Genomic DNA, 57,494 nt, shown 5'->3' on the forward strand with positions numbered 1-57,494 from the left:
CGCAAGCTGCGCGGGCAGCTCTTACGGGTCGTACTGCTGTGACGGCAAATGCCAGACGGCTGAATGTCCGCTGCCTAACACCTGCACGGACGACGCAAGCTGCGCGGGCAGCTCTTACGGGTCGTACTGCTGTGACGGCAAGTGCCAGACGGCTGAATGTCCGCTGCCCAACACCTGTACGGACGACGCAGGCTGCACAAACAGCACTTACGGCCAATACTGCTGCGGCGGTGCCTGCCAGCAAGCTGAATGCAACGCCGTCGCAATTACAGGTTTGAATGACACCGGCATCGCGACAAAAGTTGACAGCTCCTCCACTCAGGAAGATGCTAGTTTCGGCAGAGATTTTACCCACAACAACAACACTGACGGCCATGCCGGATTCAGTTTCACCAAATTGAGTGCTACAGGGGGAGAACTTGCCGCCAATGCGCCGTCTTGGTCTTGCGTGAAAGACAACGCTACAGGACTGATTTGGGAAACCAATGCAAATCCGACAAAATTGTCGTGGTACAACAGCGACAGCAAAACGAACGGAGGCAGCGTAGGTGACATTAATAACGGCAATAACACGCAGAATTATGCGGCGAATGCCAACATAGACAGCCTCTGCGGTTACAATTCAGGCTGGCGTGTGCCGACGATTAAGGAACTGGTCGGTCTTGTTAACAGCAGCAAGACAGCAATGGCTGCAAATCAGGATTATTTTCCAGGCATCAACGCCGATCATAGATTTTTTTGGAGCGCAACCCCTTCAGCGGAAAGTTCCTCTAATGCTTGGGGTGTTACCTTCGATCAGGGGTATGCAGACAGACTGTATGCCAAGACGAACAGGACTTCGCAAAGCATCATGCTGGTCCGTACAGCGGAATGAACTTCAGTTATGATGCGCTTGCTGAGCAATATTTCATTCTGAAGAATTCTCTTCTACTGCCACAGGAGATATGTCATGCAGAAACGTTTTTTGTTTTTCTCTATAGTGTTCTTTTTTGCCGCCATCCCTTCTTGGGCAGCGCAGACATGCAGAACTGCCAGCATTACCGCAACAACCAGCCATCTGGTTAGCAAGGCGAAGACTGATGGCACTGTTGCTGACAGCAAAACGAGGGTGATGTGGAAGCGGTGTCCAGAAGGGTTCAATTATATAAGCTCGAACAATACCTGTTCTAAAGCAGGAGCGATTGAATACAGCTGGACGAATGCGCTTGCTCTTCCTGTAAATGCCAACAGCAGTAAATTTTCTGGCTATGAAAACTGGCGACTCCCGAATGTCAAGGAACTGCAATCTATTGTTGAAGAGCAATGCTACGATCCTGCGGTCAACTTGACTGTTTTTCCTGATGTCACTGCAGCTGGCCTTAAAAATATATGGTCGAATTCTCCTTCAGCTGTCGGCACTGGTTCGTCGTGGTATATAGATTTTTACTATGGTGACATGCTGATTGCCTCCAGGTCAGCAGACATGCGTGGTGTCCGCCTTGTCCGCGACTGCACCGGCACGGAGTGCGACTGAGCTGCATTCCCCCCCATCCCGCTGTTGAGAAAATCAGAAAGATCAGGTATCCTTCGGGAGCCTGATTTTTTTGTTTCCACTCAGACCATCGAGCAACGCAGAACACAACCATGCCTATCTACGAATTTCTCTGCCAAGACTGCAACACCATCTTCAATTTCTTCTCCAGCCGGATCAACACTGAAAAACGCCCTGACTGCCCGAAATGCGGCAGAAAGGAGCTTGCCCGGCAGGTCTCGGCTTTCGCTGTCATCGGCAAGGCCAAGGAGAGCGGCGAGGACGATCCCTTGGCCGGAATGGACGAGAGCAAGATGGAGGCTGCCTTTGAGGGACTGATGCGCGAGGCCGAGGGCATGAACGAGGACGATCCCCGCCAGATGGCTCAGCTGATGCGCAAATTTTCTGACAAAACCGGCATCCGTCTTGGCGGGCCGATGGAGGAGGCCATCTCCCGCATGGAGGCTGGTGAAGACCCGGACGCGATAGAAAAGGAGATGGGCGACCTGCTTGATGCCGACGATGCCTTCAGCTTTGAGGGGATGAAGAAAAAACTCCGCTCCTCGAAACAGCCTGCCCACGACGAAACGCTGTATCAGCTGTAGAGCCTCTTCTGCCCGGAGCCTGCGATGAACACCGAAAACTTGATTTTTCTCGAAAATCTGGAGTGGTTCGACGAGAGCGGCCAAGAGCTGCTGCGCCGTCTGCCGGAACGCGGCTCTGCGGAAATCAAGTTCGGCGCGCAGCTCACTGTGCGCGAAAGCCAGGCGGCGGTGCTCTATTACAAAGGCCGGGCAGGCGATGCCTTCGGGCCGGGCCGCCACACCCTGCGCACCGGCAACATCCCGATCGTCACCAAGCTGCTTTCCGCGCCGTGGGCCTTCAGCAGCCCGCTGCGGGCCGAGGTCTATTTCGTCAACCTCAAGGTCTTCCCCGACCTGAAATGGGGCACCCGCGATCCGGTCGCCTTCCGCGATTCAGAGCTGGGCTTTGTCCGCCTGCGGGCGCACGGCATGTTCAACATCCGCGTCATCCAGCCGGTGCTGTTCATCAACACCTTGGCCGGGACGATGGGCAAATACAACACTGGCCAGATTGAGGAATATCTGGGCCGAGTGATTGTCTCGCGGCTCAACGACTACCTCGGCGAAACGCTGGACACGCTCTTCAGCCTGCCCGCGCAGTTTGATGAAATGGCCGAGGCCATGAAGCAGCGTTTGGTTAAAGATTTCGTCCGCTTCGGCTTGGCCTTGGACGATCTGCACATCAACTCCATCACTCCGCCGGAGGAGGTGCAGGCCGCGATTGACGACCGCAGCCGTCTCGGTGCCATCAAGGACATGGACGGCTTTGTCCGCATGAAGGCGGCGATGGCCATGGAAAAGGCCGCTGTCGCCAACAACGAGGCCGGAGCCGCGCTCGGCATGGGCATGGGACTGATGATGCCCGGACTTTTCGCGGCGGTGGCAGGCCCGGCCTCGACAAGCTCGGCTTCGACAGGCTCAGCCGCCAGCACGACACAGTGTTCGGACTGCGGCAACCGCATTCCCGCTGATGCCCGGTTCTGTCCGCTCTGCGGTCATCAGCAGGTCGTTCTCATGCAGTGCGCCAACTGCGGCAAAAATCTCACGCCGGGAGCCAAGTTCTGCCCGCGCTGCGGCCACCCGGCAGATGAAAAACCGAAGGGCGCGGTCTGCACGGCCTGCAATCAGGAGAATCTGCCCGGCGCGAAATTCTGCGGCGGCTGCGGCCTGCGGCTCCGCTGAAATGGAGATCCGGGTCGAGCAGCCCTGTCCCCAGTGCGGCGGCGCAGTCACTTTGTCGGCGGCGGACCGTCTGCTGGCCTGCCCGTATTGCCGGGTGAAAAATTTCCTCCTCACCGGCGGCGGGCCGTTCCGCTACGTCCTCCCCAACCGGGCCAAAGATCAGGCCCGGCTGATCTACGCTCCCTATCTCCGCTTCAAGGGCAATATTTTTTCTGTCGCTGAAACAGGGGTTTCGCACCGGATTATCGACACCACCCAAGAGGGCTGCGGCCTGCCCAGTCTGCCAGCCTCGCTTGGCCTGCGCCCGCAGGCGATGAGCCTGTCCCGTGTCAGCAGCGAAACCAAAGGCCGCTTTCTGCCCTTGGCGATTGAGCCACGGAAGATTTTTGAAAAAGCGACCAAGCTGCACAATTTGATTGAGGGTAGCAACGGCGGCGAAGTTTATCATCACGCCTTCATCGGCGAGACGGTCAGCTTCATCTATCTCCCGTTGCTGGCGCGTGAGGACGGCCTTTTTGACGCGGTGCTCGGCCAGCCGCTGATGACCTCCAGCGGTGCGATGGGCGGCCAGCCCTTTCAGCCGCACTGGCAGATGAAATTCCTTGCCGCGCTCTGCCCGCGCTGCGGCGGCAATCTCGACGGCGAGGGCGACTGCGTGGTGGCCACCTGCGCCAATTGCGATTCCGCTTGGCAGATCGGCGGCGAGGGTCTGGAGCGCATCGCCTGCAAAATCCTCCCGGTCAGCAAGGATCAAACCGAACCGGCCATGCATCTGCCTTTCTGGAAAATTCAGGTCAAGCTGCCCAGCTTGCAGATCAGCACCTTCGCCGACTTTGTCGAGCGCACCAACCAGCCGCTGGCTGTCCGTCCGGAATGGCGCAGGATGGCGATGCAGTTCTGGATTCCTGCCTTCAAGTTGCGCCCGGAGATTTTCCTCCGCACCAGCAAGCAGATCACAGTCAGCCAGCGGCAGTTCGGGCCGGAGCGCGACATACGCATGAAAACCGTTGCCCGTCCGCATCCTGTGACGCTGCCTTTGAGCGAGGCTAGGCAGTCGATCAAGGTCATGCTGGCTTTCGCCGCTGCCAACGGGCGGGCGGTGTATTCCAAGCTGCCCGGCGCGGAGCCGGAGGTGCAGGCTGCTTCCTTGATTTTTCTGCCTTTCATCGACCGCCAGCACGACTGGGTGCAGTCGCATTCCGGCGTGTCGGTCAACAAGAGCATACTCCAGTTCGGCAGAAATTTATGACGGCGGCGCAAGATCAGCAGCTGATGCGGGCGGCTTTGGCGGAAGCAGAACTGGCTTTGGCGGCAGGAGAATTCCCGGTCGGCTGCGTGCTGGCGCAGCAGGATGGCCGCATTCTCGCGCAAGGTCGCCGCACAAACAGCGGCAGCGCGTCGCGCAACGAGCTGGATCATGCCGAGATCGTCACTCTGCGCGGCCTGCTGGCGGCGCAGCCGGGTTTGGATTGCAGCTGCGTCACCTGCTATTCCACGCTGGAACCCTGCCTGATGTGCTACAGCACCATGCTGCTGTCCGGCATCCGCCGTTTTGTCTGGGCCTACGAAGACGCGATGGGCGGCGGGACTTCCGTGCCGCTGGCGCAGCTTGCCCCGCTGTACCGGGAAATGCAGATTGAATTGCTGCCCGGCTTGCTGCGGCGTGAGAGCATCGCCCTTTTCGCCCAGTTTTTCCAAGAACATTCCTACTGGCAGGACAGCCTGCTTTCCACATTCACCCTTGCAGAACACCAGCGACTTCAAAGCGAGAACGGTTGATTTCAAGCCCGGCGAGCGCAACGTCTTCCTGCACCTGCTCACCCAGTGCAACCTTGCCTGCCGCCATTGCTACATCAATCCGGCCCAGCACGGCACGAACATCCTGCCGAAAGAGACCGCGCTCGCTTGGCTGCGGCTCTTTGCCCGGCCTGAGCGCGAGAGCAACCTGATCCTGCTTGGCGGCGAGCCTACCCTGCATCCTGATTTGGCGGAAATCATCCGAGCGGCCAAGGCCCTGCGCTACGCCGTGACCGTGGATTCCAACGGCTTTCTCTTTCATAATTTCTTAGAACGGCTGCGGCCTGACGAGCTGGATTTCCTCAGCTTTAGCTTGGACGGCCCGGACGCGGCGGTGAACGATCCCATCCGAGGCGAAGGTGTGTTTCAGGTCTGCACGGAAAACCTACGCAAGGCCGTTGCGCTCGGTTTCCGCACCAGTCTGATCTGCACCGTCTCCGCCTTGAATATTGACCACCTGCACCGGATGCCCGCTCTGCTGGCGGACTTAGGCGTGCGCCGCTTCTTTATCCAAGTCATTGGCCTGCGCGGCAAATCAGCGGCGGCGGATTCCTTGCAAGTCGAACCGGGCCGCTGGCTGGCAACCGTGCCGGAAACCGCCCGCCAAGCCGCCCGCCTTGGCATTCACGTCACCTATCCCAAGGTATTTTTAGAGCCGGAGGAAGCCTTCTCCTGCGCCGGGCTGACGGCGGACAATTATTTCATCTTTCCCAATGGCCGGGTCTACCGCTGCCCGCTTTGCGAGGATCATCCAATCCACAGTCTTTGCATTGAAAACGGCCAGCTCCTGCACCGGAACGGTCTGAACGAAGACCGCTTTTTCAAGCTGCGCATCCCGGAAGGCTGCGTGATGAGCAGGCTGCTGCACTCGGAAAATATTGATGATTCCACAGACGGCGGCCAGCCTCGCCGCATTTCCTGCTGCATGTTGAAGCAGGAAATGCTTCCTCTGGCTGCGCGATGAGCTTTTTCAAGCCAGAAAAAACAGTCTTTTTAGGTGGGATCAATGCCAAAAATCCTCATCGTCCCAAAAACGATTTTCGGACTGCGGCTGACAGGCAATGACATTTTTTCGGCACAGAGTCTCCCGCCATTCATATTTCAGAAAATGGCGGGCCAACGGCTTGGACTCCGGCCAAAATTCCGTCCGCACCGTTGGGGAATAATTTTTTTCGCCAAAGCCAGTGCCGGGACGGCTGTACGACCGGCGGCGGGGCGCGTCGTCATAGAAAGGTGCGGACAGCCTGCGCTCGGCGTAGGCGGCCACAGCGATCACCCCCATCGCGCTGTAGTCATCCCATGCCCCAGCATAGGAATCGCCCGCGCTGGTGAAATAGAAGCGGCTGACATAATCCCTGCTTGTGCGCCAGCCGTCATAGACTGCCTCGCTGTAGGGATCAAGCACATACATCCGCTCCGAGCTGCTGAGATGGGAACGGTTGCCGGAGATGATGTTCCGCCCGTCCACAGCCACCACCAGCCCCAGACGGCGGCCTGTGTGATTGGTGATGCGGATGCCGTAGCGGGCGTTGAGCCGCGCCTCGACATAGGCGCGGCGGCTGCCGTCGCGCGAGCCGACTGGGTAGACAGGACAGGGCTGGCCGCTGTCGGTGATGATTTCAACGCTGAGGCTCCGCGCCGCTGCCGGACTGCCGGAGAGCGGCAGCAGGCAGCAGACGGCGGCAAGCAGGAACGTTTTCCAGAACATGATGCCCTCCTTCGGTTGAAAAGATTGTTCCAATGGCGGTACTTGGAAGGGAACAAAAAAGGCGGCCCTGACAGGAACCGCCCTCCGCTGCCGCTCTGCCGCCGCCTTGCTCAGGCATTGCCGACCACCCCGCTGAACATCGAGATGTCGATGCCGAAACGGCGGGCCGCTTTTTTCCATTTCTGCTCGTCCGGGGTATGGAACAGCACGCCGATGTCGCCGGGCACAGTCAGCCATGAGTTGTCCAACAGCTCCGCCTCCAGCTGGCCCGGCCCCCAACCCGCGTAGCCGAGCAGAAAAAGATAGTCCTTTGGCCCTTTGCCCTTGGAGATGTCCTCCAGCAGCCGCGACTCGCGCGACAGGGCTATTTCAGGGGTGACGGCAAGCCCGCTGCCGTGCTGCTGCTCCGCCCGGTAAAGAATAAAACCAGACTCGGTCTCCACTGGCCCGCCAGTATAAACTGGCGGCAAAGGCCCTTCCGGCAGCGGAATGTTGGTGCTGAGGAGAATTTCCATCATGGTGATTTCCTGATTGGGATTGTTGATGGCCACACCCATCGAGCCGTCACGGCTGTGCGCGCAGATATAAATCACTTGCTCGCGGAAACGAGGGTCAGACATCTGCGGTGTTGCGACAAGGAAATGTCCAGTCAGATTTTCCATTATGTTCTGCCTCCTTATAGCTTTATTGTAACATTGCTTCTCAGTGCCAGTCAAGGAGGAACTTGCAGTCTGCCGGGAGAGAAAACCGCTTTGCGCAAAACGTTGGACACTGATGCGGCTCAGGAGCAAGGCCCAGCGCACAGTGATGTATTAACCCAAGTTGTAACCTATAGCACAATTTTTTCAATGCCATAAGCCAAGATACAAAAAAATCTTCAATTCAAAACCACGCGAGGTGACAGCATGAATATATGCTGGAAATCTTTGAGTGATGACGCTGAAGGCCGATTCGATGCGCTTTCGGATGAGGCTGACTCAACCTTCTGTAAATGATTAATATTTTCTTTTTAAATTTTTCTCTGACAGGAATATGATTTGTCGCCATAAGCGACATTTTCAGATGAAAAAGAAAAGTTGTGTCTGAATATGGCTATAGAGACATAAATACTTCCATAGGAATTCCTGATTCTGTCATGAGCGCATGAACTTTCAGTCCGTAAAAATATTCCTTCCGGCTTGAAACACGTCCCCGGAAGCATAGCACCGCATGCGGATGTTCCGGCAGACAGGGACAGAAAAAGTCAGCACATGCCGGATGCAAGCATGTGGCGATGTAGGGGCGAAAAATTTTTCGCCCCTACATCAAGTTGCGGCTTATGCAGAAAAGCTACTGCCCTGCCTGCTTGTCGAGAACAAACTCCAGAGCTTCTTCGATGGTGTGCGGGTAGCGGAAGACCGCTTCGGCGCGCACCTTCTCAGGCATCTCCAGCACATCCTGCTCGTTCTGCGGCGGCAGAATCAATTCTTTGATCCCGGCCCGCAAGGCGGCCAGCACCTTTTCATTGATACCACCGACCGGCAGCACATCGCCACGCAGGGTGATCTCGCCGGTCATGGCCACGTCGCGGCGCAGCGGTTTGCCGCTGATCACCGAGTAGAGCGCGCTGACCATGGCCACGCCAGCGGAAGGGCCGTCCTTGGGAGTCGCGCCTTCCGGGACATGGACATGCAGATCAATCTGCGAGAACACATCCTCGTCAATGCCCAGCTCGGTCGCATGGGAGCGGAGATAGGTCAGTGCGGCGGCTGCGGATTCCTTCATCACGTCGCCGAGCTTGCCGGTCAGACTGAGGCCGCCTTTGCCCTTCATCTTCGAGGTCTCAATGAAGAGTATCTTGCCGCCAACCGGAGTCCACGCCAAGCCGGTGGCTAATCCCGCGCCCCAGTTACGAGCTTTGACCTCCGGGAAATAGTGAATCACACCGAGATAGTCGTGCAGACTCTCCGGCGTGACCACGATCTTTGCTTTGTTGCCCCGGACAATATTGGCAGCCACGCCTCTGCACACTGAGGCCAGCTCGCGCTCCAAGTTGCGCACGCCCGCCTCACGGGTATAGGAGCGGATCAGTTCCAGCAATGCCGCGTCGCCCATCTCCAGATTGTCCGGGGTAAGCGCGTGTTCCTGAAGTTGCTTGGGCAGCAAATAGCGGCGGGCAATATCCACCTTCTCGTTCTCGGTGTAACTGGACAGCTCCACCACCTCCATGCGGTCACGCAGCGGGCCGGGGATGGTGTCGAGCATGTTGGCCGTAGCGATAAAGAGGATCTTGGACAAGTCAAACTCCATGTCCAGATAATGATCGCGGAAGGTGGCGTTCTGCTCAGGATCCAGCACTTCGAGCAGGGCGGAGGAAGGATCGCCCCGGAAGTCGCTGCCTAATTTGTCTATTTCGTCAAGCAGCACCACTGGGTTCTTGGAGTCCGCCCGTTTCAGGCTCTGGATAATCCGGCCCGGCAATGCGCCAATGTAGGTGCGCCGATGGCCGCGAATCTCGGCTTCGTCACGCAGACCGCCCAATGCCATGCGTATGAACTTGCGGCCCATAGTTTTGGCAATAGACTGACCAAGCGATGTTTTACCCACGCCCGGAGGACCGGCAAGGCAAAGAATCGGCCCTTGAATGTCGTTCTTCAGCTTGCGCACAGCAAGGAATTCAAGGATGCGCTTCTTCACCTGGCCAAGGCCGTAATGCTCGTTGTCCAAGTCATGTTCGGCTTTGTCCAGATCAAGCGTGTCTTCGGTGGTCTTGTTCCATGGCAGATCGAGGATCCAGTCCACATAGTTGCGGGCCACCGAATGTTCAGGGGAAGACGGAGAAATCCTTTCCAGACGGGCCAACTCTTTATTCACCGCCTTCTGGGCTTCCTCACTCAGGCCGGCGGCTTCGGCCTTCTTGCGCAGTTCAGTCAGTTCAGCCTTGCCGTCAGACTCCTCGCCAAGCTCCTTGCGGATGGCCTCCATCTGCTGGCGGAGGAAGAACTCCCTCTGCTTGCCGTCGATCTCCTTCTTGATATCCTCCTGGAGCTTGTTGCTCATTGCCACCGTCTCCAGCCGCTTGTTCAGCTCGCGGGCGACACGGTGCAGCATGAGGTTGACTTCAACAATCTCTAAGATCTCCTGTTCTTCCTCGACCTTCAGATTCAGCTGCGAGGCGACAAGGTAGCCAATGTGGTAGGGATCGGTGATCGCGCCGAGCGTGGCGATGATCTCCTCCGGCATCTCCATCAGCTTGGCCAGCTTCTTGAACTGGTTGCGGAGATTGAGGAGCAGAGCTTGCAGCTCACTGCTTTCCTCATCGTAATACATCGGCAGGCGGGTGATCTGCCCTTTGATCCACGGCTCCTCTTGGATGTACTCAGCCACGGCCATCTTGTGCACACCGCTGACCAAGACATGGTAGTAGCCCTCGTCGAACTTGGTCACATTGTGAATGTAGCCGACCACGCCGACCCGGTGGAGGTCTTTGCTGGTGATCTCCTCAGTGACTGAAGCCTGTTTTTTGTGGCAGAGCACCAAGCCGATCATCCGGTCGCCGCTCATGGCATGATCAACCAACTGCATGGCTGAGGCACTGCCGACTTGAAGCGGAAAGCCCATGCCGGGAAAAAAGACAAAACCATGCAGCGGCATGATCGGCAGAATGTCGGGCACGGGCAGACTGGCAGGATCTTTCTGCCTGCCGGCTTGAGCTTGTTCTTCCATGCGTTCTCCGGGGAAAGTTGTAGTTGGTTGAATGCAGACAAATTGCGCCGCGCTCACTATACTGCGTCTGCGTGCCGGAACGCAAGGCGCAGACGGCGGAAAGGGCGATTTTTCAGCAGCCGTCCGCCGGAGGCCGCGCAAGTCCCTGCGCCTCGGAAAAAATCACGCAGCTGATTTGACTTTTTCCGCTCTCTCGGCTATATTGACCTCCCGTTCGCCGTCTGTATGCGTTGACCGCAAAAATACAGACCTTTTCTTGTACCGTCTTCTATGATGAGGAGCTGACAGTGGCCAGTGTCGTGGTGATTGGAACCCAGTGGGGGGATGAGGGCAAAGGCAAGATCGTTGATCTGCTGACAGGCCATGCTGACTGCATCGTCCGCTTTCAGGGCGGCAACAATGCCGGGCACACTCTTGTGGTGGCCGGGAAGAAATACGTCTTTCACATCATTCCCTCCGGCATCCTCTATGAGGACAAACGCTGCATGATCGGCAACGGGGTGATCATTGATCCAGGCGTGCTCTTGGAGGAAATGGAAGATTTGCGCGGTCACGGCCTGCCGGTCACGCCCGCCCGCCTGCTGATCAGCGAGAACGCGCATCTGATCATGCCCTATCACCGGATGCTCGATCAGGCGCGGGAGGCGGCGTTGTCCAGCGGCAAAAAAATCGGCACCACCGGACGCGGCATCGGCCCCTGCTACATGGACAAGGTGGGACGGGTCGGGATCAAGGCGGGCGACCTGCTTGATTTCAGCCAGTTCTTGGACAAGCTCCAAGCCAATGTCGATGAGAAGAATTTCTTCCTGACCAAGCAGTATAACGCTGCGCCTGCCTCCTTTGCTGAGATCAAGGCGCAGTTTGAAGCCCATGCCGAGCGGCTGACACCCTTCATCGGCAATGTCTCGGTGGAACTGGACGAGGCGAGAAAAGCTGGCAAGAACATCCTCTTTGAGGGCGCGCAGGGCACGCAGTTGGATATTGACCACGGCACCTATCCCTTTGTCACCTCCTCGAACACTGTGGCAGGCAACGCCTGCATCGGCTCCGGCTTCGGCCCGGCGCATATTGACGAGGTGATCGGCATCCTCAAGGCTTACACCACGCGGGTGGGTTCTGGCCCGTTCCCCTCGGAGCTGCCGGAAGGCGACGCGATTGGCGATGAGCTTCAGCGCAAGGGCGGGGAGTTCGGCGCGACCACAGGCCGCCGCCGCCGCTGCGGCTGGTTAGACATGGTGGTGGCCAATGACGCAGTGCGCCTGAACGGTCTCACCGGTCTGGCAATCACCAAATTAGATGTCCTCTCCGGCCAGCCCACGCTGAAAATCGGCCTGAGCTACACCGTTGAGGGGCGGCGTTTCGACCAAATGCCCAGCAACATCCGCCAGGCGGCCTTGGCTAAACCTGTGTACGAGGAAGTTGCAGGCTGGAGCGAGGAAATCAGCAAGGTGCGTGATTTCAGCGAACTGCCGCAGCAGGCCAAGGATTATGTCCGCCGGATTGAAGACCTTTCCGGGGTGCCGCCGGTCATTGTCTCGGTCGGCCCGGACCGCGAGGAGACCCTGCTCCTGCGCAACCCTTTTGCAAAATAGTTTTTTCGATTTCACATTCGCTGCAAAACCAGATATTATATTTCAGGGTTCCTGCTCGGCACCCTGTTTGAGGAGAGCGCATATGGCCCGTATCACAGTGGAAGACTGCCTTGACCAAGTCGGCGACGACAATCGCTTCGCCCTTGTCCATCTGGCGGTGGAGCGCATCCGCCAGCACCGCAACGGCGAGCCGTTTTTAGTCGGCGGCAAGAATAAGGAAGTGGTCATGACCCTGCGCGAAATCGCGTCAGGCCGAGTCACCTTCGCCAACATTGGCGAGCTGCCCGCCCAGCGCCGGGCGCGGGATCAGTCGGTGACGGACATGGCGGACGAGGACGAGCAGGCATAGGCGGCTATGAGCAGAGATTATTATGAAATTCTCGGGGTGCCGCGCGGCGCGGACGGGGATGTCATAAAGAAGGCGTACCGGAAGCTGGCCATGCAGTATCACCCGGACCGCAATCCGGGCGACAAAGAGGCCGAGTCCCGCTTCAAGGAGGCTGCCGAGGCCTACGAGGTTCTCAGCGACGCGAAAAAGCGGCAGGTTTATGATGCCTACGGCCACGACGGCCTGAAGAGCAGCGGCTATTCAGGCCCCGGCGACATGGGGGATATTTTCTCCCATATCAACGAGATGTTTGGCGGCATGTTCGGCGGTTTCGGCGGGCGGGCGCAGCAGCGCGACCCCAACGCGCCTGTTCACGGCAGCGACCTCCGCTACGATCTGGAAATCTCCTTCATGGACGCAGCCCACGGCGTGGAGAAGGAAGTTGAGATTGAGAAGCCGGAAACCTGCTGGACCTGCGAAGGCAGCGGCGCGCGGCCCGGCAGCAGGCCGCAGAGCTGCCCGACCTGCAAGGGCCGGGGCCAAGTGACCCGCTCGCAGGGCTTCTTTCAGGTCAGCTCAACCTGCCCGCACTGCCGGGGCGCAGGCCAGACCGTCTCCGATCCCTGCGGCGACTGTCACGGCGAAGGGCTGGTGCGGAAGAAAGAAAAGGTGCTGCTCAAGATTCCGGCGGGCGTGGACACCGGCTCGCGGATGCGGCTGAACGGCAAGGGCGAGGGAGGCCGCCGTGGCGGCCATTCCGGCGATCTATATGTGGTCATTCATGTTAAAGAACATGAATATTTCGTCCGGGACGATCAGACGGTCTATCTCCGCTATCCGGTCTCGATGGTCAAGGCCGCTTTGGGCTGCGAGGTGGATGTGCCGACCGTCAACGGTACGGCCAAGCTGAAGATCAAGCCCGGCACTCAGTCCGGCGAGCGGTTCACTCTGCGCGGCGAAGGCATCGTCGGCCTGCGCGGGCGGTCTGCTGGCGACATGATCGTCGAAATGCAGGTGCAGACTCCGAGCAATCTGACCGCCAAGCAGCGGGAGCTGCTGGAGGAGTTTGACGGGCATTGCAAAAACGGCGAGGAGGAAGGCTTTTTCGCCAAGATGTTCGGCTCCTTCATGGGCAAAGAAAAGGAGAACGGGTGAGCGCGGAGCTGACGCATTTTGATGCCGCAGGCCAGGCGCGGATGGTGGATGTGGGCGGCAAGGCCGAGACCGAGCGCGCAGCCGTGGCCGAGGGCCGAATTTCTCTCTGCCCGGAGGCCTATGCGATGGTCAAGGCCGGGACGATGAAAAAGGGCGATGTGCTCGGCGTGGCCCGGCTGGCGGGCATCATGGCCGCCAAGCAGACCTCGGCTCTGATCCCGCTCTGCCATCCGCTGGCGATCAGCGGAGCGGAGGTCGCATTTTCTTTTGATGATGAGGGGCATTCCGTCGTCATCGAGGCCAGCGTCCGCATCACCGGCAGAACCGGGGTGGAGATGGAGGCATTGACAGCGGTTTCCGTCGCCGCCCTGACCATTTACGACATGTGCAAGGCCGTGGACAAGGGAATGGAGATTTCCCAAATCCGCCTGATGAAAAAAAGCGGCGGCAGAAGCGGCGAGTTCAGCCGGGCCGCAGGATGAGCCAGACTGAAAAAAGGGAGAGAAGAGGGGCATGAACAGCGAGCAATTAGGGAAATTCAGAGCGATGCTGGAGGAGATGCGGCGCGACATCGTCTCTGACGTGGAGCAGACGATTTCGGAGATGACGGATCATCAGTTCAACACCCCGGACATCACCGACCGCGCCACGCTGGAGTCCGACCGCAGCTTCGAGCTGCGCCTGCGCAGCCGCGAGCAGCATCTGCTGGAAAAAATCAACGAGGCGATCGCCCGGATCGACAGCGGCACCTACGGCATCTGCGAGGACTGCGAGGAGGAGATCGGCCTCAAGCGGCTGGAGGCCAGGCCGGTGGCCACGCACTGCATTGACTGCAAGATCAAGCAGGAGCAGCGGGAAAAAAATATAGGACGATGAGTCATGCCTGAACTGCGGAAAGACCCGATTCTCGGACGCTGGATCATCATCGCCAGAGAGCGGAGCAAGCGGCCCAGCGATTTCGCGGTGGACTGCCACGAATCAAAGGGCGGTTTCTGTCCGCTCTGCCCGGACAACGAGCGCACCACGCCGCCGGAGGTCTTGGTGTATGGCCGGAGCCACAGCCAGCAGGCCAACACGCCCGGCTGGCAGCTGCGGGTGGTGCCGAACAAGTACCCGGCCTTGGTCATCGAGGGCGAGCTGGACAAGCAGGGCGAGGGGCTGTACGACCGGATGAACGGCATCGGCGCGCATGAGGTGGTGATTGAAAGCCCGGATCACGCTGCCCGTTTCAGTTTTTTGCCGCCGCAGCAGATGATGCTCACCTTCCGGGCCTTCAAGGAGCGCATCGCTGATCTGTCCAAGGACGAGCGCTTCTCCTACGTCATGGTTTTCAAGAACAATGGCCGCGCCGCCGGGGCCTCTCTGGAGCATTCTCATTCCCAGCTCGTCGCCCTGCCGGTCATGCCAAGAATGCTGGTCTCGGAATTGGACGGCAGCAGGCAGTATTACAGCTACAAAGAACGCTGCGTCTTCTGCGACATCATCCGTCAGGAGATGCAGCAGGAGGTGCGCGTAGTCTGCGAGAACAGCCGCTTCGTCACCCTGACCCCCTTTGCCCCGCGCACGCCTTTCGAGATGTGGGTGCTGCCGAAAAAGCACAATTCCTCCTACATCGAGCAGGACGAGGCTTCACTTGCCGATCTGGCTGGTATTTTTTCCGAGACCCTGCGGCGGTTAGATGCCTGCATTCCCGGCATTCCCTACAACTTTGTTCTGCACACCCAGCCGCTGCGCTCCAGACCGCTGGAGCATTATCACTGGCATTTCGAGATCGTGCCCAAGCTGACCAGCATCGCCGGTTTTGAATGGGGCACCGGTTTTTATATCAACCCGATGCCGCCGGAAGATGCCTGCCGCTATCTCCGCGAAGCCCAAATATAGCGTGACAAGGGCTGCGGAACAATCAAGGAGGCCGCTGTGGAAACGAAGAAAAAGATACTGATTGTTGATGACGAGGAAGTCATCCTGTTCCTGTACCGCGAGGAGCTGGAGGAAGAGGGTTTCGCTGTGGAGACGGCCCTGAATGGTGAGCAGGCCCTGCGCCAGTTCGAGGCCGCGCCGCCGGACTTGGTCATCCTTGACATCAACATGCCAGGCATGAACGGCATTGAGGTGCTGCGGCAGATGAAGGAGCGCAATGCCAGTCTGCCGGTGATTCTCAGCTCCGCCTATCCTGAATACAAGCAGGATTTCGGCGCATGGGCTTCGGACGAATACATCGTCAAGTCCGCCAACACTGCTGACCTTAAAACGGCGGTGCACAAATATCTCGACTGAGCTGCGGCGGGGGCAGCCCCGCCGCCGTTTATCCCCTTGGAACGACTCATCTCCCTTCTCCGCTGGGTTTGGCGGTTCACGGCCCTTGCCAGTATCTGCTTCACCGGCTGCGTTCTATTTGTCGTCATCGCTGTGATTTTCGGCGCGGTCTCGCTGCACCGGCAGGCCACGCCGACGGCGGTGCCCGACGGCGCGGCTTTGGTGCTGGCACCGCGCGGCAGCATTCTTGAGAAAAACCTGCCGGTTAATCCTGCTGAGGAACTGAGCGGCCTGTTCAGTAACGCCCCGCAGCGCAAGGAGCTGTTCCTGCAAGACATCATCAGCGGCCTGCGGGCGGCGGCCAAAGACAGCCGGATCAAGCTGCTGGTCATTCTGCCTGACCAGCTGGAGCAGGCAGGGCTGGATCAGCTCCGCGACATCGGCCAAGCCGTGGCCGAGTTCCGCGCCGCTGGCAAGCGGGTCATCGCCGCTGCCGACAACTACAGTCAGGGGCAGTACTACCTTGCCGCGTGGAGCGATGAAATTTACCTCCATCCGATGGGGGAAGTTAGCCTGACCGGCTTCGGCCTTTTCAGCCTCTATCTGCGCGAGCTGCTGGACAAACTGGAAATCAACGTTCATGTCTTCCGGGTCGGCGAGTTCAAATCCGCTGTGGAGCCGTTCCTGCGCAAGGACATGTCGCCGGAGGCCAAGGCGAACAGCAGCCGCTGGCTGGGCCGTCTCTGGGACAGCTTCAGCCGCGACATCGCCGAACAGCGGCGCATGACCCCGCAGGAATTTCAGGACGTGATCAGCAGGCTGGCCGAACGGCTGGAGGCCGCAGGCGGCGATGCCGCCCTGATGGCCCAGCAAAGCAGGCTGGTGGACGGCCTGAAAAACGAGGAGGAGCTGCGCAGCCATCTGCGCGGACTAGTCGGCGGCGGCACGGATGAGGACAGCGGTTTCAAACAAATTGATTTCAGTACCTACCTGAACGCGGTCAGCAGCAGCACGCCATCCGATAAAGACCGGGTGGCCATCCTCACCGCGCAGGGCGACATCGTCTATGGCGAGGGCGGCGAGAACCAGATCGGCTCCGCCGCGCTGGTGCGCCAGCTCCGCAAGCTGCGGCAGGATTCGCAGGTGAAGGCGGTGGTGCTGCGCATTGACAGCGGCGGCGGCAGTGCCTTCGCGTCAGAGTTGATCCGCCAGGAGCTGCTTCTGCTCCGCAAGACGGGCAAGCCGGTGGTGGTGTCGATGGGTTCCGCAGCCGCTTCAGGTGCCTACTGGATTGCCGCCGCCGCTGACCGGATTGTCGCCTCGCCTTATACAATCACCGGCTCGATTGGCATTTTCGGCCTTCTTCCCACCTTTGAGAAAACCTTGGCTAAGGCGGGTATTTATAGCGATGGCATCGGCACCACCGAGCTGGCCGGAGCCGGAAGTGTCGGGCGGCCTCTGCCGGAGCATTTCCGCCGGGCCATGCAGACGCAGGTTGAGCAGGGCTACCGCCGCTTCATCGACATTGTCGCCGAAGGGCGGAAAATGAACCGCGAGGATGTGGAGAAAATCGCTGGAGGCCAAGTCTGGGACGGCGCGGCGGCCTTTGAGCTGGGTCTGGCCGACCAGCTCGGCAGCCTCAATGACGCAGTGGCCGCCGCCGCCAAGCTGGCCGGTCTGCCTGCGGATCAGGCCGCGCCGGTTGAAGAGGACTTCAGTCCGGCGGAAATATTTTTGCGCAGTCTGCATTCCATCCGGCTGGCCGTCGCGCCAGACAGTTTGCTCTTTATTGACCGTTCTGTCCGGGAGCAGGAATTTCTTTTGCATGGCGACCCCAAACGTTTGTACAGCCACTGCCTGCTGCCAGAATTGTCGTTGTAAAGTACTCTAAGCTGCTTGCGTAAATATTTTCAGCTCCCGCGCCTGGCGCGCCATTTCTGTTTCTTCATCTCAAAAAAATTCATGCGCACCAACACCATCCGCCTCAGCAGCTGCCCGAAGCACTACACCTACGACCAAGACAAAGCCTGCACGCCCGTGCAGACCGTGGAACGCTTTCAGGAGCGGCTGAAGGCAGCCCAGCTCGACATCCTCAAAGAAGTGCGGCGGATTGACACCGGGCGCTTAGACATCCCGGTCTTCTTCAGCGTCTGCGGCAGAGACGCGGCCCGGATCATCGGCACCAAGAAGCAGATGGGCAAAGGCTCCACGCCGGAGCAGTCCAAGGCCAGCGCCTGCATGGAGCTGGCCGAGCGCTTCAGCTTCTTCGCCTTCCTCAAGAATGCGGACAACTTCCTTGTCGGCGACTACGCGGCCATGCGCGCTGCCGGGCATCCTGTCCTGCCGCTGACCGAGCTGCTGCGCTCGGTGCATGATGAGACCCGCAGCCCGGATCTGCTGGAGCGGCTCCTGGCCGGGCTGCCGCTGCGCTGGACTTGGGCGCGGAACCTCAGCCGCGACGAGGACGTGCTGGTGCCGTTCTCGTGGTTCTACGCCATCAACGAGTTCAACGGCCCCTGCGCGGGCAACACCATCGAGGAGGCCATGCTGCAAGGCATTAGCGAGATCATCGAGCGGCATGTCTGCGCGGTGATTGCGCGGGAGCAGCGGCCTGTCCCGGCGATTGACCTCAGCAGCGTGAGCGACCCAGTGGCCCGCGAGCTGCTTGAGAAGTTCAAGCGCAACGGCATACGGCTGCACTGCAACGACTTCTCGCTCGACACCGGCATCCCGACTGTCGGGGTGCTGGCCTGGGATCCGGCCACCTTCCCGGAGAAGAGCGAGCTGGTTTACACCGCAGGCACCACGCCGGGGCCGGACAAGGCCCTGATCCGCGCCCTGACCGAGGTGGCGCAGCTGGCTGGCGACTTCGAGTCCAGCTCCAACTACGTTGCTTCCGGGTTGCCCAAGCCGCTCACGCTGGACGAGGTGGACTACGTCGTCAATCCCGGCCAGACCGTCGCCCTCAGTGCTCTGCCTGACCTCAGCGCGGACGACATGCTCGATGAGCTGCGCGGCTGCCTTGAAGCCCTGCGCCAGCGGGGCATGGAGGCACTGGCGGTCAACACCATGCACCCGCAGCTGCAAATACCGGCGGCCTACACCATCATTCCCGGCGCGCACTTCCGCGAGCGGGCGGCCTCCGGCGACGCGGCACTCTTCGCGGCCAAGCTGGCAGCAGAACTGCTTGATCCAGCGGCCTTGGAAGACAAGCTGGCAACGATGAGCCAGGAGCTGCCGCAGGCGTATTACCTCGAATTCTACCGGGGGCGCAATCTCTACGACCAAGGCCTGGCCGAGGCCGCGCTGGCCTGCTTCACCAAGGTGCTGGCCCTTGAGCCACAGGACGAGGACAGGCCCTACCTCTACTCCTACTGCGGGGCCTGTCTGCGCGACCTATGCCGCTTTGAAGAAGCTGTGCCGCTGCTGGAGCAGGGGCTGGCCTGCGACGAGGAGCGGCCCGACATGCACAACATCCTCGGTGTCTGCCACTACAAGGCCAGCCGCTTCGAGCAGGCTGTGCATCACTTCCAGCGGGCGGTGCAGCTCAACCCGGTCTCGGCCATCGACTACGCCAACCTTGCCCTCAACTTGCAACGCTTGGGCCGCAAGGACGAGGCCGTGCGCAACTACCAGATTGCCCTGAGCCAGGACGGGGACATCGCCTTTGCAGCGGAGAATCTTGCCAAGCTGCTGGCCGAAGGGCAGGCGGACTAAATTTCAGACTGCGGATGTCACTGTCAGCGGGGCGCATATTTTGGCGGTGAAAAAGGCGGGCCGCTGATGAACATCTGCATGGTGGTCTGGAAGTTCCATCCCTGCCCGGAAGGCGGGGCAGAGCGGCAGTGCCGCAAGCTGGCCGCCGAGCTGACCCGGCAAGGCCATCGCTGCGAGGTGCTGACCAGCCGCCTGCATTCTGATCTGCCGCCGGAAGAGATCATGCCGGAAGGGTATTTGGTGCGGCGGCTCGGCACGTTCGCTTGGCTGGAGGAGTTCAGCAAAAACAGGCTGCTGGCATGGCGAAAGCGGCTGCCAAGGCCGCTGACCGAAGCGGCGGATTTCTGGCTGCCGCTGCCTTTTGTCCGGCTGGCCCGCTTTTCCTTCATGCGCGGGCTGCGGCAGTTTTTTCAGGAGAATTTCCAGCAGATTGATATCGTTCATGTCCATGAGGCGCACTGGATCGCCGGGGCGGTGATGTGGGCCTGCCAAGGGCTGGGACTGCCGGTGGTCTGCAAGGAGGCGACCTTTCCCGCCGCTGCAAAAATCAGTTATGACGCGCCGCTGCGGGCGAAGCTGGCCTGGCTGCGGCGGCAGGCGGAGTTCATCGCCCTGACTGAGCCGGTGGCTGCCTCATTGCGCGAAAGCGGCATTCCTGCCGGACAAATCAGTTTGATTCCCAACGGCGTGGACCTGCCCGCTGAACGCAGCCCGGTCGCCGGTTCCCGCGAGGTCGTCTATGTCGGCAACCTGACGCAAGGGGCGCGGTGGAAAGCCTTTGACATCCTCTTTGCCGCTTGGGCGCAGTTTCAAAAAGAGGATCAAGGGCGGACGCGGCTGACCGTGCTTGGTGCAGGCGATCCTGCGCCGTGGCAGCAGCAATTAGCCCAGCAGGGCTGCTTGGACAGCGTTCATTTCGCCGGGGCGGTCAAGGATGTTGGCGAATATCTGCGCAGAGCGCGGCTTTTTGTCCTGCCTTCGCGGGTCGAGGGGCTGTCGAACGCCCTGCTGGAGGCGATGAGCTGGGGTCTGCCTGTGCTGGTCTCTGATATTCCAGCGAATCTTTCGCTTGTCAGGCATCAGGTCAACGGCTGGGCAGTGCCGGTGAATGACAGCGCGGCCTTAGCCGAAGCGATGCTTGCCCTGCTTGAGGATGAGGAGCTTTCTCTGCGGCTGGGCCGGTCTGCGCGGCAGACCATTGAGGATCACTACACTATTGAACGCGTCGCCGGACAGCTTGTTGCTCTATATCAAAAAATATGGAAAAAAGGAACGGCGGTTTGAATATTCTGTTTTTTAATTGGGAGTATCCTCCAAACGGCTCCGGCATCGGTCGCTACAACGCAATAATAACTGCCGCCCTGCGCCGCAAAGGCAATTTTTGTGTGACAGTAACCAGCACAGCGCCTGACCTCCCGCTGGTGGAAGAGACGGACGGAGGAATTATTTATCGTCTTTGCGCCAAGGAAGACATGGGCGCTCCTGAGCAGGTCGGCAAATTGCTTGAAATTGCTGCAAGGCATAAAGCAGATATAATTGAAGGGGCTGACCATCTTGGTCATTGCGCTGCCCTGCTGCGAAACAACAATCGTCCACCGGTCTGCATCAAACTGCATTACAACGACGTGCTGCATGACCTCCGTTATGCCCAAGCAGCATATTTCTGGCAGCGGCCTTTGATCTGGCTGGCCTGCGTCCGGCAGCGGCAGCGGCTGGCTGCTGAGCGGTTCAGCATTGAAGCAGCTGATTTTGTCACCGCTCCTTCCAAGGCTATTGTAGCCAAGGCTCGGATGCAAGGCCTGAATCTTCCGGCTTCGACGGTCACGCTGCCTAATCCAGTTGAACTGCCCAAATTCTGGCATAATGCTGAGGCAGAAAAACCGATTCTGCTGATGGTGGGCCGGATCGATTTCGGCAAGGGAATTCAATATCTGCCCAATCTGCTGCGCGTGGTTCGGCAGCGGTTCCCCTCTGCTGTGCTGGAGATTGCCGGCGCGGACAGCTCGGCAAGAGGAATCCCTTCGCTGCTGCTTTGGTTGAGCAAAAGGATCGAGAGCGATGCGCTTCAATATTTGGGTGTGTTGCATCAAGAATCTTTGGATGCGGCCTATCGCCGGGCTTGGGTTGTGCTTTCGCCATCTAAGTGGGACACTTTTCCCAATTCTGTGTTAGAGGCTATGTCCCGCAGCAAGGCTGTTGCCGCCTCTCCCTGCGGCGGGGCGCAGGAAATGCTTGCAGGAACCGAAAACCCGGTGGCAAGGCCAGACCGCCTGGAGTTTGCTGAAGCGGTCTGCCGACTGCTGGCGGACTGCGGATTGCGCCGCCGGGCCGGCGCTCAAGGCAGAAGCAAGGCGGAAAGGGAGTATGCGCCGGACAAAGCAGCAGAAGCCTATGTCCGATTTTTTGAAAAAAATTTATGAAATCCGCAGTCCTCACTCCCTACTGCCCGCTGCCTGCCGACCATGGCGGCAAGGTGGAGATGTGGAAGCATCTCAACCTGCTGCGGACTATGGGCGAATGCTCCATCGTCTCCGCAGCCTCCCGGCCTGCGGGCATGGGCTGGACAGATACGGCAAGACAGCAGATTGAGGAGCGCGGCTTTTCCGTGCGGCTGCGCGAGGAGCTGCATCCTGCGCGCAGCTGGCGGCAGCTTGCTGGGCTGGCCTACGGCGCGGTCTGCAAAGGGCTGGGGCTGGAGCGGGCCTTCGGTCATGCCAATCCCTACCACCGCCATGCCTTTCCGCCCGATTTCCTGCTTGAATGCAGCCGCGATGCTGACTTAGTTGTGATCAACTACAGCTACTGGGCTTGGCTGCCGACCCGCTGCCCCAAAGTGGTTATTGTTCACGATTTGCTTTCGCAGGTCATGCGGGGCGGCTGCCGCCGGGAGACCGAAGAACTGGCCGCTGCTGATCTGGTGGTGGTCATTTCCAAGGACGAGGAAATCGAACTCCGCCGCCGGGGCTTGACCAAGGTGCTCTGGAATCCGCCGCTGGTCCAGCCTTCTCAATTCCCCTTGACCGAGCAAGTCGGCCTGATTGGTTCAGTCAACCGCTTCAATCAGGAAGGACTGCGCTGGCTCAGTCAAGCCGCGCCCCCTGCCCTGCCGGTCAGCATTTACGGCGGCCTGGCGCAATTCGCCAATTGGCCGGAGGCGCGCAAAACGGCGAGATACGCCGATTCCTGCCAGCCCTATCAGGACTGCGGCATCATCCTGCTGCCCACCGCATCCGGCACCGGCGTGCAGATCAAGGTGGTGGAGGCATTGGCTGCCGGACGGGCGATAGTCGCCCGCAAAGGAGCACTGCGCGGTCTCCCGCCGGGAGCAGGAGCATGGCTTGAAGTGGACAGCCCGCAGGCGATGTGGGCGCAGGCATCACGTCTCAGCCGTGACGCGGCGCTCCGCGAGGAGCAGGCAGCGCAGGCGCGGGCGTATTACCGGCAGCATTTAGATGCGGAAAAGCTGCTGGCGGAGCTGCGGGCGGCGTATGCCGCTCTGGCGCAGGGCATGATGCGTGATCATTCCAGCTGAAACATATGCAGGCCCAATTTTCTTGAAAAGACTGCTGAATGCTGCTATCTCTGAAAAGAGCAGCTTTGCTGCGCGTTCCTTCAACCGGGATCATTCAGATTCAGATGAACAGCATGATGCTGCACGATTTTTCTCCTGCCGCGCTGGTTCGGGCGATAGAGGAGAATTTCGTCGAGAGCTGGGGCAATTTTGGCCGCATTGGCGGCGAGCTGCATCAGGACGGCGGCATTGTCCGCATCGCCTGCGCCATTCCGCAGATTCCCTACAACGGCGTGCTGCGCACAGACTGGCGGGCCGGAACAGACATCACGGCGGAGATCACGGCGAACATTGCGTATTTTCGGGAGCGGCAGGCGCAGATGATCTGGGCTGTCACGCCGTCAACGCAGCCGCCTGATTTGGCCGCGCATCTTGTCCGGCACGGCTTCAGCCTGCTGTATGAGCTTGCAGGCATGGCGGCTGATCTTGCCTGTCTGCCAGAGCCGCCGCCGCTGCCGCCCGGCGTGGAACTGCGCGAGGTGGATGATCTGCGCAGCCTCCGGGAGTATGCGGATTTGGTGGTGGAGAAATGGCGGCTGCCGCCGGAGAACATCGAGCATGTCTTCGCATTTCACCGGCAGTGGGGCATCGGGCCGAGCAAGTCCGGGCGGCGGTGGCTCGTCTGGAAGAACGGGGTTCCGGTAGCCAAGGCATTGCTGTCGCTGGCGGCAGGCGCAGCAGGCATCTACGGAGTCAGCACCGCGCCGGCGGCCAGACGGCAAGGCATTGGCGGGGCAGTGACGGCGGCGGCTCTGCGGGCCGCTAGGCAGGCAGGCTGCCGCATCGGCGTGCTGCATTCCACCGGCATGGGAAAAGGCGTGTATCAGAGTTTAGGCTTTAAAGAATACTGCAAAATTGGCATTTACGTCCTTGCGCAGGACGGGCCGAGCATGGCGGAACAAGCCTGCTTCGCCGTCGGCCATGCAAAAAAACTGGGCAGCGTCAGCAAAATAAGATAGACTGGCCGGGCTATGAACTCCTCCGGCAAAACAGTCTATCTCATCGACGGCAGCGCGTACATCTACCGCGCCTTTCATGCGGTCAAACCGCTGCATACCAGCGGCGGCCTGCCCACGCACGCGGTTTTCGGCTTCATCAGCATCATCCGCCGCATTTTGCGCGAGAAGCGACCGGAATATATAGCCGTGGCCTTTGACAGCAAGGGGCCGACATTCCGCCATCAAATTGCCGCTGACTACAAAGCCAACCGCCCGGCCATGCCGGAGGATCTGGCTGTCCAGATTCCTTACATCCGCCGGATCACTGAGGCGTATCGGATATTCAGCCTCGCCACGCAAGGGCTTGAGGCTGATGACCTGATCGCCGCTGCCGCCAAGCGTCTGGCTGAACAAGGCTGCCACGTGGTCGTGGTTTCCGGCGACAAAGACCTGCTGCAATTGGTCGGCGCGGACATCACCTGCTGGGAGCCGATGAGCGACAAGCTGCTGGACGCGGCGGCGGTTGAGGAGAAGTACGGCCTGCCTCCAACGCGGCTGCTCGATTATTTCGCCCTGATTGGCGACAGCTCCGACAACATCAAGGGCGTGCCGGGCGTGGGGCCGAAGACGGCGCAGAAGCTGCTTGCCGAGCACGGCACGCTGGAGGAGCTGTACGCGCAGGTCGCCGGGATGAAGAAGTCCAAGGTCAAAGAAAACTTGCTGGCGCATCGCGAGGATGCCTTTCTTGCCCGCGAATTGGTGCGGCTTGACGAGCAGGCCGAGGTGGAAACGGATTTGGAGAAATACCGCGTCGCCGCGCCGGATGCGGGACTGCTGCGCGAGCTGCTCACCGAGCTGGAATTCACCAGCCTGCTCAAGAGCGATGTGCCTGCTGCCGGATTAGACACCGCAGGGTTTCAGCTCATCACCCGCCGCGACGAGCTGGAGCGGCTGGCAGATGAGTTGCGCACAGCGGAATATTTAGTTATAGACACTGAAACCACTTCACTTGACCCGCTCCAAGCCGAGCTGGTCGGTCTTTCTCTTTGCACCGGCATTGGGCAGGCGTGGTATCTGCCCTGCGGCCACCGCGACGCGCTCGGCCAGCTTTTGCCGGAACAGCTTCATCGGCAAGATATTTTGGAGCTGGTCGGCCCACTTCTGACAGATGGCCGTCTGCCGAAGATCGGCCACAATCTCAAGTATGATTACGCCGTCTTGGCCGCGCCGCAGAACGGCGGCCTGCACTTGGCAGGGCCGCTCTGGGACAGCATGATTGGAGCATGGCTGCTTGATCCCAACCGCCGCTCGTACAAGCTGGACGACCTCTGTTTGGAGCAGGGCTTCAAGCTCACCTCCTTCGCCGAAGTGACCGAGGCGAGCAAGGCGGCGGATGCCTTTTGCCGGGTGCCGCTGAACAAGGCCAAGGATTACAGCTGCGAGGATGTGCAGGGCAGCCTGCGCCTTTTCTTGCAGCAGCGGCCTGAGCTGGAGCGGCTCGGCCTCTGGCAGCTCTTCATCGAAGTGGAAGGGCCGCTGATTCCCGTCTTGGCGGACATGGAACACAGCGGCATTCTTATTGATCAGGAGCTGCTGGGCCAGATTTCTGAAGATTTCGCCGCCCAGCTGGCCCTGCTGGAAACAGAAATTCACCTTGCGGCAGGCCATCCGTTTAACATCAACTCGCCCCAGCAGCTGGCTGAAGTGCTGTTTGAAGAGCTGAACCTGCCGCGTGACCGCAAGACCAAGACCGGCTATTCCACCGACGCGCAGGTGCTGGAAAAACTGGCGTGGCGGCACGAGCTGCCCGCGCTGATTGTCCGCTTCCGCAACCTCGCCAAGCTGAAATCCACTTATGTTGACAAGCTGCCAGAGCATGTCAGTTCGGTCAGCGGGCGGGTGCATTCCTCTTTCAATCAATGCGGCACCGCCACCGGGCGGCTCAGTTCCAATAATCCGAATTTGCAGAATATTCCCATCCGCAGCGAAGAAGGCCGCCGCATCCGCGCCGCCTTTGTCGCCCAGCCCGGCTGCCTGCTGCTGGCCGCTGATTATTCGCAGATAGACCTCCGCGTTCTGGCGCATTACAGCCAAGATGCCGCTTTAATTGAGGCATTCAGGAAGGATGAGGACATTCACGCCTGCACAGCGGCGGACATCTTCCGGGTCTCCCGCTCATTGATAACATCCGACATGCGCCGGATCGCCAAAAGCATCAACTTCGGCATTGTCTATGGAATGTCCAGCTTCGGCCTTTCCGAGCAGCTCGGCATCAGCCGCCGCGAGGCCCAGCTTTTCATTGACCGCTATTTTGAGCAATATCCGGGCATCCGGCGGTTCATGGACGCGACTATTGAGCAGGCCAAGATGGACGGCTATGTCAGCACGCTGCTTGGCAGGCGCAGGCTGCTGCCGGAAATCAACTCATCCAACCGCAGCCGTCGGGAATTTGCCGAGCGCACAGCGATCAACACGCCAATTCAGGGCACAGCGTCGGACATCATCAAGTTGGCGATGCTCAAGGCGCATGAAACCTTGAAGAACGGGCAGTTCCGAGCCAAGCTGCTTTTGCAAATCCACGACGAGCTGGTTTTCGAGGTAGCAGAAGATGAGGCGGCGGCTGTCCAAAACTTGATCGTGCCGCTGATGGAATCAGTCATGGAACTGGCCGTGCCGCTGAAGGTCAATGCGGGCGCAAGCCACCGCTTGGACAAGTGACGGCCCGGAAAAACGCTTTGGTGCTGGGCGCAAGCCGGGGCGTGGGCCGGGCCATCGCCCGCAGGCTGGCCGCCGAGGGGATGCGCCTCTGCCTGCCGTGGTTTGACTGGCCGGAGTCAGCGCAGGAGATGGCGGCGGAGTTCAGTGGCCATCTCGTCCTTCAGGCTGACCTGCGCGCGCCGGAGAGCGTGGCGGCAATGGCCGCGCGGATCGAGGCGGAATTCGGCTGCCTGCATGTTTTGGTCAACAACATTGAGCGGGGCGGAATGCCGATAGTCCACGGCAGCTACAGCCGCCCGGTCAACAGCGGCCAGTGGCAATTGGAGTTTGAAACCACCCTCCATGCCAAGTGGCTGGTTTTTGAGCAATGTCTGCCGCTGCTGCGCCGGGCGGAGCAGGCCGCTGTGGTCAATATTTCCTCAGTGGCGGCACTGATCGGGCGTTCCGGCCCGGCTGGGCTGCTCTTCAGCGACGGCTATGCCGCAGCCAGCCGGGGCGTGGCCTCGCTCACGGAAACTTGGGCAAGGCTGGGCGCGCCGTCCATCCGGGTCAACGAGCTGATGCTCGGCCTGATCAACAGCCGCCACGGGCCAGGCACACGCGGCTGGAGCTTGCTCAATGCGACGGAGCGTGAAGCCCTGCTGGCGCACACCTTGCTGGGCCGCACCGGCAGGCCGGAAGAAGTCGCCGAGGCCGTGCTCTTCCTGCTTCAAACTGACTTCATGACTGGCGCGACGCTGCGCTTGGACGGCGGCTTTGTCCTTGGCGGCGAGCAGGCGCCGGAGATGCCGCCCGGTGTCCTGTAACAGTTATTTTCATCTGCTTTTTCTGTGTACTCACCATCAACTTTCTGTCGGAGGGATATCCATGAACCCGCTGCTTCCGCGTCTTTTTTCCGCGCTGGCCCTGTCCATGCTGCTGTTGTTTTCAGGACAGCCCGTCTCAGCGCAACACTCGGCAACAACCTCAGAATCCAAGGAAAACAAAATGAAAGACGGACTCTACGCGAAGATCAAGACCAGCAAAGGCGACATCCTGCTGGAGCTGTTTTACGACAAGGCGCCGCTGACGGTAATCAACTTTGTCGGCTTGGCAGAAGGCACGCTGGCCTACGGCGGAGCCAGCCAGCCGACCGGCACCCGCTTCTACGACGGCCTGAAATTTCACCGGGTGATCAAAGACTTCATGATTCAAGGCGGCTGCCCGCTCGGCACCGGCACCGGCGGGCCGGGCTACACCTTTGCCGATGAATTCGAGTCCGGGCTGAAATTCACCGGGCCGGGCATTTTGGCCATGGCCAACGCCGGGCCAGGCACCAACGGCTCGCAGTTTTTCATCACCCATGTCGCCACCCCGCATCTGAACGACAAGCACACCATCTTCGGCAAGGTGGTCGAGAGCCAGAACGTGGTGGACAGCATTCAGCAGGGCGATCTGATCAGCACGGTTGAAATCATCCGCCAAGGCGAGAAGGCGCAGCAGTTCCAGACCGATCAGGCCGCCTTTGACAAAGCCAAGGAAGAGATTGAGGCCAAGAAACAGGCCGGTGCTGCCGAGGGACAGAAGAAGACTGTCCAGCTCATCAAAAAACGCTGGCCCAAGGTGCAGTCGAACAAGGAGGGTCTGCATTGGGTGGTGAACAAGGCGGGCCAAGGGGCGGCTCCTGCGCCGGGCGCGCGGATCAGCGTCCATTACACAGGCCGCCTGCTGGAGAACGACCGGAAATTCGACAGCTCCTATGACCGGGGCGAGCCGATTGAGTTTGAGGTCGGCAGGGGCCGGGTCATTCCCGGCTGGGACATGGCCCTCAGCAGCATGAAGCAGGGCGAGAAGCGCACCCTGATCATCCCGTCGAGCCTCGCTTACGGCGAGCAGGGCGCGGGCGGCGGCATCATTCCGCCCAATGCCTGGTTAGTCTTTGACGTGGAGCTGGTGGGCTTCTGATCTTCCGCCCCTGACCGGGCGGCATCACGGCAAGGCGGCCAGCGGCGGGGCGGCTGGCCGCCTTGCTGCTTTGACCTTGGTCTTTCCCGCCTGCCGCAGTATACTTTTCATGCGGCATTGCAAACTGAACCTTCTCGGAAATTCTAAAAAAGAGCGAAGAAAATGCGAAAGAAAATTTCTGCATTAGCCCTTGCTGGCCTGATGGCCCTGCCTGCCGCCGCCTTGGCTGGCACACAGACAAACAGCAACAACGCCGACCTTGCCCGCCGGGTCGAGGAGCTGTCCCGCGAGCTGGACGAGCTGAAATCTCAGCTGGCAAAACAGCAGGAGAACGTTGACGGCGCGGCAGGCCGCCTCAGCGAAAAAGTGGCAGGCGTGGACGGCAAAGTCGAGGAGCTGGACAGCAAGCTCGGCGAGCTGGAGGAAAAATCCGAGGCGGCGGCCTGGGCCTCGCGCTTCCAGTTCTCCGGCGACTTCCGCGCCCGCCTTGATGCCTACAGCGCGGACGGCGCGGCCTTCATCAATCCGCAGACTGGCGGAACCGAAAGCCGCAACTACAGCAACGACAGCCTCTTCACCAACCGCTTCCGCCTGAACATGGAGGCCAAGGCCGCCGAGAATCTCACCTTCAAGGGCCGCCTCGCCATGTACAAGGTCTGGGGCATGGAGAGCTATCCCCGCAACGACCTGAACAGCTGGTGGCCGCAGTTTGACGGCAATGTCAGCCGCACCCCGTCCGACAACGCCCTGCGGGTGGACCGCGCCTTCATCAACTGGACCAACATCGCCGGCCTGCCGGTCTGGTTCTCGATTGGCCGCCGCCCGACCACAGACGGAATGCCGTCAGAAGTCCGGCTCGGCACCGACAAGAAAATGGCCACCACCACCGCTTACATGGACTACGCCTTTGACGGCTCGACCTTGGGCTATCAGTACGACTGGGGCGACATCGGCTTGGACGCGCTGGGCGCAGGCCGCATCCGCTGGTGCTACGGGCGCGGCTTTGAGAACGGCCTGCAATGGGACGCGGCCACCGCGCAGGAGCTGGCCACGCTCGATGACACCGATTTCACCGGCATCAGCTGGGATGTGTTTGAGAAAGATGACCGCCTGCTCTATTTCCAGTCCTTTGTCGCCTTCAACATGTTCCAGCGGCCTGACTTCGCCAGCGATGCTGTTGACGCGATGATGGAGCAGCTGGCCGGCCCGAACCGCACCGAGGGCAAGATTTACCACAGCTCGCTGGTCTATCAGAGCAAGGTCTCGGATTTCAATTATTTCCTCTCCGGCGGCTGGAGCCGCACCGCGCCAGGCGCGAACGGCATGTTCAACGACTACGCGACAGCCATGCTTATGCAGCCGGACGGCAGCATGGCCGCCAACCCGGACTGGCGGCCCAACACCGGCGCCGAGAACGGCTTCGCCCTCTATGCGGGCCTGCGCTGGGACATTCCCGACAGCCCCTTCAAGATCGGCGCGGAGTACAACTACAGCTCGGAACACTGGATCGCCTTCAGTCCCGGTCACGACGATCTCTATCTCTCCAAGCTGGCGACACGCGGCCAGGCGGCGGAGCTGTACATGCTCTACGATCTGCCAGTGGGCGAAAAGCTCTCCGAACATGCCAAGGCGTTTCTGCGGCTCGGCTGGCAGCATTACTGGTACGACTACACCGGCGCGGACTGGAACGTCAAGCCTTACGCGACCGACGATGCGCGGCTGATGACCGCCGCCCTGATGATCGCCGAGGACACAGGCTCGCTGATGCCGGTCGAAAGCGCGGATCAGGTTTATCTGAGCTTGGACGTGTTCTTTTAACGGAAGAACAGCAAACTTTTCCGCGCAGGGGCAGCCGCTGGCCGCCCCTTTTGCATTTCTAAAAACGACGTGCTGGAACGGCAGCCAGCTCAGGCCGGGGGCGGAGCAGCTGCTCCGCCCAGACAGAAAACCACGTGAAGAGCAGGATGCCTGCCCCGTTGGCGAGGATGTCCAGCAGCTCGAAGCTCCGGGATGAAATGAAGCACTGGCCCAGCTCCTCGGCCAGCGTGAAGCAGAAGACGAGCAGGCTGCCGAGATAGAAGCCTGTGCCGAGCCGCCGAAAATTCAGGGCCGCGTTGACCGCCAGCGTGAACGGGCCGAAGAGGAGGAAATGTCCCAGCTTGTCGCCATAGGCCAGCCGGTCGCTGATGGTGAACACCGGACGGAACATGCTTTTTGTATGAGCGCCGGTGTCAACCAAATACACAATCCAGAGAATGCCGACGGAAAAAAGCGCGGCGGCAGTGATGACAAGGCTGCGGATAAGGAAGTCGTGACGGCTCATGACAGAGGCTCCTTGCGGAAAAGGCGGTTTTCGGCTTTGGGAAAAGGCCGCCGGTGGTGTAGGATGCAGCTGCGGAGAATAAAAGAGTACGCAATCAAGTCCAGTTCGTCAATATGAAAATAGAATTCCCCATCCTGCAAGGCAGCCCGCAGCCTTTAGGCGCGACAGCCACGCCCAAAGGCGTGAACTTTGCCCTCTTCTCGCGGCACGCTGAGGCCGCCTCTTTGGTGCTCGGACTGAAAGACGACCATGACGCAGCCCGTTTCGAGATATTCCTTGATCCCAAGCTGCATAAGACCGGCGACATCTGGCATGTCCTGATCGGCAAGCTGCCGCCGGGCATCCGCTACGGCTGGCGGCTGACCGGCCCATACCAGCCGGAGAGCAGCGGCCTGGCCTGCGACAGCCGCCTGATTTTGCTCGATCCCTATGCCAAGGAGCTGCGCACGCCGCGCTGGGGCGAGCCGCGCAATCCGGCGGGCAGCCAGACCCTCTGCCTGATACCCGACGAAAGCTACGACTGGGAGGGCGACCGCCCTCTGAACACCCCGATCCAAGACACGGTGATCTACGAGCTGCACGTGCGCGGCTTCACCGTGCATGAGTCATCGCAGTGCCGCTTTCCCGGCAGCTTCCAGGGCATCATGGAAAAGATCCCCTACTTGCAGGAGCTGGGCATCACGGCGGTGGAATTGATGCCGGTGACTGAATTTGACGAAACAGACTGCGTCTTCCATAATCCAAGCACGGGCGGGCAGCTGAAAAACTACTGGGGCTACAGCCCGCTCTCCTTCTTCGCACCCAAAGCCGCCTATTCGAGCGACAGCAGCCACCCGCTGCGCGAGTTCCGCGACATGGTCAAGGCCCTGCACCGCGCCGGGATAGAGGTCATCCTCGATATAGTGTACAATCACACTGCCGAAGGCGGCTGGGACGGCCCGACCAGCTCCTTCCGGGGCATCGACAACCCGATCTACTACCTGCTTGACCCGTGGACGCGGGCCTACCTGAACTTCTCCGGCTGCGGCAACACCTGCAACTGCAACCATCCTATCGTCCGCAGCCTGATCATGGACGCGCTGCGCTGGTGGGTGATTGACATGCACGTGGACGGCTTCCGCTTCGACCTCGCCTCGATACTGGGCCGCGACCAGCAGGGACACGTTCTCAGCAATCCGCCGGTGGTGGAGATGATCGCCGAAGACCCGGTGCTGGCTGACACCAAGATTATTGCTGAGGCTTGGGATGCTGCGGGCCTGTATCAGGTTGGCAACTTCTCTGATCATCACCGCTGGGCCGAGTGGAACGGCAGGTTCCGCGATGATGTCCGCCGCTTCATGAACGGCGTGCCGGGCCTGAGCGGCGCGCTGGCCACGCGCATCGCAGGCAGCTCAGACCTCTACCAGCATAATGGCCGCCGCCCCTGCAACTCGATCAACTTCATCACCAGCCACGACGGCTTCACCCTTGCTGATTTGGTCAGCTACAATGAAAAGCACAACTTGGCCAATGGCGAGGAGAACCGCGACGGCGATAATCACAGCCTGAGCTGGAACTCCGGCTGCGAAGGACCAAGCGACGACCCGCTTGTGCAGCAGCTCCGCCTGCGCCGGATCAAGACCATGGCAGTGATCCTCCTCCTCTCGCAGGGCGTGCCGATGCTCGTGGCAGGAGACGAGTTTGGCAGGACGCAGCAGGGCAACAATAACGCGTGGTGCCAGGACAGCGAAATAAGCTGGATAGACTGGCGGCTGGCGGAAAAGAACAAAGGCCAGCTCCGCTTCTTCCAAAAACTGATCCGCCTCCGCCGCGACCACGCCATCTTCCGCCGCGCCGAGTTCTTCGAGATCAGCAGCCCGGACAGGCCGCCCTCCTCGCAGGAGATCATCTGGCACGGCAAGGAGCCGGGGCGGCCCGATTGGTCGTCCGGGAGCCGCACGTTAGCCTTCCTCCTCAAAGATATCGTGTTCAACGACGGCACGGATGCGAATTTCTACGTCATGCTCAACGGTCAGCCTGATCAGGCCGCGCTCTTCACAGTGCCGGAGACCAACACTGGCACTCGGCGCTGCGTCTGGAAGAAGATCATCGACACTGGACTCGAATCGCCGAATGATTTCCGCGACCTCAATCAGGCTCCGAAGATCGCCGTCGGCGCGGCAGCCCATGTCGCAGCCATGGGCTGCGTGGTCTTGCAGAGTGAAACCTTGAAAACAGCAGCTCGGAGGACAAAATGACGCGCAAAAAGAGCCTGCTTATGCTCGGCGACTCCTTGGTGGAATGGGGTGACTGGGACACGCTGCTGCCGGACCTCGCGGTGATCAGCCGGGGCCGGGCGGGCGAGCTGTGCGAGACACTGTCGGCCCGCCTCTTCGATGAGATCGACAGCGTGCGGGAGCCGGATTGCATCCTCCTGATGTCCGGCACTAATAATCTGCTCATGGGCAGCCCGCACTTCACCGCCATTTTTCAGACCCTGCTGCCACGGCTGACGCTGCTCTGCGGCAAGAGCACGGTCTTCGTCAACTCCATCCTGCCGATGACCGCGCCCGGCATGACGAAGGAGGCTGTCGCCGCAGTCAACCGCGAGCTGTGCGTGACCGCCGAGGGCAGCGGCTGCCGCTTCCTCGATATGACCGCGCCCTTCACCGAGCAGTGCCTGCCCATCACCCGGCCCTGCTTCCTCAGCGACGGTGTGCATCTCTCCACTCTGGGCTATCAGGTCTGGGCCGGAGAGATCAGGAAATGCTGTCTGGCTCTGTGATTGACAGCGGCGTTTTCCCAGAGTATTCTTGCTGCCTGTACGAGAGGGGCAAGAGCGGGCGCAGCCGTGGCAATTTTGCATAACACAAGGCATGAAGCACGAAGAAGAGCTGACCGGCAAACGGCTGGTGGCGGGCAGCAGGCTGGCGGACGAGATCCAGCCTGACATCAGTCTGCGCCCCCGCCTGCTGGACGAGTACATCGGCCAGGAGCAGGTGAAGAGCAGCCTGCGGGTCTTCATCGAGGCTGCCCGCAAGCGGGGCGAGGCCCTCGACCATGTGCTCTTCCACGGTTTTCCTGGCCTCGGCAAGACCACGCTGGCCTGCATCATCGCTAACGAGATGGGCGCGGCCATCAAGACAACCTCCGGCCCGGTGATTGAGCGGGCCGGCGACCTCGCCGCGATCCTCACCAGCCTGCAAGCAGGGGACGTGCTCTTCATCGACGAGATCCACCGTCTCAACAGCGCGATCGAGGAAATACTTTATCCGGCGATGGAAGACTACCAGCTGGATCTCGTCATCGGCCAGGGGCCGGGCGCACGCTCGGTGAAGATCGACCTGCCGCCCTTCACGCTCGTCGGCGCGACGACCCGCACCGGCCTCCTCACGCCGCCGCTCCGCGACCGCTTCGGCGTGCTCCTCCGCCTTGAGTTCTACTCCCCCGAAGAGCTGGTGGCGATTGTCAGCCGCTCGGCGCGACTTTTCGGCATCGGCATCACGCCGGACGGCGCGCTGGAGATAGGCCGCCGCTCCCGTGGCACGCCGCGCATCGCCAACCGGCTGCTCCGCCGCGTGCGCGACTGCGCCGAAGTCGGCGGCCATGCGCTGATCAACGCCGACGTGGCCTGCCGCGCCTTAGACATGCTCTCCGTTGACCGCTTCGGGCTGGACGAGATGGACCGCCGCATCCTCCTCGCCCTGATCGACCGCTTCCAAGGCGGCCCGGTCGGCTTGGAGACCTTGGCCACAGCGGTCTGCGAGGAAAAAAACACGCTGGAGGATGTCTGCGAGCCGTTCCTCATCCAGTCCGGCTTCCTCATGCGCACACCGAGAGGCCGCGTCGCCACAGCGGCGGCGTATAAGCATTTCGGGCGGACGATGAGCACGTAGGGGCACGGCATGCCGTGCCCCTACGAGGCCAAGGATTTTATCCGGCGATGCGGAAATGAATGCGTCGTGATACGACGATCCGCATCGGCAGGACGAAACCCTGTAGGGGCGGTTCGCGAACCGCCCCTACGGAACCGTTTAACCACGCTCATTAACGCATAAAAGATATCGCACCACAGGCTGAACCATACCTCGCCTATGCTTCAACGCATCCAGCGAGACGAAGAACCTTGCCGCTGAGACGGCGAACCAATAACCAGCAGCGCAAAACCACATAACTTAACCGCAGGAGGACATGATGCCAGACAATTCCAATAACCCCAACCCACCGAACCCGCCGCCGCATGTGCCGACCCTTGCGGACAAGCAGATCGACCTATCGCATTTTGACTTGATGGATCTTGATGCGGACGAGACCCGCAGCCTGCCCAAGCCGAAGACTGAATTTCCAGAGGCGGCCCGCCAAGTTCTGGGCCTCTACCCTGATTTTTCAGACAAGCTCAAATTGACTGAGGAGGAATTCGACCCGGATAAGGTGACGGAGCAGCTGGCGCTGGCCGAGCAGCTTGTTCCTTATGCCGAATGGCTGGAACGGCGGGCGGAGCAGGTGCGCGAGACAAGGATGTTCCACCTCGCCGATGCCTACCGGGCTGTGCTGCGGGTCTATCACCGTGCCGACGCGGCGGCGGCCTTTGATCCGCAGGTCGGCCACGCCTTCGCCTTTTTGTCCGACTACTTCGGCGCAGGCAAGAAGAAGAGCAAGAAGGACTGAGACCGCCGCTTTCGGCCCTTTGCAGACATCTGTGAACCATTCCACCTTGCAGCAGGTCAATCACATGCCTCTGATCAACGGCAGCACTGAACTTTTCGGCATCATCGGCAGCCCGGTCAGCCATTCCCTCAGTCCGGCCATGCACAACGCCGCCTTCGCCAGCCTCGGCATGAACCGCGTTTATGTGCCGATGCCGGTCCGCGATCTGGCCGAGGCCATGAGCGGGCTGCGCGGCCTTGGTTTCAAGGGCGTGAGCGTCACTGTGCCCTATAAGGAAGCTGTCATCCCCTTTCTTGATGAAACAGATCCGGTGGCGGAGCGGATCGGCGCGGTCAACACGCTGCTCCTGCGGCAGGACAATGCGGGCCGGACTGTGATCAGAGGCTGCAACACCGACTGGCTTGGCTCCAACGCCGCGCTTGCGGCGGCTGGCATTGCGCTTGAGCGCAGCCGGGTGGTGGTGGCAGGGGCTGGCGGAGCGGCGAAAGCGGTCGGCTTCGGCCTGATGCAGGCCGGAGCCAAGGTTGTGATCACCAACCGGACAGCGGCAAGCGGCATGAAACTGGCGGAATGGCTCGGCTGCGAGTTTGTGGCCTTGGACGACCTGCCCTGGCTGACAGCGGATGTGTTCGTCAACACCACCTCGGCAGGCATGGAGCCTGACCGGGAGGGGATCATCATCTCCCCTGCCCTGCTGCCCCGCTTCGCCGCAGTGATGGACATAGTCTATGCGCCCTTGGAGACCCGCCTGCTGCGCGAGGCCCGCGCCGCAGGCTGCCGCGCCGTTGACGGCCTTGCCATGCTGCTGCATCAGGGCGCGGAGCAGTTCCGCCTCTGGACAGGTGAAGCGGCCCCGGAGGCGGCGATGCGTTCCGCGCTGGAGAGAGCGCAGCTGGCCGAAAGCCATTGAGCGCAGGGAATCAGCCATGAAATTCTTCCATCTGTCCCAGTTCACCAGCAAAAAGCCGAAGCCCGGCAGCGAGGAGCCGGATCAGGACGACCCGGCAGGCCAGCGGCCCTTCGCCCTGGTGAAATACTTCTCCTTTACCTCGCTGACGGTCATCCTGATCGCCTCCTTGGTGCTGACCTGGAGCTTCTCCCAAAACGCCCGCAAGACCATGCTTGAGCGGAGCGGGATCTACTCGCGCATGTTTGCGGAGAGCCTCAACCGGCAGGTCTTCTACCTCTTTGTTCTGCCGACCTATGTCCGCTACGGGCGCATCGCCCTCTCGGATCCGGTGCAGTACAGCCAGCTGGACTTGATCATCACTGACATCACGCGGGGCATGAATATAAAATCAGTGACGATCTTTGACTCGAAGGAGAACATCATCTCCTATTCCAGCGAGAAGGCTCTGGTCGGCAGGAAAAATGCAGGCGGGCTGGAGTATGAAAAGGCTCTGCTGGGTGAAAACTCCACGGTGCTGGTATCGAACGGCTCGATGCTCAATCTGATCCTGCCTGGCAGCGGGCCGGTCTCCTGCCTGCTGCAAACCTACGTCCCCTTCCGGCAGGACAGGGGCGGCGGGCAGGGGGAGATCATGGGCGTGGTGGCAGTGACGCAGGACCTCTCGGCAGACTTGGAGGCCCTGATTTCACTCCAGTTCAAAATAATTTCAGTCTCGCTGGCCGTGATGGGCCTCCTCTTCGCTGTCCTCAGCGCCATCGTCATCCGCGCCGACCGGATCATGGAAGCGCGGGCGGAGGAGCGGCGCGAGCTGGAGAAGCAGCTGCATGAGTCGAAGCGGCTGGCCGCCTTGGGCAAGATGATCGCCTCAGTCTCGCATGAGATCAAGAACCCGCTCGGCATCGTCCGCTCCACAGCGGAGATCATCGCCAAACGGATTGGGAAGGTCGCCCCTGGCAATGAGCACTTGGCCGCCATCATCGTGCAGGAGACCACCCGGCTGGACGGCATCGTCCGTGAATTTCTTGACTTCGCCCGGCCCAAGGAGCCGAACTTGGCCCCAACGTCGCTCAACAGCCTTGCCGAGCGGATGTCGGTCTTCATGGAGGCGGAGTTCGCCGCCAAGCGGATAGAGCTGAAGCTGGACCTGGACCCGTCCCTGCCTGAGCTGCCGCTCGACAGCGAGCAAATCTATCAGGCCCTGCTCAACATCGTGTTCAACGCCGTCCACGCGATGACGGAGAAGGGCGGCGGCAGGCTGACCGTCCGCACGGCGGTGCCCTCAGACAGCGGCGGCGCGCTGCTGGAGGTCGCCGACACAGGCTGCGGCATGTCCGAGGAGAAGCTGACGCATATCTTCACGCCCTTCTACACTGACAAGAACCGGGGCACCGGCCTCGGCCTGGCGATCACCAGAAACATTATAGAGAAGCACGGCGGAACGATTGCGGTGCGGAGCAGGGAGGGGGAGGGAACCGCCTTCGCGGTGCGCTTCGGCGGCGGCGCGGACTGATCAGTCCGGCAGGTGCCGCGCCACAACCGCCAGCACGATGTCTGCGGCGAAAGGCTTGAGGAGGAAATCCGCCCCGCCCAGAGCCAGGCCCTGCTCGCGGTCAGCCTCATCCTCCTTGCCGGAGATGAAGATGACTGGAATATGGGCGGTGGAGGGGTCGGCCTTCAGCTCGCGGCAGACCGCGAAGCCGTCCAAGCCGTCCATCATGATGTCCAAGAGGATCAGATCGACGGCGGACGGATCCTGCCGGACGATCTTCAGCGCGGTCTCGCCCTTGGGCGCAGCTTTGACAGCGTAGGACTTCTGCAAAATCATGTTCAACAGCATGAGGTAGCTGGGTGTGTCGTCAACTGCCAGCACGCATCTTCTTTTCTGCTCCATTGCTTGGTTCCGCTTGAGTGAAGGGATAGCTGGCCGCTTCGGCGATGCGCTCCCGCAGTCGGCGGACGATCTGCGCCGCGCCCTCGAACCGGTCCAGCTCCTCGGTCAGCACCTGCTCGTAGAACTTGCAGGCATGGCAGGTGGTCATGTCGCGCGCGAAAATGCCCTGCACCTTCTCCGCCGGGCCGGAGAGCGTGCCGGTCAAGGCCCAGCAGGCCCTGCCGCCGTTCACGCCGCCGTTCACGCCATTGACCGCAGTCAGCGTCGAGGCGGGACAGACACCGTCCCGCTGCGCGTTGGCGCCGCCCGGCTGCCTGCCGCAGCGTTTGACCTCCCAGCAGTTCCGTCTGGCCATGCCTGCGGCGCCCATGCGCTTCAAAGAGGGCCTGCGGGCTGCGCCAGCAGGCCGTCAAAGACCGCGTCCACGTGCGCGTCGCTCAGCGACTCGGCCACGTCGCGCAGATGCGCGGCAGGCCGCCGCCCCTGAAGGCGCGGCGGCGGCGGCAGATCCGGCATTCGGAAATCTTCAGCCAGCGACTGGATCACTTTGTTGATCTCCAGCTTGGCGATGCCGAGGCTGTCCGGGTTGTCGAAGAGCAGGATCAGGTGGATGTGGCATTTGCCCGGCTCGGCCCGCAGCGGATTGCGGCCCTCGTTGAGGCAGCGGGCCAGCACCAGCGCCTTTTCGGTGTGGATGTAGGTGAACTGGCAGCGGCCGAAGCCCATGTCCAATGAGGTCTTCTGCGCGTGAACCAGCAGGCTGTTGGCCAGCGAGGCGACTAATTTCAGGTCAAGGTCGAACGGCTCGCATTTGGCCAGCAAACGGCCTTCGGCGGAAAACAGGGCTGTGCCGAGAAAGCCGTCGATCTCCGCCAGCCGGGCCAGTTTTTTCTGCACATCCATAGATTGACTCCATGTCCGAACATCAGAATGCCGCAGGCTGCGCACAACCTGTACTGTAGCAGAAAAAGACAGCCGGTCAAAGCAGGATGTGCGGAAAAATGGCCGGGCGGCGCAGCAGCTCCGCCCGGCGCCGCCTTCATTCCATCAGGGTGAAGGTGATGGCCGAGCCGCGAGTCTCCGGGATCGGCGCGATGCTTTTCCTCGCCGGCCTGCCCATGCGGATCAGCGCGGCCTGGCAGACATTCATGATCGGGCAGGTGAAGGGCGTGTCCACGCCGGTCTTCAGCACCGCCTGGGTCATGTCCCAGCCCTGGCAGCCGTTCAGGGTCATGATCAGCCGCCTGCCGTCCTGGCTGACCGCGAAGGAGTCGATGAAGCCCAGCTCCTCTTGAAAGACCCGCCCGACAGCGGCCAGCGCCTCGTCCGGCTCCAGCCCCTCCAGCTTCAGGCCCATGTCGCGTTCCAAAATTTCCAGAATGCTGCGGCCTGTCTCGCTCATGACCGCGTGGGCCGCCTCGCCGAACATCTCGTGCAGGCTTTTGGCCATGCCCGCGATCATCAGGCTCATCAGCCGCATCTGCTTCCTGTTGTCCTCCATGCGGCCTCCTTATTCCGGCTTGACCAGCAGCCTGCGCAGCTGCTCAAGGTAGCGCTGGCCGACCAGCCGGACGTTGCCGAGGGTGCCTTCCCGGCTCACCGCGATGCCGATGTAGTACTGCGGCGTGATCAGGCGGGTGAGGATCCAGGCGTTCTTGGCCTGGACCAGATTCTCCTCCAGCTCGCCCAGCCCTTTGAGCGAGTCCACCGATTTCTCCACCAGCTTCATCACCATCGCGAACTTGGCTGAAAAAGCCTCCACGTCCGCGCCGGTGGGATTGTGCAGGGCCAACGTGATGCCGTCCATGCCCGTGACCTGAATCGCCAGCACGCCGTCCATCTCGTCCGCCATCTTTTTGAGCAGCTCTTTGATGCCCATGTCGCCTCCTGTCAAAGTCAGAATGTTGTTTGCAGCTTTTGCCTGTTCATCCTCTGCGCCGAAGCGGGCCAGCTCCTGCCGGGCCGCCTCCAAGGGGCTGCCGTCGTCCTCAGGGCCGCCGCGCTCGTCCTCGCGCTGCGCCGCCTTGAAGAGCAGCGGCAGCAGCTCGGACTGCATCCGGCTGCCAGCCGCAGGCGCGGGAAATTCCTTCATGCTTACGCGCACATCCTCCCAGGCGAGCATTTCCAAAGCCGCCGCGTCGCCGGCCAGCTGGTCCGCCTCCGCGTCGATCAGCTCGCCCTGACGGAAGAAGAGGCTGCCGCTGCGGCCTGACGGATGAAAAACTTTGACATGCACCGTCTTCTCCTCCATCGCCACCATCTGAAGAAAACTGCTCAGAGACAGACCGGAGAGACTGCGGCGCCGCTCCTCGTGCGCGTCGAGCGCCTTGCAGACCGCCTGCTCCAGGGCTTCGATGTCAAAAGGCTTCTCAAGTATGTCCAGCGCGCCGGCCTTCTTCAGCAGCTTGTCAAGAAGAGGCGTGCCAAAAGCGGTCATGACGATATGCGGCACCTCAGGAAAGGATTCGCTCATCACCGAGAGCAGCTGAACGCCGTCCATGACTGGCATCCGCAGATCGGTCACCACTAAGTCAAGCCGGTTCCTGTCCAGCATGTCCAAAGCCTCACGGCCATTTTCCGCTGTCAGTATATGCAGCCGCCCGTTGCCTTCAAAACCGGATTTGATGCTCAGAAGAAGCGCCGGCTCGTCGTCAACGATCAGCACCTGCTTCATGGACAGCCGTGTTCGGCTCCGTCTGCCTCCTGCCGGAGGCGGCGCAGCTCCTCCCGCGCCCGGTCGAAACAGGCGCTGCCGCCGCCGTACTGGTCAAGGCGGCAGCGGGTGCGGAGGAGCAGGTAGGCCAGTCTGGAGTTGATCCTCGGCTCCGGGAAAGGCGGGCTGTACTCCTTCAGACCGAGGGTGAAATCCTGCCAGTCGAGCATGGCCAGCGCCGCGCTGTCGCCGGTGAGGCCGTCCTGCTCCGCGTCGATGAGCATCCCCTCGCGGAAGAAGAAGCTGCCCTGCCTGCCGTCTTGGCGGAAGACCTTGAGGTGGATGGTTTTATGCTCCATCGCCGCCAGCTGAAGGAAAATCTCCAGCGGCAGGCGGCAGCGGCAGCCGCTCCTGTCCTCCAGCGCCCTGGTGATCTCCCGCTCCAAGGTCTCGATGTCCAAGGGCTTGTCCAGCACCTTGAGCGCGCCCGCCTGCCGCAGCTCCTGCCGCATGGCCGGAGAGCCGAAGCCGGTCATGACGATGCTGGGGATTTCCGGGAAGGACTCGCTCAGGGCGGCGAGCAGCTGGAGGCCGTCCATCTCCGGCATGTTGAGGTCAATCACCGCCAGATCAAAAATGCCGCTGTCAATGATGCCGAGGGCCTCGCCGCCGCTGGCCGCTGTCAGCACCCGGAAGCGGGGATGGTTCGCCAGCCCGGCCTGAATGCTGGCCAGCAGCTCCTGCTCGTCATCAACAATCAGCACCTGTTTCCGGGCCGCCAAGGGCTGAGGATTGTTTTTGCCTGCGGCGGCGGTTATACTGGTTTCAGTCTGATCTGCGCTCTGCATGTGCGCTGCCTCCATTGATGCAGTTGGAACTGTCCGGCGGAATATTTGGCCCCGCAGCTCGCAATGTAGCAGCAAGCCCGTCAAAAATAAACAGAAAACTGCCGGCGGCGGCAAGAAATTCCGGCAGCCCCGCCCCGCCGCGCTGTTGGGAAGACGACGATGAAGACCGAAGCCGCCCGCATTCTGGTTGTGGACGATGAGCCTGCGGTGCTGCGCCTGCTCCATCATGCGCTGGAAGAGGAGTGCTATCAGGTGCGGGATGCCGCCGACGGCGCGTCCTGCCTCTGTCTGGCCCGTGCAGAGCGGCCTGATTTGATCCTGCTGGACATCAACCTGCCGGATCTCTCCGGCTTCGAGGTGTGCAGGCAGCTCAAGGAGGATGCCGCGACCCTGCGCATCCCGGTGATTTTCCTCACCGGCGCGGAGCAGGACGAGAGCGAGTTCCGCAGCTTCGGGGCGGGCGCGGCGGATTTCCTCCGCAAGCCGGTCAGCCGCGACCGGCTCTGCCTCCGGGTGCGGAACGTCCTTGACAGCACGGCGGCCACCGAGCAGCTGGAGCGGCAGGCCCGCGACCTCGCCCAGACCAACGAGCGGCTGAAAGAGTCCCTGATCATGCAGGAGCAGGTGCAGCGCACCCTTCTGCAACGCGATCAGATGCTCTGCGCGGTCAACTACGTGGCCAAGACGTTCTTGCAGGCCCCGCGCTGGCAGGAGGTGATCAGCGAGGTGCTGGGCTGCCTCGGCGGCACGGTCAGCTGCGAGCAGGCTTACCTCCGCCTCTTCGCCAGCGGCGCGGCGCAGCAGCAGGACGCGGTCTGGTCGCGGCCCGGCAGCCGCCCCTCCTGCCTCAGCATGGACGTGCTTGCCGCCTGGCGGCCCCCGGCGGAGCTGCTGAAGAGCGGCAGGCCGCTGATCAATGTCAACTGCGGCCTGCCCGCGCAGGTGCGGGAGGTCTTGGAGCAGAACCATATCCGCTCCTGCCTGATCCTGCCAGTGCAGGTCGGCCAGACGCTGCGCGGCTGCATCGGTTTTGACTGCGGCCAGCTCCGGCGGCCTTGGGAAGGCTCGCTGGTGCAGGCGATGATGATTTCAGCGGATGTGATCGGCGCGGCGGTGCAGCGCGAGCTGGTCTCGCAGGAGCGGAGCAGGCTGGCCGCCGCGATCAAGGAGTTTGCCGACTGCGTGCTGATCACCGACGCGGCAGGCCGCATCGCCTACGCCAATCCCGCCTGCCAGGCCGTGACCGGCTGGCTGCCGGAGGAGGTCGCGGGCCGCCGCCTGAGCGAGCTGCCCGGCGGGAGCGACGAGCAGCCGGACTGGAGCGCGCTGCTGGCCGCCGCCGCGCAGGGCGGGCAGTGGCACGGCGAGCGGCGCAGCCGCCACCGGGACGGCAGCTATTATGAGGAGGCGGTGGCGGTGGTGCCGGTGCGGGACGGCAGCGGCCCGGCAGCCAGCTTCTGCGTCATCCGCCGCGACCAGACCGAGAAAAAGCGGCTGGAGTCCATCGCCGAGGCGGCCAATCTGATGGAGAATGTCGGCTTTGTCTTTTCCGGGGTGCGGCACGAGCTGGCCAATCCGCTCAACTCGCTGAAGATGGCCCTCAGCGTGCTGCGGCGGCAGATGGACACGCTCAGCCGGGAAAAAATCCGCGAGTTCCTCGACCGCTCGATGGGCGAGATCAGCCGGATGGAATATCTGCTCTCCGCCTTGAAGAATTTCAACCTGCTGGAGGAGCAGCGGCCCGCGCCCTTGGATTTGGCCGCCTTTGCCGAGAAGTTCAAACGCCTGCACGAGCAGGATCTGCGGCAGAAGGGCATCCGCCTTGAGCTGCGGGCCGAGGAGCCGGGGCCGCTGCGGGCCTTGGCCGACGAGCGCGCCCTGCATCAGGTGCTGCTCAATCTGCTCACCAACTCGGTCAACGCCCTGCGCAAGCAGCCGCAGCCGCTCATTGCCATCACGCTGGCCCGCAGCAAGCCCCGCTGCGTCCAGCTCCGCTTCGCCGACAACGGCTGCGGCATCTCCGCCCAAGTGCGGCGGCAGCTCTTCACGCCTTTTTTCACCACCCGGATCAACGGCACCGGGCTGGGCCTGACCTTGGTCAAAAAGATGCTCACAGCCATGAACGGCACAGTGATGATGGACGGCAAGGAGGGCGAAGGTGCTTGGGCGGTGATCACCCTGCCGGAGGCTCCGCTGCCGGAGAATGCGGCAGCCAACAATGCTCTGTCCTGAAGTGTGTGTCAAGACCCGTATGATAATATACCATGGCCGTTGTTCCGAGCTCGGGAACGGATCAGCGAGATATTATCAAAACATGAACAGCCTGGTTTGTCATCATGAACATCACCCTGCACAAAAGAGCGCGGACGACCCCTGCGGTCCGTCGGGAAATTCAGCAGTCTCAGCTTTCTGAACGGAAGCTGGCCGCTAAACATGGCATCAGCAGGGACACCGTCAGCAAGTGGAAAAAGCTTGAAACTGTTGAGGATTATTCGCACACGCCGCATAATTTGAACACGAGCCTCACATCTTCTCAGGAGGCGGTTGTGATTGAATTGCGGACATCGCTGCTGCTTCCAATCGATGATCTCCTTGTTGTTGTGCGGAAATTTTTATATCCGAAGATGTCGCGCTCCGCTCTTGACCGCTGCCTGAGACGGCACGGGATTTCAAACCTGAAAGACCTGATCTCCGAAAAGGACGGGCCTGAAAAGCTATTGAAAAAATTCAAAGATTATGAACCGGGCTTCATTCATGCTGATATAAAATATCTCCCGAAGATGCCGGATGAAAAGAACCGAAAATATCTGTTCACAGCTGTTGACAGAGCGACACGATGGGCGCATCTTGAAGTGCGGGCCTCGAAAAATGCCGAAGAAGCCCGGTCTTTCCTGAAGAATATCATTGAGAATGCTCCTTTCTTCATCTCGAAGATACTCACAGACAATGGCAAGGAGTTCACAGATCGTTTCTGTCCGACAGGTGAGCGGGAGCCGACTGGAAACCATCTCTTCGATCAGGAATGCGCGGAGCACGGCATTGAGCATCGTCTGATAAAACCGAAAAAACCGCAGACAAACGGCATGGTTGAACGCTTCAACGGCAGGATTGAGGATATTGTTCAGCAAACCCGCTTTGAATCAGCCCAGCAGCTTGAAGAGGCTTTGATTCAGTATCTGAATATCTATAACTCCAATATTCCTCAAAGAAATATTGGTCATGTCACGCCGGTGGAGGCTGTCAACAAGTGGAGGAAAATTCATCCAGAATTGTTTAAAAATTCGGAATATAATCATCCGGGTCTTGATAATTAGGTATAAGCACCCTTTGTGTTAAAATTAGTTACAAAAAACCTAATGTGCGACTCTTTTGGGATGCTGTGTTGCTGAAGACAGTTCGGCTGCTGATTTGATTGTCTTGAGATTCCAGTTAGTTGGAAAAATATGAGCATGCTTGATGGTATTGCCTTCCGCACATGACCAAGGAAGTGTGCTGGGAAACAGCAGGCCCACATCTGTTGGAATGCTTCAAAGTGGCGCGTCATCGCGCATACGTTAACATCGGCTGTATTGACAATACATGTATTTTCATACAGTTACCGAACATCTCGCAGACTGAAAAGAGTTGCACATTAGGTACAAAAAATCAATACCGGACAGAGAAGGTCAGCATGGCCGTTCCGGCTGCTCATTTCCGCCGCCAAGTCGGCACTGTCCGGGCTTTCCAAGCTGACGTTTTGATATTCATCCTTAAACCATATTCCGCCCGCCCGCGCAACAATGAGGCGGAAAGCTCATTTGTCTGGGCAAAATGCTTGGAAGGCCGGGCGGAGGTGCTCCTCAGTGCAGGCCACAAGAGAGGACGAGGGTTCAATGCGGATAAATGCCGTTGAAGAGGTCTTCGTAGGCCAGCGGCTCGGCGCGGCAGCCCATCATCACCGGCATGTTGAAGAGACGGTCGGAGGCGGAAAGGATTGGCTCCGCGTTTTTCTGTACCCCGCCGCTGGCGATCACCCGCACCACTGGCACCCCGATGCCATCCTTGGTGAGATTGACCGCAATCACTTCAGCTTTGGGAAGCACAGCGAGGATGCGGGCCAGCACTGTTCTGATGTCGTCAGACACGGACTGGGCCGATTGATTGACGAAAGAGGAGTAGTTCACCGCCGGGCCGCTGTCCTCGTTCATCTCCAAGGTTTTGAAGTGATTGAGGGCGAAGAGCGAATGATACTGAAAGACCAGGTCGCGGGCCAACGGGTTGCGGTAATTGCTGATCCGTCTGTCCGCGCCGGGATCGCGGGCCTGATATGCTTCGGAAACGCTCCGTTCCAAGGCAATGGCCGGATCAAGACTGGCTCCGAAGCCGTTGGAGGCATAGAACGAATAGTTGCTGTCATCAATCATCCAAGCCCGGAAGACTGGGAAACCGAAGTCGCTGGTGTAGTCGCGCAGCACCAAACGCAGACCGTGCGCCGCAATCCGGTCGAGCAGCTCTCTGACTGCGCCGGGCAGCTTGTCGTCCAGCACGATGCGGGGCCGCTGCACCTGGTTGGCCTGCCAGATCATCCAAGCGTCGTGCTCGATCAGCTCCAGCAGGGCCTGAAGCACTGCGTCCTCATAGGTGCCTCCAGCGGCCAAGCCGCCGGAGGCAGTGTCGTAAAACTGGCCTGCGAAACGGGTGTTGGAGAGAAAAACCATTGAGGCGGGCACTAATTTGGGACTGCCGTCATGAAGCGAGTGCCCCCAGACCCAGTCAATGGGCAGCTCCTCGTCAAACCGGTCCATCTCGCCCTGATGATAGACAGTGCCGATATGATCAGGGACATTCATCGCCACATCGCGCACCTCGCAGTACGGAGCGCGGATCAGGCTCACGCCGCCATGATATCTGGCACTGATCCGCTCAAACAGCTCAAAAGCAGCGGAAAAATAGGCCTGCTCTTCGGTCAGGCCCTTGCCCCGGCTGTTCTGCTGCGGCACGATCATCCGCCTTTTCGGGTCGTAATTCGTTTCCGTGCAGGCGGAAAAACGGTAAAGCATGTGATCAAGCGGGCCGTCATGATGTCTGCGGATGCTGACCTTGGCTCCAAGCCGGGCCAGACTTTCGTCCAGCAGTTTTTTTGTCTCCTGATTGGAGATGCTGCGGCGACCGCCCACAGTGTACTGCACGGGTTTGTCCGCATGGAATGCGACTGCCGGGGGAATCATTTTCGGCCTGCCTTCATGCAGGCGGTCAAGTGCCAAAGCATGACATGCCGGGCAGCTGCTGATCGGAAAAAACTCCACGGCTAACTGCCCGGCGGCGGACGGCTCGGCAAAAAGCAGCTGACGGCCAAGCAGTTCCGGGTTTTCACCGCCGACCCGCAGCCGTTCCGCTTCGCGGGCGATCAGTTCCGCCGCCCAGACTGCCGCCGCCCGCTGCTGCGGCGTGTCAGGCAAAGGCCAAACCGCCGCCAATCCTTCCAAACTCTGCCAAGGAAAGGTGCTGCCGCCAGCCCGCGCCAGCCGCAGCCGCCGATGTTCCGTGTAGCAGCCGAAGCAGGAGGTCAGGCCGGGCAGGACGCTTGGCCCGGCAGCCAGCTGATGGCCGTCGAAATAGCAGAGGATGAACGGAGAACGCCGCTTGAGGAAAAAGGTGTTGAAGTCCAGCAGCGCACGGAACGTAGCCTGCTCAGGGCAGAGGATGAACACGGTTCCTGCGGCAAAGATTTCATCATCCTCTGCCGGAAGCTGAAAGGGCAGCAGCAGCACCTCTCCCGTCAGGCTCTGCCGCAGCGTCTCGGCCAGCCTTCCGCTCCCGATCAGACAGAGCGGCGGAAGGGGCTGGAGCAGTGCTGGCTGGGCTTTTATCTCATCGGCGGTCAGCAGGCCCGACTCAGTCAAGGTTGCAAGAAAATTGAGCACATCTTCGGCGGGAAATTCACCTGCAAAATGCTCGACGATCTGATTTGCCGCCGTCTCGTCACCCACTGCGTCAAGCACCCTGCCCAGCACAGGGGGATCGCATTCTAAAAGTTTCAGCTGGCCTTGCACAGCCACGGCCACAGCTTCGCTGCCCGCAGGCGAAAGGGAAAGCCGGGCATTTTTTCTGATCACAGTATTCGCGTTCATTTTTATTTCCCTGAGCAAAGTTGAGTTGTTGCGCTGCTGCCGTTGCGGCGATGAAGAAAAAGGAGCCAGAACAGACCGGCGGCGGCCATGATGCCGCCCGCGAGGGCTGCTGCCGCTTTCAGTCCCCATGCTGCGGCTAATGCGCCGTGAACCGCCGCTGCCAGTCCGTACAAAGACAGATAGATGCCGCCGTCTAATCCTGAAATTCTGCCCCGCATAGCGGGGGCGGCCTCGCGCAGCAGCAAGGGCTGATAGGCGAGGCCGAAGAGGAAGGCCGCCGCCAGCTGCGCCGCGAACAGCACCAAAGACAGCGGCAGGCTGCTGACGTGGGGCAGAAGGACGAAGAGCAGCCCCTCAGCCACGCAGGCCCAGCCGATGATCAACGCGTCCTGCTGAAAGCCTCGCCCTAAAACAGGCCGGACAGCGGCGGCGGCCAGCGCACCGGCACCGGTCATGGCAAAGAACAGTCCCAGCACGACCGGGTCGTTGTCAAAACGCTGATAGCAGAGCAAGGAGACTATGACAAATACCCCGCCGCCGCCCAGCGACCAAATGGCATTGGTCAGCACCATGCGCAGCAGCACAGGCTGCGAGCGGAGATGGCTGATTCCAGCCAGCCAGTCCTGACGCAAACTGCTCCGTCCCGCTTTGACAGCGGCTGCGGCTTGGGCGGGCGCGGCTGTCCATGTGCAAAAGGTGGAAAACAAAAAGCTGAGAGCATCTAAGATGAAGACAACCTGACAGCCGACAACCGCGATCATCGCCCCGCCTAGGCCGTTGCCAAGAAAGACAGCCATGCCGAAGCCGATCTGCATCAGTGCCAGAGCGCGGTCAAATCGAGCCGTGCCTGCCACATCTTGCAGATAAACTATGCGGGCCGAGGCATGAGCCGCACTGAGCGCGCCCATCAGCACTGTCAGCGCATACAAAGCTGGCAGGCTGCCAGTGCTGCCTGCAAACACAAAGAGCAGGGCGGCGGCGGCCAGACTGAGGTCAAGGCTGATTAAAAATAGACGGCGGTCAAGGCGGTCAGCAATCACGCCGCCCAGCCCGGCAAAGATCAGGCGCGAGGAAAGCCGCAGTCCGATGGCCAAGCCGGTCTTCAAGCCCTCGCCGCCGGTGAGGGTCAAGATCAGGAAAACCACAGCCGCCTGATTGAAGCTGTCGCCCAAGGAACTGACTGTCCAGCCTGTCCAGAGCCTGCGGAAGGCAGAATTTTCCTGAATAAAAGCTAAATAGCCATTGCTGTCTGCGATGTCCCGCTTGATCATATCCTTCAGCATGAAAAAATGCCGCCGTCTATTCTCGCCGACGGCGGCACAAGAGAGACATTCAGCTTGAATGGCGGAATTATCTCAACTTAAATCACTGCGCTACGGAAGAACCGTGGTGCATAAAGCTGGAGACGGATTTCTCTGTCTCTGCTGCGACGCGAATTTTCAAGCGAATCACCTCCTTTTTTTCAGGATGGAGCGCATCTTTTCGGCGAGAAAAAATATGCTGCCCGTATTCATTCAACGCTGTAAAATATACATCACTGCGCTCGCCCGATCAATGAGGTGATCGACTCATTCTTCTGGGCAAATATCCCATTGTCTCCCGAAGCAATGGTTCAGAAGCGCAGCTTCAGCTCGGCATACAGTGTGACAGGGTCGCCGGGAGTGAGGTAGATGTCGCCATCGCCCCAGTTCTCGCCTGCGGCTATGTAGTCGCTGTCAAAGAGGTTGCGGGCGGACAATGAGCCTTCCCATTGTCCTTTGGTGTAGGTCAGCTTGGCATCCACGAGATTGTACGAATCCTGCTCGAAGGAATTCTCGTTGTCTATCCACTGCGTGCCAACCCAGCGGCTGGCTATTGAGGCCCCAAAGCCGCAGCTGTGGGCGTAGCGCAGCTCCAGCGCGGTCTTGTGCTTGGGCTGCCAAGGCAGGTCGTAGTCCGAGTAGTCCATCTCATAGTCAACAAAATCAATGTAGCTGCTGTCGTTGTAGGTGTAGGAGCCGGCCAGCGTGAAGCCGTGGCCGAGGTCAAGGTCGCCTTCCAGCTCCACGCCCTGCATCCGCGACTCGCCCGCATTCTCGTAGCGAAAGGTGCCCTGCGCCGCCGCATCCGGGACCATAACCAGCTGGTTTTCCAGGTCAGTGCGGTAGAGCGAGAGCTGAACATACGCCCTGCCGCCGAGCAGGCTGGCCTTCACGCCGGTCTCATAGCTGAAGGCATCTTCCGGCTTGATGTCCGGGTTGCTGGCGATCTGCGAGCCGACCGGGGCCTTGAAGCCGCTGCTGACGCTGGCAAAGAGGCTGAGGGCCGGATTGACCGCCCAGGCCGCGCCGATCTTGGGGCTGAACTCGCTGAAGTCGGAGTCGCGGGAGCCAGCCGGGTCAAGCAGGTTGTCCAGCTCAATGGACACGTGGTCGTAGCGCAGTCCGGCAGTGGCCGTGACCGCATCCGTGACTTTCAGCTCGTCCTGCACGTAGAGCGAGTTGAAGAGCCGGTTGGACTCCGCGTCGCGGGAGATCAGGCCGCGCTTGGCTTCTGCTGGAAAGTATTGCGAGAAGCGGCGGGTCTCGTCGTAGTCTTCGCTTTCGAGCTGATAGCCGAGCATGGTCTGATTTTTTCTGCCGAAGAGCTGGTTGTCGCTGACCAAGCGCAGCTCGTTGCCTGAGCGGCGGGATTCCAAGTCCTTGTCCACCACGTCCACGATGTCCCGCCACTCTTCGGTGATGTTCTGGCCGTAAGTCCGGTTGACCAACTTCAGCTCCTTGCGCAGCTCATGCTCCAGACTGAGGCCCAAGTTCTGCTCGTCGTGATCCTCCTTGCCATGCCTGAAAAAAACCTGCTCCCGCTCGCCAGCTTGGTAGTTGGCCAAGGGCAGGTAATCGGGATACTCCAGCTCCCACGTCGAAGCATCCACGCTCAGGCCCGCCTTGGTGCGCTCTGCGAGCTGTCCGTCCAAGCGGGCGAAGCCGTTCACCCGGTCAAAGCCGTTGTTCTCGTCGCGCCAGCCCTCGCCCGCCCGGCGGGTCAGGCCAAGAGAGTAGCCTGCGCCGCCAGCCAGCGGCCCGGAGAGCAGGGCGGTCTGCTTGTTCTCGCCATAACTGCCGTAGCCTGCGCTGACCTCGCCCTGCCGACTCGCGCCGCCTTGCTTGGTGATGATGTTGATCACCCCGCCCAGCGCGCTCTTGCCGTAGAGGGCCGAAGCCGGGCCTTTGATGATCTCCACCCGCTCGACGTTCTCCATCGGGATCGCCGACCAATCCACAGTGTCCAAAGCAGTGTTGCGCGGCACGCCGTCCACCAGCACCTGCACATACTGCGAGTTGAGCGCGGGCATTCCCCGCATCGTCACCATCGAGAACTCGCCGCCGCCCTCCCACTCGTTCATCTGCACGCCTGCTGTCTGATGCAGCGCGTCCGTCAGCACCCGCGCCCCTGAGCCGCGCAGCGTCTCGCCGTCCAGGACGGTGACGCTGGCGGTCACGTCCTTCAGCTCGGTCTCGCTCTTGGTCGCGGTGACAACCACCTCGTCCAGCTTGTGCATCCCGCCTTCCTTCTGCGCCGTGTCCTGCGCCTGCGCTGCGGCGGCCAGCAGCAGAGCTGCCGCAGCAGCGATTGAAATCTTTCTCTTCATTCTTCTCTCCGTTTTTTGTCAAATTGCGAAAGATGCCGTCACAGCGTCTTCCGCGCTAAAATCAGCAGATACTCCACGCTGCCGCGCCCGCCCTGCCGATAATACACTGCGGCTTCCTCCCGTACCTTGGCCGCAACTTCTGGATCGCAGAGAAAACCAAGCCTGCGGCGGGTGGCCCGCCTGATGTCCAAGAAATACCGATGCCATGCACTGTCCGGCAGCAGGCAGGTGAAGATGATCTCCATGCCGATCCGAGGCAGCAATTGCCGATATAGCCGCTCGCTGCCTCTTCTGAGATGGCGGTAATAGGCGGCAACAGGCTCCGGCGCGTAAGAATGCACGGCTAAATCAGTCAGATAAAGATGGCCGCCCGGTTTGAGCGCATGACTGAGGAGCTGGAGCAGAACCTCCCGGTCTGCCACTGCTGTCAGCACCCCGCCGTCAGCCGCCGCGAAATCACAGCAGCACTCCTGAAACGGCTGCTTCAGAATGTCGGCGCAGTGAAAGCGGATTTTTTCTGTCAATCCTTGGGCAGCCGCCAGCTTTTCCGCCCGGCTGATGAAATCAGGAAAAAGATCAAAGGCTTCAACGCGGCAGCCGAAATGCTTGGCCAGCTCCGCCGCTGTCAGGCCCATGCCGCAGCCAGCCTCAACAACCAGCGAATCCCGGCTCAGTCCAGCCAGCCGCGCAGCAGCGAGCGTGAACTCCGTCCCGCCCGGCGCGAGTCGCCATGCTGCTGTCTTCAAGGTGCTGCCTCTGTCGGCGCGGTCTGTGCTTCTGGGTGGAATGCCGCTGCCAGCTTCTCCACTGACTCGCCGAAGCGGATGCCGGGCATCAGGTCAGGGAAGGGCATGGTGACAAGGCGGCCTGTCCGCACCGCACGGAGCTGGTGCAGGGCCGGATTGCTCTGAAGGAGATCCAGCTTGTGCGCCGCTGTTGACCAGAGCGAGTCCACAATGACGATCAGCTCAGGGTCGCGCTCCAGCACAGCCTCCCAAGAGACGTTGGCCATCCGCGCCTCAATGTCGCTGAAGATGTTCTCTGCCCCGGCCAGCGTGAGCAGGAGCTGCTGCGGCCCCAGCCTGCCTGCGGTGTACGGGCTGCGGTCGTCCATGTCAAAGAGGAAGGCCCGCACCGGCGGCTGGCCTCGCTCCTTCAGCTTGGCAGCCGTGCGCGCCACCCGCTGGCGAATATCGGCGACCAAGGCATCAGCCCTGCCCTGCGCCTTGAATATCCCTCCGATGTCGAGTATCTCGCCCAGCAGCTCCTCCAAAGTCAGCGGCTCTTTGCGGCCCGGACAGAAGACTGGCGAGACATACGTTGGGATGCCCAGCTCATGCAGCATAGGACGGCTGCCGAGGCTCGCGTCGCTGAACATGCCGCTGAAGGTGGCATAGACGAAGTCTGGCTCCTCAGCAAGCAGGCTCTCCCGGCCAGGTGCCTTGGCAGCCAGCACTGGCACCTGCTGGTAAGCGGGCAGGAGGTCAGGGCGCACTGCCGCGTCAAGATAGGCGGTGCCGACCATCCGCCGCTCCAAGCCAAGGGCGAGCAACAGCTCGGTGGCGGCCTGATTGACAGACACGGCCCGGCACGGCGGATGCGCAAGATAGACAAACTGACCACAGTTGGAGACAAGCATGGTTTCTGAGCTGTGAACGACAGGCTGTAGTGGCAATTCATGAATTGCCGCTACAGCCTGTTCTGGTTCTGCCGTCGCGTTCCCTCCGGCCAGCAGAAGCAGCAGCGCGGCTGCCGCAATGTGTTTCATGGTTGACTGGCCATGCTGGACGGGCCGAGGAAGCGGAGCTGCGCTGTGCCGCCCTCGGTGCGCACATCGGCCTCCACACCAAAGACATGCCGCAGCAAGACAGGTGTGAAGACCTGCGCTGGCGGGCCACTGGCCGCGACCTTGCCTTGCGCAAGGACAAAGACCTGGTCGCAGAAGGAGGCGGCGAGGTTGAGGTCGTGCAGCACGGCCAAGGTGGTCAGCCTAAGCCGCTTGATCTCGCCAAGCAAAGAAAGAGAATGACGGATGTCGAGATGGTTGGTCGGCTCGTCCAAGATCAAGGCCGGGCTGTTCTGGCAGAGGGCGCGCGCAATCAGCACCCGCTGCTTCTCCCCGCCGGAGAGGGTCTGGAAGGGCGCGTCCTCCAGACCGCAGAGGTCAGCTGCCTGCATGGCGCGGCGGGCGCAGTTCATGTCCTCCTCGTTCATCGGCGAGAACGCGCCGTGGTGGGGATAGCGGCCCATCAGCACCATCTCTATAACGGTGAAATGGCATTCTGACAGGGACTCTTGCAGGACGGAGGCGAGCTTTGTCGCCAGCTCGCGGCGGGACAAGACGCGGATGTCCTGCCCGTCCAAGGCGATGCTGCCTGCGTCAGGCAGCAGGGCGCGGTACAGACAGCGGAGCAGACTGGACTTGCCGCTGCCGTTCGGCCCGACTATGCCGGTGAACTGGCCGGAGGCGGCAGTCAGGGAGAGGCTGTCAAGGATGCGCCTGCCGCCGACGCTCCAAGTGATGCCGGAGAAGCTGATCTTCACAGGCTGTCTCCGCTCAGGCCGCGCTCTTTGCGCCGCAGCAGCCAGAGAAAGAAGGGCGTGCCGACAAAAGCGGTGACGATGGTCAGCGGCAGCTCGGCAGGCTGGATCAGCAGCCGGGCGGCCAAGTCCACCCAGACCAAGAAAATGGCCCCGGTCAGCACTGCCAAGGGCAAGAGACGGCGATGGTCGCCGCCTGTGACAAGGCGCACGGCATGAGGCACCATCAGAGCGACAAAGCCCACCCCGCCACTGACCGAGACCAGCACTCCGGTGAGCAGGGCGGCCAGCGTCATCAGCTTGAGGCGGAGCAGATGCGGATTCACACCCAAGGAGCAGGCCGTCTCGTCGCCAAGGGCGATGAGGTTGAGCTGCCGGGCCGAGGCTATGGCATAGAGCGAGCCACCTGCGGCCAGTAGGGCGGGCAGGCCAAGCTGATCCCACCTTGCTCCGGCCACGCTGCCCATCAGCCAGTAGAGTATGGCCTGCGAGGGGATGTGTTCCGATGAGCTGAGGATGAGGTAGCTGGAGAGCGAGGTGAAGAGATACGAGACCGCCACGCCAGCCAAGATCACCCGCGAGGGCGTGAGTCTGCCGTTGCGCCAAGCCATCAGGCCCACAGCGGCGAAGGCGAGCAGTCCGCCGCCGAAGGCCGCTGCTGAGAGTCCGCTCTGCCCCAGTGTGTCACCCCAGCCAAGCAGCAGGGCCAGCACCGCGCCTGCTGCTGCGCCGGGCGACACACCGATGATGTATGGATCAGCCATCGGGTTGCGCACTGCGGCTTGGAGGATGACACCGACCGCCGCCAGTCCGGCTCCAACCACAGCGGCAAGGAAGACCCTCGGAAAGCGGAGATAGAGGACGATGTGCTCCTGCGCCGGGCTGAACGCGCCCAGCTCAAGGCCGGTCACGCGCTTGAGCGCGACTTCCCAGACCGTGCGGGCGGGCAGCTTGGACGGCCCGAAGGACAGGGCGACGACCAGCGAGGCCAGCAGCGCGGCGGCGAGCAGGAGAAGGATGACTGGAAAGACGGCGGACCGACGGGAAAAAGACACTATCATAAGCAGTCGTTGCTGAGGAAAAACAGCGGCAGCACCCAGTATCCGAACAGAAGCGAGGCCGCCAGATTTTGATATTTAAAACATATTCCACCTGCCCGCGCAATGAGGCAGAAAGCTCATTTTGCCGGGTGAAGTGCCCAAAAAGGTCGGGCAGCATCTTTCGCAAAGTATGCGGCATGACAGACCCTGCGAATTGCCGCCGACGGGCAAATAATCCCCGCCTGCTTTTTTGCTTGGAAAAAAGCAGCGGCTTCGTATATCTTTCGCCTCGGCTTTCATCACAAATTCCGTTCAACCCCAGCCGCAGGCCCTTCATGACCGCTGTCCGCTCCCGCCCAAAGACCAAGGAACCCTTTTATTTCACCGCCACCTGCGCCGCCGGACTGGAGGAGCTGGTCAAGGAGGAAGTCATCTCCTTTGGCGGGGACAAGGCCGAGACCTCGCCCGGCGCAGTGCGCTGGCAGGCCGGGACGCTGGAGTCCGCCTACCGGGCCTGCCTCTGGTCGCGCTTCGCCTCGCGCATCCTGCTGCAAATCGCCGCCTTTCAGGCCGCCAGCCCGGAGGCCCTCTACACCGGAGCGATGTCCGTTGACTGGGGCAGGCATTTCAGCACCAAGAACACCTTTGCGGTGAGCTGCACCTTGGCGGCTGATGCCAAGCTCAATCACAGCCAGTACGCCGCCCTGAAGGTCAAGGACGCGGTGGCCGACACCTTCCGCCGCCAGACCGGCAAGCGGCCTGACGTGGACACCCAGGAGCCGGAGATCCGCATCAACCTGCACGTGGAAGGCACAGCAGCTGCGCTGGCTCTGGACTTGTCCGGCGAAAGCCTGCACCGGCGCGGCTACCGCGAGGACGGCGGCGAGGCTCCGCTCAAGGAGAGCTTGGCCGCAGCCATCGCCTGGCTGGCCGGAGTGCGGCCCGGCATGGATCCTGAGAGCTGCATCCTTGACCCGATGTGCGGCTCCGGCACACTGCTGATTGAAGCGGCTCTGATACTCGGCGACTCCGCGCCCGGCCTGCTGCGCGAGCGTTTCGGCTTCACGGCGTGGATCGGCCACCAGCCAAAGCTCTGGGAAAAGCTCACCGCCGAAGCAATTGAGCGCGAGGACGCGCTGGCGGACAGCGACTGGCCGCACCTCATCGGCTATGATGCCGACCCCAGAGCCGTGGCCGCCGCCCGCAAGAACATTGCCCAGGCCGGACTGACTGACCGAATCACCGTCAAGCAGCGGCAGCTTGCCCAGCTCCAGCCGCCGACCGCGCAGGGCCTGCTGCTGGTCAACCCGCCCTACGGCGAGCGGCTGTCTGAGCGCGAAGCCGTGAAATACCTCTACCGCTGCCTTGGCCGCATATTCCGCGAGCACTTCGCGGGCTGGCGTATAGGATTCTTCACCGCCAACACCGATCTGGCCGACATGCTCGGTCTTGCTTGGGAGGAACGGCACCGGCTGCACAACGGCCCGCTCAAGTGCCGCCTGCTCACTGCTGCTGCGCCGGAGGAGGACAGGCAGCCGGAGCCGCACGTCTGGGAGCTGAACGAGACTGACCCGGAACTGCCCGCGCAGGACTTCAGCAACCGCCTGCGCAAGAACTGCCAGAGCCTCCTGCCTTGGGCCAAGGAGCGGGGCATCAGCTGCTTCCGCGTTTATGACGCGGACATCCCGGAGTTCAACATCGCCATTGACCTCTACGAACGCTGGGCGCATGTGCAGGAGTACGCCGCGCCCGCCAGCGTTCCGGCGGAAAAGGCTGAGGAACGCTGGCAGCAGGCCCTCCAGGTCATCCGCCACGTCCTCAACCTGCCGCATTCGCAGATATTCATCAAGAGCCGGGCGCGGCAGCGCGGCGCGGAGCAGTATCAAAAGACAGGCGAGATCGGCAAGCTCCATGAGGTGCGCGAGGGCGGCTGCCGCTTCCTCGTCAATTTCACCGACTACTTGGACACCGGCCTCTTTCTTGATCACCGCAAGACGCGGGCCATGCTCGCTGAACTGGCGCAAGGCCGGAGCTTCCTCAATCTCTTCGCCTACACCGGCTCGGCCACGGTGTACGCGGCAGCAGGCGGCGCGTCCTCGACCACGACAGTTGACCTGTCAGAGAAATACCTTGCCCGCGCCGAAGCCAATCTCTCGCTCAACGGCTATGGCGGCGTGCTGCATCAGTTTGCCGAGGCC

At 60.9% G+C, this 57,494-nt stretch carries 51 protein-coding genes (1 of these 51 running past the window's edge); 34 read left to right on the forward strand and 17 right to left on the reverse strand.

Annotated elements, in window-relative coordinates:
- The 7 genes from ACNKH3_RS12755 to ACNKH3_RS12785 form a co-directional block, all read left to right on the forward strand.
- A partial coding sequence (locus tag ACNKH3_RS12755; RefSeq protein WP_420209501.1) for a DUF1566 domain-containing protein occupies positions 1-874 on the forward strand: 874 nt, incomplete at its 5' end.
- A 75-nt stretch (positions 875-949) separates the two neighbouring features.
- The gene (locus ACNKH3_RS12760) at positions 950-1,513 is read left to right on the forward strand and encodes a DUF1566 domain-containing protein (RefSeq protein ID WP_417916771.1); all 564 of its coding nucleotides are present in this window, start codon (positions 950-952) and stop codon (positions 1,511-1,513) included.
- A 110-nt stretch (positions 1,514-1,623) separates the two neighbouring features.
- Entirely contained in the window at positions 1,624-2,115 is a 492-nt protein-coding gene (locus ACNKH3_RS12765; RefSeq protein WP_417916770.1) for an FmdB family zinc ribbon protein, read from the forward strand.
- 24 nt (positions 2,116-2,139) lie between these two features.
- Positions 2,140-3,276, forward strand: coding sequence for an SPFH domain-containing protein (locus tag ACNKH3_RS12770; protein WP_417916769.1), 1,137 nt, complete (start codon positions 2,140-2,142; stop codon positions 3,274-3,276).
- Between the two features lies 1 nt (position 3,277).
- Complete coding sequence (locus ACNKH3_RS12775) at positions 3,278-4,525, forward strand: hypothetical protein (RefSeq protein WP_417916768.1); 1,248 nt, start codon at positions 3,278-3,280, stop codon at positions 4,523-4,525.
- The gene (locus ACNKH3_RS12780; protein ID WP_417916767.1) at positions 4,522-5,055 is read left to right on the forward strand and encodes a nucleoside deaminase; all 534 of its coding nucleotides are present in this window, start codon (positions 4,522-4,524) and stop codon (positions 5,053-5,055) included. Before ACNKH3_RS12775 ends, ACNKH3_RS12780 begins: the two co-directional genes overlap by 4 nt.
- Complete coding sequence (locus ACNKH3_RS12785) at positions 5,018-6,037, forward strand: radical SAM protein (RefSeq protein ID WP_417916766.1); 1,020 nt, start codon at positions 5,018-5,020, stop codon at positions 6,035-6,037. Before ACNKH3_RS12780 ends, ACNKH3_RS12785 begins: the two co-directional genes overlap by 38 nt.
- A 39-nt stretch (positions 6,038-6,076) precedes the next feature.
- Here the strand turns inward: ACNKH3_RS12785 and ACNKH3_RS12790 are convergent, their stop codons facing one another.
- The 3 genes from ACNKH3_RS12790 to lon all read right to left on the reverse strand — a co-directional run bounded on the left by ACNKH3_RS12790 (position 6,077) and on the right by lon (position 10,486).
- Complete coding sequence (locus ACNKH3_RS12790; protein ID WP_420209502.1) at positions 6,077-6,781, reverse strand: hypothetical protein; 705 nt, start codon at positions 6,779-6,781, stop codon at positions 6,077-6,079.
- A 110-nt stretch (positions 6,782-6,891) separates the two neighbouring features.
- Entirely contained in the window at positions 6,892-7,401 is a 510-nt protein-coding gene (locus ACNKH3_RS12795) for a YqgE/AlgH family protein (RefSeq protein ID WP_420209503.1), read from the reverse strand.
- A 709-nt stretch (positions 7,402-8,110) separates the two neighbouring features.
- Positions 8,111-10,486, reverse strand: coding sequence for an endopeptidase La (gene lon, locus ACNKH3_RS12800; RefSeq protein ID WP_420209504.1), 2,376 nt, complete (start codon positions 10,484-10,486; stop codon positions 8,111-8,113).
- Between the two features lie 287 nt (positions 10,487-10,773).
- Between lon and ACNKH3_RS12805 the strand changes: the two genes are divergently transcribed.
- The 17 genes from ACNKH3_RS12805 to ACNKH3_RS12885 all read left to right on the forward strand — a co-directional run bounded on the left by ACNKH3_RS12805 (position 10,774) and on the right by ACNKH3_RS12885 (position 30,523).
- Positions 10,774-12,078 carry an adenylosuccinate synthase gene (locus ACNKH3_RS12805; protein WP_420209505.1) on the forward strand — a complete coding sequence of 435 codons (1,305 nt, stop codon included), beginning with the start codon at positions 10,774-10,776 and terminating at the stop codon, positions 12,076-12,078.
- An 82-nt stretch (positions 12,079-12,160) separates the two neighbouring features.
- Complete coding sequence (gene rpoZ, locus ACNKH3_RS12810) at positions 12,161-12,427, forward strand: DNA-directed RNA polymerase subunit omega (protein ID WP_417916973.1); 267 nt, start codon at positions 12,161-12,163, stop codon at positions 12,425-12,427.
- A 6-nt stretch (positions 12,428-12,433) separates the two neighbouring features.
- Positions 12,434-13,561, forward strand: coding sequence for a molecular chaperone DnaJ (gene dnaJ, locus ACNKH3_RS12815; RefSeq protein ID WP_417916974.1), 1,128 nt, complete (start codon positions 12,434-12,436; stop codon positions 13,559-13,561).
- A gap of 41 nt (positions 13,562-13,602) precedes the next feature.
- Entirely contained in the window at positions 13,603-14,043 is a 441-nt protein-coding gene (gene moaC / locus ACNKH3_RS12820; protein ID WP_417916975.1) for a cyclic pyranopterin monophosphate synthase MoaC, read from the forward strand.
- Between the two features lie 31 nt (positions 14,044-14,074).
- The gene (dksA, locus tag ACNKH3_RS12825; protein WP_420209506.1) at positions 14,075-14,437 is read left to right on the forward strand and encodes an RNA polymerase-binding protein DksA; all 363 of its coding nucleotides are present in this window, start codon (positions 14,075-14,077) and stop codon (positions 14,435-14,437) included.
- 3 nt (positions 14,438-14,440) lie between these two features.
- On the forward strand, positions 14,441-15,442 hold the full coding sequence (gene galT / locus ACNKH3_RS12830) for a galactose-1-phosphate uridylyltransferase (RefSeq protein WP_420209507.1): 1,002 nt from the start codon (positions 14,441-14,443) through the stop codon (positions 15,440-15,442).
- A gap of 36 nt (positions 15,443-15,478) precedes the next feature.
- A complete protein-coding gene (locus ACNKH3_RS12835) occupies positions 15,479-15,838 on the forward strand; it encodes a response regulator (protein ID WP_420209508.1) in 360 nt (119 codons plus the stop codon).
- A 36-nt stretch (positions 15,839-15,874) separates the two neighbouring features.
- Complete coding sequence (gene sppA, locus ACNKH3_RS12840; protein ID WP_420209509.1) at positions 15,875-17,698, forward strand: signal peptide peptidase SppA; 1,824 nt, start codon at positions 15,875-15,877, stop codon at positions 17,696-17,698.
- Positions 17,699-17,779: 81 nt separating this feature from the next.
- Positions 17,780-19,534 (forward strand): YcaO-like family protein, encoded by a 1,755-nt coding sequence (locus ACNKH3_RS12845; RefSeq protein WP_420209510.1) that lies wholly within the window; start codon positions 17,780-17,782, stop codon positions 19,532-19,534.
- Positions 19,535-19,600: 66 nt separating this feature from the next.
- A complete protein-coding gene (locus ACNKH3_RS12850) occupies positions 19,601-20,818 on the forward strand; it encodes a glycosyltransferase family 4 protein (RefSeq protein ID WP_420209511.1) in 1,218 nt (405 codons plus the stop codon).
- Entirely contained in the window at positions 20,794-21,954 is a 1,161-nt protein-coding gene (locus ACNKH3_RS12855; RefSeq protein ID WP_420209512.1) for a glycosyltransferase family 4 protein, read from the forward strand. The genes ACNKH3_RS12850 and ACNKH3_RS12855 overlap by 25 nt, the downstream gene beginning before the upstream one ends.
- A complete protein-coding gene (locus tag ACNKH3_RS12860) occupies positions 21,951-23,066 on the forward strand; it encodes a glycosyltransferase family protein (protein ID WP_420209513.1) in 1,116 nt (371 codons plus the stop codon). Before ACNKH3_RS12855 ends, ACNKH3_RS12860 begins: the two co-directional genes overlap by 4 nt.
- 104 nt (positions 23,067-23,170) lie before the next feature.
- The gene (locus ACNKH3_RS12865; protein WP_417917183.1) at positions 23,171-24,064 is read left to right on the forward strand and encodes a GNAT family N-acetyltransferase; all 894 of its coding nucleotides are present in this window, start codon (positions 23,171-23,173) and stop codon (positions 24,062-24,064) included.
- Between the two features lie 12 nt (positions 24,065-24,076).
- Complete coding sequence (polA, locus tag ACNKH3_RS12870) at positions 24,077-26,761, forward strand: DNA polymerase I (protein WP_420209514.1); 2,685 nt, start codon at positions 24,077-24,079, stop codon at positions 26,759-26,761.
- Entirely contained in the window at positions 26,758-27,567 is an 810-nt protein-coding gene (locus tag ACNKH3_RS12875; RefSeq protein ID WP_420209515.1) for an SDR family NAD(P)-dependent oxidoreductase, read from the forward strand. The genes polA and ACNKH3_RS12875 overlap by 4 nt, the downstream gene beginning before the upstream one ends.
- Before the next feature lie 61 nt (positions 27,568-27,628).
- Positions 27,629-28,705, forward strand: coding sequence for a peptidylprolyl isomerase (locus ACNKH3_RS12880; RefSeq protein ID WP_420209516.1), 1,077 nt, complete (start codon positions 27,629-27,631; stop codon positions 28,703-28,705).
- A 162-nt stretch (positions 28,706-28,867) separates the two neighbouring features.
- Complete coding sequence (locus ACNKH3_RS12885) at positions 28,868-30,523, forward strand: DUF3373 family protein (RefSeq protein WP_420209517.1); 1,656 nt, start codon at positions 28,868-28,870, stop codon at positions 30,521-30,523.
- A 58-nt stretch (positions 30,524-30,581) separates the two neighbouring features.
- On the opposite strand, the gene ACNKH3_RS12890 is transcribed toward ACNKH3_RS12885, so the two are convergent.
- Positions 30,582-31,028 carry a VanZ family protein gene (locus ACNKH3_RS12890; protein ID WP_417915780.1) on the reverse strand — a complete coding sequence of 149 codons (447 nt, stop codon included), beginning with the start codon at positions 31,026-31,028 and terminating at the stop codon, positions 30,582-30,584.
- A 113-nt stretch (positions 31,029-31,141) separates the two neighbouring features.
- Between ACNKH3_RS12890 and glgX the strand changes: the two genes are divergently transcribed.
- The 6 genes from glgX (at position 31,142) to ACNKH3_RS12920 (ending at position 38,095) form a co-directional block, all read left to right on the forward strand.
- A complete protein-coding gene (gene glgX, locus ACNKH3_RS12895; protein WP_420209518.1) occupies positions 31,142-33,265 on the forward strand; it encodes a glycogen debranching protein GlgX in 2,124 nt (707 codons plus the stop codon).
- Positions 33,262-33,792 (forward strand): GDSL-type esterase/lipase family protein, encoded by a 531-nt coding sequence (locus ACNKH3_RS12900; protein ID WP_420209519.1) that lies wholly within the window; start codon positions 33,262-33,264, stop codon positions 33,790-33,792. The genes glgX and ACNKH3_RS12900 overlap by 4 nt, the downstream gene beginning before the upstream one ends.
- A 91-nt stretch (positions 33,793-33,883) precedes the next feature.
- Positions 33,884-34,903, forward strand: coding sequence for a Holliday junction branch migration DNA helicase RuvB (gene ruvB, locus ACNKH3_RS12905; RefSeq protein ID WP_420209520.1), 1,020 nt, complete (start codon positions 33,884-33,886; stop codon positions 34,901-34,903).
- Positions 34,904-35,201: 298 nt separating this feature from the next.
- Positions 35,202-35,675, forward strand: a complete 474-nt coding sequence (locus ACNKH3_RS12910) for a hypothetical protein (protein ID WP_420209521.1) — start codon at positions 35,202-35,204, stop codon at positions 35,673-35,675.
- Positions 35,676-35,706: 31 nt separating this feature from the next.
- Positions 35,707-36,585, forward strand: coding sequence for a shikimate dehydrogenase (locus tag ACNKH3_RS12915; RefSeq protein ID WP_420209522.1), 879 nt, complete (start codon positions 35,707-35,709; stop codon positions 36,583-36,585).
- 16 nt (positions 36,586-36,601) lie between these two features.
- Positions 36,602-38,095 carry an ATP-binding protein gene (locus ACNKH3_RS12920; protein ID WP_420209523.1) on the forward strand — a complete coding sequence of 498 codons (1,494 nt, stop codon included), beginning with the start codon at positions 36,602-36,604 and terminating at the stop codon, positions 38,093-38,095.
- Here ACNKH3_RS12920 and ACNKH3_RS12925 read toward each other — a convergent pair whose 3' ends face one another.
- The 6 genes from ACNKH3_RS12925 to ACNKH3_RS12950 all read right to left on the reverse strand — a co-directional run bounded on the left by ACNKH3_RS12925 (position 38,096) and on the right by ACNKH3_RS12950 (position 41,977).
- A complete protein-coding gene (locus ACNKH3_RS12925) occupies positions 38,096-38,476 on the reverse strand; it encodes a response regulator (RefSeq protein WP_420209524.1) in 381 nt (126 codons plus the stop codon).
- Entirely contained in the window at positions 38,442-38,846 is a 405-nt protein-coding gene (locus tag ACNKH3_RS12930) for a two-CW domain-containing protein (RefSeq protein WP_420209536.1), read from the reverse strand. Before ACNKH3_RS12930 ends, ACNKH3_RS12925 begins: the two co-directional genes overlap by 35 nt.
- A 5-nt stretch (positions 38,847-38,851) precedes the next feature.
- Positions 38,852-39,379, reverse strand: coding sequence for a roadblock/LC7 domain-containing protein (locus ACNKH3_RS12935; RefSeq protein WP_420209525.1), 528 nt, complete (start codon positions 39,377-39,379; stop codon positions 38,852-38,854).
- A gap of 136 nt (positions 39,380-39,515) precedes the next feature.
- Positions 39,516-39,977, reverse strand: coding sequence for a hypothetical protein (locus tag ACNKH3_RS12940; RefSeq protein WP_420209526.1), 462 nt, complete (start codon positions 39,975-39,977; stop codon positions 39,516-39,518).
- Positions 39,978-39,986: 9 nt separating this feature from the next.
- The gene (locus ACNKH3_RS12945; RefSeq protein WP_420209527.1) at positions 39,987-41,150 is read right to left on the reverse strand and encodes a response regulator; all 1,164 of its coding nucleotides are present in this window, start codon (positions 41,148-41,150) and stop codon (positions 39,987-39,989) included.
- Positions 41,147-41,977 (reverse strand): response regulator, encoded by an 831-nt coding sequence (locus ACNKH3_RS12950; RefSeq protein WP_420209528.1) that lies wholly within the window; start codon positions 41,975-41,977, stop codon positions 41,147-41,149. Before ACNKH3_RS12950 ends, ACNKH3_RS12945 begins: the two co-directional genes overlap by 4 nt.
- Positions 41,978-42,136: 159 nt before the next feature.
- On the opposite strand from ACNKH3_RS12950, the gene ACNKH3_RS12955 reads away from it, so the two are divergent.
- From ACNKH3_RS12955 to ACNKH3_RS12965, 3 genes are all read left to right on the forward strand, one after another.
- Positions 42,137-44,209 carry a response regulator gene (locus ACNKH3_RS12955; protein ID WP_420209529.1) on the forward strand — a complete coding sequence of 691 codons (2,073 nt, stop codon included), beginning with the start codon at positions 42,137-42,139 and terminating at the stop codon, positions 44,207-44,209.
- A gap of 104 nt (positions 44,210-44,313) precedes the next feature.
- On the forward strand, positions 44,314-45,291 hold the full coding sequence (locus ACNKH3_RS12960) for an IS481 family transposase (RefSeq protein ID WP_417916745.1): 978 nt from the start codon (positions 44,314-44,316) through the stop codon (positions 45,289-45,291).
- Positions 45,292-45,452: 161 nt separating this feature from the next.
- A complete protein-coding gene (locus tag ACNKH3_RS12965; protein ID WP_417916744.1) occupies positions 45,453-45,869 on the forward strand; it encodes a hypothetical protein in 417 nt (138 codons plus the stop codon).
- Here the strand turns inward: ACNKH3_RS12965 and ACNKH3_RS12970 are convergent.
- The 7 genes from ACNKH3_RS12970 to ACNKH3_RS13000 all read right to left on the reverse strand — a co-directional run bounded on the left by ACNKH3_RS12970 (position 45,847) and on the right by ACNKH3_RS13000 (position 55,317).
- Positions 45,847-48,087, reverse strand: coding sequence for a TOMM precursor leader peptide-binding protein (locus ACNKH3_RS12970; protein ID WP_417916743.1), 2,241 nt, complete (start codon positions 48,085-48,087; stop codon positions 45,847-45,849). The genes ACNKH3_RS12965 and ACNKH3_RS12970 overlap by 23 nt on opposite strands.
- 2 nt (positions 48,088-48,089) lie before the next feature.
- Positions 48,090-49,370 carry an MFS transporter gene (locus ACNKH3_RS12975; protein ID WP_417916742.1) on the reverse strand — a complete coding sequence of 427 codons (1,281 nt, stop codon included), beginning with the start codon at positions 49,368-49,370 and terminating at the stop codon, positions 48,090-48,092.
- 329 nt (positions 49,371-49,699) lie between these two features.
- Entirely contained in the window at positions 49,700-51,715 is a 2,016-nt protein-coding gene (locus tag ACNKH3_RS12980; protein WP_420209530.1) for a TonB-dependent receptor, read from the reverse strand.
- 38 nt (positions 51,716-51,753) lie between these two features.
- Complete coding sequence (locus ACNKH3_RS12985) at positions 51,754-52,461, reverse strand: class I SAM-dependent methyltransferase (RefSeq protein WP_417916854.1); 708 nt, start codon at positions 52,459-52,461, stop codon at positions 51,754-51,756.
- Complete coding sequence (locus ACNKH3_RS12990; RefSeq protein ID WP_420209531.1) at positions 52,458-53,483, reverse strand: ABC transporter substrate-binding protein; 1,026 nt, start codon at positions 53,481-53,483, stop codon at positions 52,458-52,460. Before ACNKH3_RS12990 ends, ACNKH3_RS12985 begins: the two co-directional genes overlap by 4 nt.
- Entirely contained in the window at positions 53,480-54,259 is a 780-nt protein-coding gene (locus ACNKH3_RS12995) for an ABC transporter ATP-binding protein (RefSeq protein ID WP_417916856.1), read from the reverse strand. The genes ACNKH3_RS12990 and ACNKH3_RS12995 overlap by 4 nt, the downstream gene beginning before the upstream one ends.
- Positions 54,256-55,317 (reverse strand): FecCD family ABC transporter permease, encoded by a 1,062-nt coding sequence (locus tag ACNKH3_RS13000; RefSeq protein ID WP_417916857.1) that lies wholly within the window; start codon positions 55,315-55,317, stop codon positions 54,256-54,258. Before ACNKH3_RS13000 ends, ACNKH3_RS12995 begins: the two co-directional genes overlap by 4 nt.
- Before the next feature lie 314 nt (positions 55,318-55,631).
- Here ACNKH3_RS13000 and rlmKL point away from each other — a divergent pair, with 314 nt between their 5' ends.
- Positions 55,632-57,494, forward strand: partial view of a bifunctional 23S rRNA (guanine(2069)-N(7))-methyltransferase RlmK/23S rRNA (guanine(2445)-N(2))-methyltransferase RlmL gene (gene rlmKL / locus ACNKH3_RS13005; protein WP_420209532.1) — the 5' portion only. 339 nt of this gene lie beyond the right edge of the window; only the first 1,863 of its 2,202 coding nucleotides appear in the window; it begins with the start codon at positions 55,632-55,634; the stop codon falls past the right edge of the window.

Origin of the sequence: Candidatus Electronema sp. JC, from assembly GCF_048287365.2 — a bacterium.
Lineage (GTDB): Bacteria > Desulfobacterota > Desulfobulbia > Desulfobulbales > Desulfobulbaceae > Electronema.

Excerpts from the sequence above, each read along its gene's own strand:
- ACNKH3_RS12760 (WP_417916771.1), top strand. The coding sequence starts at position 950 with ATGCAGAAACGTTTTTTGTTTTTCTCTATAGTGTTCTTTTTTGCCGCC.
- ACNKH3_RS12765 (WP_417916770.1), top strand. The coding sequence starts at position 1,624 with ATGCCTATCTACGAATTTCTCTGCCAAGACTGCAACACCATCTTCAAT.
- ACNKH3_RS12770 (WP_417916769.1), top strand. The coding sequence starts at position 2,140 with ATGAACACCGAAAACTTGATTTTTCTCGAAAATCTGGAGTGGTTCGAC.
- ACNKH3_RS12775 (WP_417916768.1), top strand. The coding sequence starts at position 3,278 with ATGGAGATCCGGGTCGAGCAGCCCTGTCCCCAGTGCGGCGGCGCAGTC.
- ACNKH3_RS12780 (WP_417916767.1), top strand. The coding sequence starts at position 4,522 with ATGACGGCGGCGCAAGATCAGCAGCTGATGCGGGCGGCTTTGGCGGAA.
- ACNKH3_RS12790 (WP_420209502.1), bottom strand. The coding sequence starts at position 6,781 with ATGTTCTGGAAAACGTTCCTGCTTGCCGCCGTCTGCTGCCTGCTGCCG.
- ACNKH3_RS12795 (WP_420209503.1), bottom strand. The coding sequence starts at position 7,401 with ATGTCTGACCCTCGTTTCCGCGAGCAAGTGATTTATATCTGCGCGCAC.
- lon (WP_420209504.1), bottom strand. The coding sequence starts at position 10,486 with ATGGAAGAACAAGCTCAAGCCGGCAGGCAGAAAGATCCTGCCAGTCTG.
- rpoZ (WP_417916973.1), top strand. The coding sequence starts at position 12,161 with ATGGCCCGTATCACAGTGGAAGACTGCCTTGACCAAGTCGGCGACGAC.
- dnaJ (WP_417916974.1), top strand. The coding sequence starts at position 12,434 with ATGAGCAGAGATTATTATGAAATTCTCGGGGTGCCGCGCGGCGCGGAC.
- moaC (WP_417916975.1), top strand. The coding sequence starts at position 13,603 with ATGGTGGATGTGGGCGGCAAGGCCGAGACCGAGCGCGCAGCCGTGGCC.
- dksA (WP_420209506.1), top strand. The coding sequence starts at position 14,075 with ATGAACAGCGAGCAATTAGGGAAATTCAGAGCGATGCTGGAGGAGATG.
- galT (WP_420209507.1), top strand. The coding sequence starts at position 14,441 with ATGCCTGAACTGCGGAAAGACCCGATTCTCGGACGCTGGATCATCATC.
- ACNKH3_RS12845 (WP_420209510.1), top strand. The coding sequence starts at position 17,780 with ATGCGCACCAACACCATCCGCCTCAGCAGCTGCCCGAAGCACTACACC.
- ACNKH3_RS12850 (WP_420209511.1), top strand. The coding sequence starts at position 19,601 with ATGAACATCTGCATGGTGGTCTGGAAGTTCCATCCCTGCCCGGAAGGC.
- ACNKH3_RS12855 (WP_420209512.1), top strand. The coding sequence starts at position 20,794 with ATGGAAAAAAGGAACGGCGGTTTGAATATTCTGTTTTTTAATTGGGAG.
- ACNKH3_RS12860 (WP_420209513.1), top strand. The coding sequence starts at position 21,951 with ATGAAATCCGCAGTCCTCACTCCCTACTGCCCGCTGCCTGCCGACCAT.
- ACNKH3_RS12865 (WP_417917183.1), top strand. The coding sequence starts at position 23,171 with ATGAACAGCATGATGCTGCACGATTTTTCTCCTGCCGCGCTGGTTCGG.
- polA (WP_420209514.1), top strand. The coding sequence starts at position 24,077 with ATGAACTCCTCCGGCAAAACAGTCTATCTCATCGACGGCAGCGCGTAC.
- ACNKH3_RS12880 (WP_420209516.1), top strand. The coding sequence starts at position 27,629 with ATGAACCCGCTGCTTCCGCGTCTTTTTTCCGCGCTGGCCCTGTCCATG.
- ACNKH3_RS12885 (WP_420209517.1), top strand. The coding sequence starts at position 28,868 with ATGCGAAAGAAAATTTCTGCATTAGCCCTTGCTGGCCTGATGGCCCTG.
- ACNKH3_RS12890 (WP_417915780.1), bottom strand. The coding sequence starts at position 31,028 with ATGAGCCGTCACGACTTCCTTATCCGCAGCCTTGTCATCACTGCCGCC.
- glgX (WP_420209518.1), top strand. The coding sequence starts at position 31,142 with ATGAAAATAGAATTCCCCATCCTGCAAGGCAGCCCGCAGCCTTTAGGC.
- ACNKH3_RS12900 (WP_420209519.1), top strand. The coding sequence starts at position 33,262 with ATGACGCGCAAAAAGAGCCTGCTTATGCTCGGCGACTCCTTGGTGGAA.
- ruvB (WP_420209520.1), top strand. The coding sequence starts at position 33,884 with ATGAAGCACGAAGAAGAGCTGACCGGCAAACGGCTGGTGGCGGGCAGC.
- ACNKH3_RS12910 (WP_420209521.1), top strand. The coding sequence starts at position 35,202 with ATGCCAGACAATTCCAATAACCCCAACCCACCGAACCCGCCGCCGCAT.
- ACNKH3_RS12920 (WP_420209523.1), top strand. The coding sequence starts at position 36,602 with ATGAAATTCTTCCATCTGTCCCAGTTCACCAGCAAAAAGCCGAAGCCC.
- ACNKH3_RS12925 (WP_420209524.1), bottom strand. The coding sequence starts at position 38,476 with ATGGAGCAGAAAAGAAGATGCGTGCTGGCAGTTGACGACACACCCAGC.
- ACNKH3_RS12930 (WP_420209536.1), bottom strand. The coding sequence starts at position 38,846 with ATGGGCGCCGCAGGCATGGCCAGACGGAACTGCTGGGAGGTCAAACGC.
- ACNKH3_RS12935 (WP_420209525.1), bottom strand. The coding sequence starts at position 39,379 with ATGGATGTGCAGAAAAAACTGGCCCGGCTGGCGGAGATCGACGGCTTT.
- ACNKH3_RS12940 (WP_420209526.1), bottom strand. The coding sequence starts at position 39,977 with ATGGAGGACAACAGGAAGCAGATGCGGCTGATGAGCCTGATGATCGCG.
- ACNKH3_RS12945 (WP_420209527.1), bottom strand. The coding sequence starts at position 41,150 with ATGAAGCAGGTGCTGATCGTTGACGACGAGCCGGCGCTTCTTCTGAGC.
- ACNKH3_RS12950 (WP_420209528.1), bottom strand. The coding sequence starts at position 41,977 with ATGCAGAGCGCAGATCAGACTGAAACCAGTATAACCGCCGCCGCAGGC.
- ACNKH3_RS12955 (WP_420209529.1), top strand. The coding sequence starts at position 42,137 with ATGAAGACCGAAGCCGCCCGCATTCTGGTTGTGGACGATGAGCCTGCG.
- ACNKH3_RS12960 (WP_417916745.1), top strand. The coding sequence starts at position 44,314 with ATGAACATCACCCTGCACAAAAGAGCGCGGACGACCCCTGCGGTCCGT.
- ACNKH3_RS12965 (WP_417916744.1), top strand. The coding sequence starts at position 45,453 with ATGACCAAGGAAGTGTGCTGGGAAACAGCAGGCCCACATCTGTTGGAA.
- ACNKH3_RS12970 (WP_417916743.1), bottom strand. The coding sequence starts at position 48,087 with ATGAACGCGAATACTGTGATCAGAAAAAATGCCCGGCTTTCCCTTTCG.
- ACNKH3_RS12975 (WP_417916742.1), bottom strand. The coding sequence starts at position 49,370 with ATGCTGAAGGATATGATCAAGCGGGACATCGCAGACAGCAATGGCTAT.
- ACNKH3_RS12980 (WP_420209530.1), bottom strand. The coding sequence starts at position 51,715 with ATGAAGAGAAAGATTTCAATCGCTGCTGCGGCAGCTCTGCTGCTGGCC.
- ACNKH3_RS12990 (WP_420209531.1), bottom strand. The coding sequence starts at position 53,483 with ATGAAACACATTGCGGCAGCCGCGCTGCTGCTTCTGCTGGCCGGAGGG.
- ACNKH3_RS13000 (WP_417916857.1), bottom strand. The coding sequence starts at position 55,317 with ATGATAGTGTCTTTTTCCCGTCGGTCCGCCGTCTTTCCAGTCATCCTT.